Source organism: Streptomyces sp. NPDC053432 (assembly GCF_055585365.1).
The window spans coordinates 1-40614 of sequence record NZ_JBVJKF010000037.1 but is presented as its reverse complement, the minus strand read 5'-3'; the positions used below and the strand labels follow the sequence as shown (position 1 = coordinate 40614).

The 40614-nt window shown below is 67.7% G+C and carries 34 protein-coding genes and 5 pseudogenes; 21 read left to right on the top strand and 18 right to left on the bottom strand.

The window, feature by feature from the left end:
- Nucleotides 1-75: 75 nt before the first annotated feature.
- Both ACZ6Y1_RS36175 and ACZ6Y1_RS36170 read left to right on the top strand, forming a co-directional pair.
- A complete protein-coding gene (locus ACZ6Y1_RS36175) occupies nt 76-735 on the top strand; it encodes an alpha/beta hydrolase (RefSeq protein WP_469640163.1) in 660 nt (219 codons plus the stop codon).
- A 798-nt stretch (nt 736-1533) separates the two neighbouring features.
- Nucleotides 1534-2073, top strand: coding sequence for a hypothetical protein (locus tag ACZ6Y1_RS36170; RefSeq protein WP_469640161.1), 540 nt, complete (start codon nt 1534-1536; stop codon nt 2071-2073).
- Here ACZ6Y1_RS36170 and ACZ6Y1_RS36165 read toward each other — a convergent pair.
- Nucleotides 2043-3085: pseudogene (locus ACZ6Y1_RS36165) on the bottom strand (IS110 family RNA-guided transposase); the annotation flags it as partial. The gene ACZ6Y1_RS36170 and the pseudogene ACZ6Y1_RS36165 sit on opposite strands and share 31 nt — an antisense overlap.
- A gap of 329 nt (nt 3086-3414) precedes the next feature.
- Here ACZ6Y1_RS36165 and ACZ6Y1_RS36160 point away from each other — a divergent pair.
- From ACZ6Y1_RS36160 to ACZ6Y1_RS36150, 3 genes are all read left to right on the top strand, one after another.
- Nucleotides 3415-3849 carry a hypothetical protein gene (locus ACZ6Y1_RS36160; RefSeq protein ID WP_469640159.1) on the top strand — a complete coding sequence of 145 codons (435 nt, stop codon included), beginning with the start codon at nt 3415-3417 and terminating at the stop codon, nt 3847-3849.
- 794 nt (nt 3850-4643) lie between these two features.
- Nucleotides 4644-10376 carry an RHS repeat domain-containing protein gene (locus tag ACZ6Y1_RS36155; protein WP_469640157.1) on the top strand — a complete coding sequence of 1911 codons (5733 nt, stop codon included), beginning with the start codon at nt 4644-4646 and terminating at the stop codon, nt 10374-10376.
- Between the two features lie 42 nt (nt 10377-10418).
- Nucleotides 10419-10781 (top strand): hypothetical protein, encoded by a 363-nt coding sequence (locus tag ACZ6Y1_RS36150; RefSeq protein WP_469640154.1) that lies wholly within the window; start codon nt 10419-10421, stop codon nt 10779-10781.
- A gap of 439 nt (nt 10782-11220) precedes the next feature.
- Here the strand turns inward: ACZ6Y1_RS36150 and ACZ6Y1_RS36145 are convergent, their stop codons facing one another.
- Together ACZ6Y1_RS36145 and ACZ6Y1_RS36140 are read right to left on the bottom strand one after the other, a co-directional pair.
- The gene (locus ACZ6Y1_RS36145; RefSeq protein ID WP_469640152.1) at nt 11221-11430 is read right to left on the bottom strand and encodes a hypothetical protein; all 210 of its coding nucleotides are present in this window, start codon (nt 11428-11430) and stop codon (nt 11221-11223) included.
- A gap of 217 nt (nt 11431-11647) precedes the next feature.
- Nucleotides 11648-12229: a class I SAM-dependent methyltransferase gene (locus ACZ6Y1_RS36140; RefSeq protein ID WP_469640150.1), complete on the bottom strand. Its 582-nt coding sequence runs from the start codon at nt 12227-12229 to the stop codon at nt 11648-11650.
- 184 nt (nt 12230-12413) lie between these two features.
- Here ACZ6Y1_RS36140 and ACZ6Y1_RS36135 point away from each other — a divergent pair.
- Nucleotides 12414-12629: pseudogene (locus ACZ6Y1_RS36135) on the top strand (transposase); the annotation flags it as partial.
- 45 nt (nt 12630-12674) lie between these two features.
- On the opposite strand, the gene ACZ6Y1_RS36130 reads toward ACZ6Y1_RS36135, so the two are convergent.
- Nucleotides 12675-13292 carry a HEAT repeat domain-containing protein gene (locus ACZ6Y1_RS36130; protein ID WP_469640148.1) on the bottom strand — a complete coding sequence of 206 codons (618 nt, stop codon included), beginning with the start codon at nt 13290-13292 and terminating at the stop codon, nt 12675-12677.
- 69 nt (nt 13293-13361) lie between these two features.
- On the opposite strand from ACZ6Y1_RS36130, the gene ACZ6Y1_RS36125 reads away from it, so the two are divergent.
- Nucleotides 13362-13838 (top strand): HEAT repeat domain-containing protein, encoded by a 477-nt coding sequence (locus ACZ6Y1_RS36125; RefSeq protein ID WP_469640146.1) that lies wholly within the window; start codon nt 13362-13364, stop codon nt 13836-13838.
- A 135-nt stretch (nt 13839-13973) separates the two neighbouring features.
- Here the strand turns inward: ACZ6Y1_RS36125 and ACZ6Y1_RS36120 are convergent, their stop codons facing one another.
- The gene (locus ACZ6Y1_RS36120; RefSeq protein ID WP_469640144.1) at nt 13974-14432 is read right to left on the bottom strand and encodes a hypothetical protein; all 459 of its coding nucleotides are present in this window, start codon (nt 14430-14432) and stop codon (nt 13974-13976) included.
- On the bottom strand, nt 14432-14875 hold the full coding sequence (locus tag ACZ6Y1_RS36115; RefSeq protein ID WP_469640167.1) for a hypothetical protein: 444 nt from the start codon (nt 14873-14875) through the stop codon (nt 14432-14434). The genes ACZ6Y1_RS36120 and ACZ6Y1_RS36115 overlap by 1 nt, the downstream gene beginning before the upstream one ends.
- On the opposite strand from ACZ6Y1_RS36115, the gene ACZ6Y1_RS36110 reads away from it, so the two are divergent.
- The 4 genes and pseudogenes from ACZ6Y1_RS36110 (at nt 14756) to ACZ6Y1_RS36095 (ending at nt 18139) form a co-directional block, all read left to right on the top strand.
- The gene (locus ACZ6Y1_RS36110) at nt 14756-16384 is read left to right on the top strand and encodes an ISAzo13 family transposase (protein ID WP_469640142.1); all 1629 of its coding nucleotides are present in this window, start codon (nt 14756-14758) and stop codon (nt 16382-16384) included. The two genes, ACZ6Y1_RS36115 and ACZ6Y1_RS36110, sit on opposite strands and share 120 nt — an antisense overlap.
- Before the next feature lie 128 nt (nt 16385-16512).
- Nucleotides 16513-17103, top strand: a complete 591-nt coding sequence (locus ACZ6Y1_RS36105) for a hypothetical protein (RefSeq protein WP_469640165.1) — start codon at nt 16513-16515, stop codon at nt 17101-17103.
- Nucleotides 17104-17147: 44 nt separating this feature from the next.
- A pseudogene (locus tag ACZ6Y1_RS36100) lies at nt 17148-17661 on the top strand (transposase family protein); the annotation flags it as partial.
- Nucleotides 17662-17980: 319 nt separating this feature from the next.
- Nucleotides 17981-18139 (top strand): hypothetical protein, encoded by a 159-nt coding sequence (locus ACZ6Y1_RS36095; protein ID WP_469640139.1) that lies wholly within the window; start codon nt 17981-17983, stop codon nt 18137-18139.
- A 479-nt stretch (nt 18140-18618) separates the two neighbouring features.
- Here the strand turns inward: ACZ6Y1_RS36095 and ACZ6Y1_RS36090 are convergent, their stop codons facing one another.
- On the bottom strand, nt 18619-19719 hold the full coding sequence (locus ACZ6Y1_RS36090; protein WP_469640137.1) for a LuxR C-terminal-related transcriptional regulator: 1101 nt from the start codon (nt 19717-19719) through the stop codon (nt 18619-18621).
- A 318-nt stretch (nt 19720-20037) separates the two neighbouring features.
- On the opposite strand from ACZ6Y1_RS36090, the gene ACZ6Y1_RS36085 reads away from it, so the two are divergent.
- Genes ACZ6Y1_RS36085 through ACZ6Y1_RS36070 form a run of 4 tightly spaced genes read left to right on the top strand, consistent with a single transcriptional unit; the run spans nt 20038 to nt 24289 of the window.
- Nucleotides 20038-21420: a cytochrome P450 gene (locus ACZ6Y1_RS36085; RefSeq protein WP_469640135.1), complete on the top strand. Its 1383-nt coding sequence runs from the start codon at nt 20038-20040 to the stop codon at nt 21418-21420.
- The gene (locus tag ACZ6Y1_RS36080; RefSeq protein WP_469640133.1) at nt 21393-22700 is read left to right on the top strand and encodes an MFS transporter; all 1308 of its coding nucleotides are present in this window, start codon (nt 21393-21395) and stop codon (nt 22698-22700) included. Before ACZ6Y1_RS36085 ends, ACZ6Y1_RS36080 begins: the two co-directional genes overlap by 28 nt.
- Nucleotides 22701-22709: 9 nt before the next feature.
- The gene (locus ACZ6Y1_RS36075; protein WP_469640131.1) at nt 22710-23726 is read left to right on the top strand and encodes an aspartyl/asparaginyl beta-hydroxylase domain-containing protein; all 1017 of its coding nucleotides are present in this window, start codon (nt 22710-22712) and stop codon (nt 23724-23726) included.
- Nucleotides 23723-24289, top strand: coding sequence for a GNAT family N-acetyltransferase (locus tag ACZ6Y1_RS36070; RefSeq protein WP_469640129.1), 567 nt, complete (start codon nt 23723-23725; stop codon nt 24287-24289). Before ACZ6Y1_RS36075 ends, ACZ6Y1_RS36070 begins: the two co-directional genes overlap by 4 nt.
- Nucleotides 24290-24435: 146 nt before the next feature.
- Here ACZ6Y1_RS36070 and ACZ6Y1_RS36065 read toward each other — a convergent pair whose 3' ends face one another.
- A complete protein-coding gene (locus tag ACZ6Y1_RS36065; RefSeq protein WP_469640127.1) occupies nt 24436-24651 on the bottom strand; it encodes a Tn3 family transposase in 216 nt (71 codons plus the stop codon).
- Between the two features lie 7 nt (nt 24652-24658).
- Here ACZ6Y1_RS36065 and ACZ6Y1_RS36060 point away from each other — a divergent pair, with 7 nt between their 5' ends.
- A complete protein-coding gene (locus tag ACZ6Y1_RS36060) occupies nt 24659-25672 on the top strand; it encodes a hypothetical protein (protein ID WP_469640125.1) in 1014 nt (337 codons plus the stop codon).
- A gap of 99 nt (nt 25673-25771) precedes the next feature.
- Here ACZ6Y1_RS36060 and ACZ6Y1_RS36055 read toward each other — a convergent pair whose 3' ends face one another.
- Nucleotides 25772-26497: a hypothetical protein gene (locus ACZ6Y1_RS36055; RefSeq protein WP_469640123.1), complete on the bottom strand. Its 726-nt coding sequence runs from the start codon at nt 26495-26497 to the stop codon at nt 25772-25774.
- Between the two features lie 166 nt (nt 26498-26663).
- Between ACZ6Y1_RS36055 and ACZ6Y1_RS36050 the strand changes: the two are divergent.
- Both ACZ6Y1_RS36050 and ACZ6Y1_RS36045 read left to right on the top strand, forming a co-directional pair.
- Nucleotides 26664-26936 (top strand): annotated as a pseudogene (locus ACZ6Y1_RS36050) (HNH endonuclease); the annotation flags it as partial.
- 341 nt (nt 26937-27277) lie between these two features.
- A complete protein-coding gene (locus tag ACZ6Y1_RS36045; protein ID WP_469640121.1) occupies nt 27278-27883 on the top strand; it encodes a zinc finger domain-containing protein in 606 nt (201 codons plus the stop codon).
- 66 nt (nt 27884-27949) lie between these two features.
- Here ACZ6Y1_RS36045 and ACZ6Y1_RS36040 read toward each other — a convergent pair whose 3' ends face one another.
- The 7 genes and pseudogenes from ACZ6Y1_RS36040 to ACZ6Y1_RS36010 all read right to left on the bottom strand — a co-directional run bounded on the left by ACZ6Y1_RS36040 (nt 27950) and on the right by ACZ6Y1_RS36010 (nt 33517).
- Entirely contained in the window at nt 27950-28261 is a 312-nt protein-coding gene (locus ACZ6Y1_RS36040) for a hypothetical protein (protein ID WP_469640119.1), read from the bottom strand.
- Entirely contained in the window at nt 28258-29421 is a 1164-nt protein-coding gene (locus ACZ6Y1_RS36035; protein WP_469640117.1) for a polymorphic toxin type 44 domain-containing protein, read from the bottom strand. Before ACZ6Y1_RS36035 ends, ACZ6Y1_RS36040 begins: the two co-directional genes overlap by 4 nt.
- 9 nt (nt 29422-29430) lie before the next feature.
- Complete coding sequence (locus ACZ6Y1_RS36030) at nt 29431-29838, bottom strand: hypothetical protein (protein WP_469640115.1); 408 nt, start codon at nt 29836-29838, stop codon at nt 29431-29433.
- 402 nt (nt 29839-30240) lie between these two features.
- Nucleotides 30241-30831, bottom strand: a complete 591-nt coding sequence (locus ACZ6Y1_RS36025; protein ID WP_469640113.1) for a hypothetical protein — start codon at nt 30829-30831, stop codon at nt 30241-30243.
- Nucleotides 30832-30848: 17 nt separating this feature from the next.
- Nucleotides 30849-31043: a hypothetical protein gene (locus ACZ6Y1_RS36020; RefSeq protein WP_469640111.1), complete on the bottom strand. Its 195-nt coding sequence runs from the start codon at nt 31041-31043 to the stop codon at nt 30849-30851.
- Nucleotides 31044-31320: 277 nt separating this feature from the next.
- Complete coding sequence (locus ACZ6Y1_RS36015; protein ID WP_469640109.1) at nt 31321-31857, bottom strand: DciA family protein; 537 nt, start codon at nt 31855-31857, stop codon at nt 31321-31323.
- 183 nt (nt 31858-32040) lie between these two features.
- Nucleotides 32041-33517, bottom strand: a pseudogene (locus ACZ6Y1_RS36010) (NF041680 family putative transposase).
- A gap of 212 nt (nt 33518-33729) precedes the next feature.
- Between ACZ6Y1_RS36010 and ACZ6Y1_RS36005 the strand changes: the two are divergent.
- Nucleotides 33730-34515 carry a hypothetical protein gene (locus ACZ6Y1_RS36005; RefSeq protein WP_469640107.1) on the top strand — a complete coding sequence of 262 codons (786 nt, stop codon included), beginning with the start codon at nt 33730-33732 and terminating at the stop codon, nt 34513-34515.
- 276 nt (nt 34516-34791) lie between these two features.
- Here ACZ6Y1_RS36005 and ACZ6Y1_RS36000 read toward each other — a convergent pair.
- Nucleotides 34792-36077, bottom strand: a protein-coding gene (locus ACZ6Y1_RS36000) for an IS3 family transposase (RefSeq protein ID WP_469640104.1) whose coding sequence is annotated in 2 segments (ribosomal slippage) — nt 34792-35804 and nt 35804-36077 — 1287 coding nt in all. Because the reading frame shifts where the segments join, the coding sequence is not laid out codon by codon here.
- 262 nt (nt 36078-36339) lie between these two features.
- On the opposite strand from ACZ6Y1_RS36000, the gene ACZ6Y1_RS35995 reads away from it, so the two are divergent.
- Nucleotides 36340-38076: an IS1182 family transposase gene (locus tag ACZ6Y1_RS35995; protein ID WP_469640102.1), complete on the top strand. Its 1737-nt coding sequence runs from the start codon at nt 36340-36342 to the stop codon at nt 38074-38076.
- A gap of 438 nt (nt 38077-38514) precedes the next feature.
- The gene (locus ACZ6Y1_RS35990) at nt 38515-39846 is read left to right on the top strand and encodes a hypothetical protein (RefSeq protein ID WP_469640100.1); all 1332 of its coding nucleotides are present in this window, start codon (nt 38515-38517) and stop codon (nt 39844-39846) included.
- A 266-nt stretch (nt 39847-40112) separates the two neighbouring features.
- Here the strand turns inward: ACZ6Y1_RS35990 and ACZ6Y1_RS35985 are convergent, their stop codons facing one another.
- Complete coding sequence (locus ACZ6Y1_RS35985) at nt 40113-40298, bottom strand: hypothetical protein (RefSeq protein ID WP_469640098.1); 186 nt, start codon at nt 40296-40298, stop codon at nt 40113-40115.
- Nucleotides 40299-40614 lie beyond the last annotated feature (316 nt).

Sequence of the window (40614 nt, the reverse complement as noted above, 5' to 3'; positions counted from 1 at the left end):
GGTTCTCAAAGCGCAGATGAGAGTGCATCCCGCGAGACTACGCGTCCCGCCCCACCGGCGAGGCCGAGGCGAACGTTGCCTGGTGCGGCACTAGCTGACTGGCCACCTCGACCAGCTCCGCTACGCCACCGCCCTGGCCAATGCCGCCTGGACCGCAAGCCGGCGGTCATCGGCCACTCCTTCGGCGGACTCATCACCCAGATCACCGCCGGACGCGGCCTGTCCCAAGCATCGGTCGCCATCGACCCCGCTCCCTTCCGGGGCGTGCTGCCGCTGCCGCTGTCCTCCCTGCGCGCCGCGAGCGTTGTGCTCGGAAACCCGGCCAACTACCACCGCGCGGTGCCGCTCACCTACGACCAGTTCCGCTACGCCTTCGCCAACGCCGTCAGCGAGGAAGAGGCGCTGGAGCTGTACGGCACCTTCGCGGTGGCCGCCCCCGGCGAGCCGCTCTTCCAGGCCGCCGCAGCCAACCTCAACCCCTGGACCGACGCGAAAGTCGACACCCACGCGGCCGACCGTGGACCGCTGCTGATCATCTCGGGCGAGAAGGACAACACCGTCCCCTGGGTCATCGCCACCGCCGCCTACAAGAAGCAGGCGCAGAACGAACACGCCGTCACCGAGATCACCGAGATCCCCGGCCGGGGCCACTCCCTGACCATCGACAGCGGCTGGCGGGAGGTCGCCGACACCGCGCTCACCTTCATCCGCCGCTTCATCGACCCGACCCCCTGAGCCCCCCGACTGCAACCGACCACGCCGAGCCCGCTCCGTACCGGCCCTCGGGGCCCCACCCGCACCGGCCGCCCCGCCCGCATGACCTCCCACGAGGCGCACCGGCGGCCAGCCAACCATGACAAGGAGAACCGATGGACCTGCCCAGTCCCCCAGCAGCCGCCAGACGACCGGGAACGCGCCGAACGGCGCGCCTGCCGATCGTGGCACTCACCACCCTCACCCTGCTTCTGACCGCAGCGCTCGCGCCAGCGGCGGCGACCGAAGGACAGTGGCTCAACGTGGCTGGCCCGGCCCCCCTCTCCCGAAGCCATGGCCTCCGACTGGTTCCGCGGCGACAACTACCAGTTCGTCCGCGGCGAGGACAACCAGATCTGGTGGCGCTACGCCAACGGCAGCTGACGCGTCACGCCGGGCAACGGCCGCCCCCACCACCGCCCCGAGGTCACGGTGATCGAGGACGAAGCCAGCCCCCACCTGGTCGTCTTCCACACCGGGGACAACGGCGAGGTCTACTACAGCCTCCTGGGGGCGCTGCCGGAAACATCTGGTCGCCCTGGGCACAGCTGGGCCACGTCGGCAACAAGGAACGGCATCTCCGCCGCCGGATTACGCAACAGCGCCCGACTGTCCACCGTCGTCGGCGACCGGGTATGGATTGCGGAGATGACGATCCAACGGCCGGGTCGCCAACGGGCCGTACTGGCGTCTGCAGACCGCCCCCCGCGTCCTCAGCGCCTACACCGACGCCCCCTGATCACCAACGACGTGGTGTCAAACGCGCGCGAGGTAGAACTCATGGAAGCCGTCATCGGGCGGGACCGCAACGTGTGGGTCTCCCACACGAGTCTCGGCAACTTCACCAACGCCACCTTCACCCCGGTGCCCGGCAACGCCCAGTGTGAGTCCGTGGGACTGGGCCGCGGCGGCCGGGAGCAGCTGGTCACCGACCGCAACTACCCGGCCTGGCGGGCACAGCGGAACGTGGCACTCGGCTGCATCAGCCCCAACGACCACCAGCTGTGGCTCAACCGCTCCACCGACGGCGGGTACACCTGGCAGGGCTGGAACCACAGTGCCGGAGGCCCTGCGCCCTCCGATGCCGCCCCGGCGATCGAAGGCGCTCCGGGGCCCCTGTGCCTTTGGTCAAGGTGGTCGGGTGGCAGTGTGGCTGTCATGAGTGGTGACGTGCCTGTTCGAGAGTCGGCGGTCGAGGGCATGCGGCCGTGCGACTTCTGCGGTCATCCGGTCGTGATGGACTCGGTCGACGAGCGGGACTGCCCCGTGTGCGGCGAGGCCGCTGAGGATCAGCCGGCTGAGGCCGGTCGGGGTTCGTAGAAGGTTCCGTCGCGGAGCATGGCGAAGAGGACGTCGGCCCGGCGTCTGGCGAGGCAGAGCAGGGCCTGAGTGTGGTGCTTGCCCTGGGCGATCTTTTTGTCGTAGTAGGTCCGCGATGCGGGGTCGGCCAGGGCCGCGAACGCAGAGAGGAAGAAGGCCCGTTTGAGCTGCTTGTTCGCCCTTCTCGAGGGCTGTTCGCCGCGGATCGATGAGCCCGAACTCCGGGTGGCAGGGGCGAGACCGGCATAGGCGGGAGGTGGCCAGCGGTCGGGAAGGTGCTGCCATCGTCGACCTCGATCAGGATGTGGGCTCCGGTCCTGACGCCGACTCCCGGCATCGACGTCGGGACCTTCGAAAGAGGGTGGGAGTCCAGGAGTTCCCCGATCCGCCCGGCCAGGAGTTTGCGCTGGTCAAGAACGGCGGCCAGGGATCCGGCCAGGCTTGGGACGATCAGCGCGGCCGCCTCGGTCCCCGGGACGGTCACGGTCTGCTCGTCCAACGCGGCGAAGACGTCCTCGACCAGACGCTCGGCCGTCCGCGGCGCCTTCGGCCGCAGCAGCGTGACCAGCCGCCGCCGGCCCGCCTTGCGTATCTGTTCCGGTGACCCGAACCGCTTCAGCAGAGTGAGGACGGCCGGGTGCTGCAACCGCGGCCCCAGCACCCGTTCCAGAGACGGATGGATCTGCGTCAGCAGGCCGTGCAGGCGGTTCGCCACCCTGGTCGCCTCGCCGGCCAGGTCGTCGTCGAACCCCACGATCATCTCCAGCTCGGCGATCGTCTCCTCCTCGCCGTCGATCGCCCGCAGCGCTTGCGGCATCGCGCGGGCCGCGTCCGCGATGATGAACGCGTCCCTCGCGTCCGTCTTCGCCTCGCCCGGGTAGAGGTCGGCGATCCGCCGCATCGTCAGTCCGGGCAGGTAGGCGACCGGGCAGCCCATGTCGCGGGCGACCGCGAGCGGCAGAGCGCCGATCGAGGCCGGCTGGTCGACCACGACCAGCACCGTTCCGTGCTTGGGTCCGAACCCACATCAACGCCGCCATCCAGCTCCTCGACGACCTGGCCAGCCGCGGGATGCTGCTGAGCGCGTGTACCCAGGGTGAGCTGGACGACTTCATGGCCCACCGTGCCACGTACCCCTCACGTTCTGCGCACTTCGTGCGCTGGGCCGTCGCTCACCGCCACGCTCATAACCTCCCCGCTCCCGCGACCCGGTGGGCGGGCCCGAGCGGCCCGCACGACGAGGACAAGAGGTGGGAGGTCGCCCGTCGGCTCCTGAATGACGAGGCCCCGGACACCGCCGACCGGGTCGCCGGCTTGCTCCTTCTGCTCTACGCCCTGCGCGTGAACACCATCCGCCATCTCACCCTCGACCACGTGCAGCGCGACGGCGACAAGGTGACCATCCGCCTCGGGGACCGTCCGATCGTGCTGCCCACCCCGCTTGACAGGCTCATGAAGGAACTGATCGCCACGCGACGCGGCCAGACGCTGCTGGATACGCCCGGTGCGTGGCTCTTCCCCGGATGCCTTCCCGGTCAGCCGATTAGCAGCGACCAGCTCGTCGTGCGGCTCCGGGCGTTGGGCGTACGACCGCGCCGAGATCGCGCCACGGCCCTGTTCACGCTGGCTGCTCAGGTCCCGGCGGCGATCCTGGCGCGCATGCTGGGCATCCACCGGCAGGTAGCCGTGCAGTGGCAGCAGGCCAGCGGCGGCGACTGGGCGGCGTACGCGGCCGATGTCGCCGCTCGCCCGGTACGGACACGCCCGGCGAACTGATCCCGCCGGTCCTCAGCCGTCGGCACCGAGCGGGATGGTCGCGACGTGGTCCCACGTGGTCGTCTTGGCCTGGGCGTCGGCGGTGACGTCGACGAGGTGGACGGCGTCCACCCGCATCGGGGCGTGAGCGGGCGTACGTCATTACGCAGCCCTTCGGCCTGGTGGCCTGGTGGCCTGGTTGGTCATGGTCCGTTCCAGCCAGGGGCGTCCCTGACGGAGACGGTGTTGATCCAATGCAGCCACAATGTTGCGGCGGTACGCAGTGCAGCGGCCGGGCCTTCAAGAGTGGCGGGGTCAGGGGGTGCGCGAGGAGGCGCGGATGTTCCCTCAGGTCGCGTCACGTGATCGGGGCCGTGTCCTTCGTAGGAACTCCGCAGGAATGGAATGGGGAGGAATGCATGTTTGACAGAGTCTCCGCCTGGCGGGCAGCGACCTGGGTCGTGGCGACAGCCACGGCAGGGGTGCTGATCGCCGGGCTGGTGACCGGACAGGCCGCCGCGCAGCCAGCGTCGCTCCTGTCCATATCAACCACCGTACGCTCGGCAGCCGACAGCGCCGCACCAGTGCCGTCGGCCGTCGGTGACCGAAAGCCCGCCCAACTGCCGGCGATGCTGGCGACGCCACAGCGTTCAAAGCCGGTGTGGCCGAAGGCCGGCACGGCGACCGTGAGTGTGTCGGACTCGGCCCGCCGGGCCGGGACGCTGCCGGTCACCTTGGCTCGCCCAGCACCGCGAGGGGGCGCGAGCACGGATGCCGCACCGGAGCGGGCCGGGGCCCAGCGGGTTGAGGTCGAAATGTTGTCCCGCGCGAAGGCGGAGCAGGCCGGTCTTCGGGGCGTCCTGTTCGCGCTGCGCGAAGCCGGTGAGGAGGACGGGGCGAGCCAGGCGGCGGCAGCGCCACGCTCTGCCGATGTCCCCGGCCGGGTGGCGGTGGCGGTCGACTACAGCGGCTTCCGCTCCGCGTACGGCGGCGGTTTTGCCTCGCGTCTCGGGCTGTTGCGGTACCCGGCGTGCATCCTCGACCGTCCCAAGGACGCCGAGTGTGCCACGGGAACACCGGTCGCGTCGCGCAACGACCTGAAGGCGGGCCAGGTGACCTCCTCCGATGTGGACGTCGCGCCGGCCGGGGCCCCGACCGCGGAACGCGCCGCCTTCGTCTACGCGCTGGAGGCGAGCGCGTCCGGCTCCTCCGGCTCGTACAAGGCGACCGATCTGCTGAACTCGGCAGACTGGTCGGTGAGCGGTAACTCCGGAGCCTTCACATACGCCTATCCGCTGTCTGCGCCTCCGGCGCCGGGCGGGGATCCGCTGAAGCTGTCACTGCACTACAACTCGCAGTCCGTGGACGGCCGTACCTCGGCTCAGAATGCTCAGCCGTCCTGGGTGGGCCAGGGATGGGACATCGCGCCGGGCTTTATCGAGCGCCGCTACCACTCCTGCACGAGCGACGGGCAGAGCTCCGCTGACCTGTGTTGGAAGGACTACGACCAGGTTGCGATCAGCCTGGGAGGACGCTCCACCCAGCTCATACCTCTGGACGCGGGCCGGACCAAGTGGCGGCTGCGGGACGACCCGGGATGGTCGGTGACCCGGGAGACGGGCACCAACAACGGTGACAACGAAGGCGAGTTCTGGTGGGTGAAATCGCCGGACGGAACCCAGTACCGGTTCGGCGGCGAGACCGACTTCGGCGGCGGAGACCTGAACTCCGCCTGGACCGTGCCGGTCTACGGCGACGACTCTGGCGAGCCCTGCTATACCAGCACCTTCAGCGGCAGCTGGTGCAACCAGGCATGGCGCTGGAACCTGGACATGGTGGTCGACCGCAACAGCAACATGACCGTGCTCCACTGGGGCGAAGCCGTCGACGGCTACGGGAAGAACGGATCCACCGCCCGCACGGACTACGTGCGCGGAGGCTGGCTCAACGCCGTGGAGTACGGACGGAAGTGGGGCGACAGCCCCACCACCACCCCCGCAACCGGCAAGCTCACCTTCACGACCGACTTCCGGTGCACGGAGAGCACGACCTGCCCGTCGATCGAGAACAACCCCGGCTCCTACCCGGACGTGCCGACCGACCTCATCTGCTGGCGCGAGCCCTGTACAGAGCACACGCCGACCTTCTTCAGCACGATCCGGCTCAAGCGCATCACCCTGACGGCCGGGGGCAGTGCCATCGCCAAGTGGGAGCTCGGCAAACAGTTCCCCGCTCCCGGCGACGGCAGCGACCCCGCACTGTGGCTGAGCGAAATCCAGCGCTACGGCAGCAGCGACGGCGGCGCGACCTGGCAGGCCATGCCAGCCATCTACACTTACGGCACCGCGCTGGACAACCGGATGGACTACGACACGTCCGCCGGTGTGCTGCCCATGAAGATGTACCGGATCACCAAGCTCCAGACCGAGCTGGGTGGCCTCATCGAGGTGGCCTACTCCCGGCCGAACCCGTGCACCTCCGTGCCGTCGAACGCCGCGACCAACACCAAGGACTGCTTCCCGCAGTACCACGTGCCCGAGTCCGGCCCGGCAGGATGGGGCTGGTTCCACAAGTACCTGGTGGACAAGGTCACCGTCAGCGACCCGCACACCGGCTCACCGGACCAGGTCACCGACTACATCTACTACGGAACCCCGGCCTGGCACCACGACGAGTTCTCCCTCGCGCCCGTGAGCGCCCAGTCCTGGTCCCAGTGGCGAGGCTACCCGCAGGTCACGGTGGTCAAGGGCAGCGGCTCCACCCGCGCCACCACCTCCTCCACCTACTTCCGCGGCATGCACGGCGACAGCGACGGCTCCGGCGGAACGAAGACCGTGCAGGTCACCGACTCCGAGAACAACGCCCTCCACGACCATGGCTACCTGACCGGCCGCGTCCGGGAGACCATCACCTGGGGGCTGGACGCCAACAACGCCCCCACCGTCCCGCTGACCAAGGACTTCTCCACATACACCGGCCCGCACACCATCGACTATGCCGGCGGTGACGCCCGGGACGCGATCATGCTCGGCGAGACCACCCACGAGACCTGGGCGAAGACCGCCACCGCCGGCCGGTGGACCAAGACCGTACGGGTCTTCGACGACACGTACAACCAGCTGACCAGCGAGTACGAGTACGGCGACACAGCGGTCACCGGCGACGAGCGGTGCACCACCACCGGCTACATCCACGGCGGCGCGGCCTACATGTACTACCCGTACCAGACGGAGCTGCACGCGGGTGACTGCGCCGCCACCGTCGTCTCGCGCACCCAGACTTGGTACGACGGGCACTCCTCGCTGACCACCGACCCGGTAACCGACGGCAACCCGACCCAGGTGCGCACTTTCACCAGCGACACCGCGTACGTGGACACCAAGGCCACGTACGACCCATACGGACGTGCCCTCACCCAGACCGACGGGCTCGGCCACACCACGACCACGGCCTACAGCCCGGCGAAGGGCAACCCCACCGCGGTCACCGTGACCAACCCCAAGGGGCACACGGTCACCACCACCATGGACCCGGCCTTCGCCGTCCCCACCAAGGTGACGGACGCCAACGGCAGGGTCACCACGAGCGGTTACGACGCCTTCGGTAGGATCACCGCCGTGCGGCTCCCCGGCACCGCCGCGAGCGACGCCGCCGACTGGGTCTTCACCTACCAGGTGAACCAGGGCGCGCCCAGCCGTGTCTCGACGAGCCGGATCACGGACCGGGCCACTGGCACGTACATACCCGAGTACACCTTCCTGGACGGACTCGGCCGGGCATCCGAGATGCAGGCCCCCGCCCCGTCCGGCTCCGGGCGGATCGTCACGCAGACCCGCTACGACAACCAGGGACGCACCGCCGCGGTCACTGCGCCGATGTCCATGACTGGCACGGCTGGATCGGCCCTCGCCGTCCCGGTGGTGTCGGAGACCCCCTCTGAGACCCGCACCGGCTACGACGCGCTCGGCCGGGCTACCGAAACCGCGCTGTGGTCCGGAGGCGTCAAGAGGCACGCCACCACCACGACCTGGTACGCCGACCTGTCCACGGTCAACCCACCGGCCGGCCAACCCACGACCTACCACCTGGACGCGCTCGGCCGCACCGCCAAAGTCGTGGAAACGCTCGACTCCGGCACGGCCACAACCACCTACGGCTACGACCTGCAGGACCACCTCACCCGCATCATCGACGCGAAAGGCAACGTCACCGACTACACCTATGACTGGCTCGGCCGCCGCCTGACCGGCAAAGACCCGGACACGGGCCTGACCGCCTCCGAGTACGACGGCAACGGCAACATCACCAAGTCCACCGACGCCCGCGGCCAGACCGTGCTCTCGGCGTACGACGAGCTGAACCGGCGCATCCAGCTCCGCAAGGACTCCACCAGCGGACCCCCGCTCACCGAATGGCTCTACGACCCCCTCGGCAACACGGGCGCGCTCGACCGGACGACCCGTCACACCAGCGGCGGCGATAACACGGTCGCCCACGCCTACGACACCGCCCGGGGCAGGCTCGCCTCCACCACCTGGACGCTCCCGGCAGGCGAGGGCGCGCTGGCCGGCTCGTACACCCAGACCTACGGGTACGACGACGCCGACCGCCTAAAGACCACCACCTACCCGGCCGCCGGGGGACTCCCGGCCGAGACGGTCACCCAGACCTACACCGCTCTCGGCCTGCCGACCCGGCTCTCCTCACCGCTGAGCACATATGTCGATGCCACCGGCTTTGCCGCCGACGGCAAGCTCACCAGCCGCACCCTCGGCTCGAGCAGCGCCACACACCGCGTCGACCGCAGCTACGCCTACGACCCGGCGACGCTCCAGGTCACCAACGTCAAGGCCACCCTCGGAGCCGCCGCCACGGTGATCCAGGACGATACCTACAGTCACGACGCTGTCGGCAACGTCCTGCGGATCACCGACAACAGCCCCTCGGGTGCCGGCCAGTCCCAGTGCTACGAACACGACGGACGCAACCGTCTCCGCTCCGCCTGGACCACCCTGACCAGCACCTGCTCCGCCGCCACTCAGGCCGCGTGGAACGACGAGCCAGGACCGGCCCGATACCGGCAGGACTTCACGTACGACACCATCGGCAACATCACGTCCCGGGCCGACAACGGCGGTACCGCCACGGCGTACGGATACCCGGCCTCCGGCCCCACGTCAGTCCGCCCGCACGCCGTCACCTCCGTCGGCGGCGACACCTACGGCCACGACGCGGCAGGCAACATGACCAGCCGCACTGTCGCCGGTGTTGCCTCCACCTACACGTGGGACGAGACCAGACAGCTCGTCAAGGCCATCGTCGATGGCAAGAGCACCGACTTCGTATACGACGCCGACGGCAACCGGCTCATCCGCCGAACCCCCGACGGCGGCCGCACCGCCTACATCGCCGGCACCGAGATCACCGCGGACGCCGCCGGTGCAGTCACCGCGCGCCGCTACTACACCAGCGGCGGCGCGACGGTCGCGATCCGCACATCGGACGGCGGCGACGGCACCGTGCACTGGCTACTCGGCGACACACAGGGCTCCGCGCACCTCGCGGTCAATGCCGACACCGGCACCGTCTCGCGTCAGCGCTACCTGCCGTTCGGTGCACACCGCGGCACCCCCGACGCCCTGGGCTCGACCACCGACCGAGGCTTCCTCGGCAAGACCGAGGACGACAGCACCGGCCTGGTCCACCTCGGCGCCCGCTCCTACGACCCGACCATCGGACGATTCCTCAGCCCCGACCCGCTGGTGGACATGCGCACCCCGCAACTGATGAACGCGTACACCTACGGAGGCAACAACCCCGCGACGTTCAGTGACCCGACCGGACTGTGCATCGCCTACGACGGAGGCTGCATGCCCGCTCCACGCGGAGGTCCTTCGCCCCACGCCGTCGACAGGGTCACCAAGCAGCTCGAACAACAGAAGAAGCACCGCCCCACGTACCGCGACACGCGGGCGAAACCCGGACTCCGTGCCGCGCAAGCCGCGGTCCCTCCCAAGGGGCACCGTCATGCGCCGATCCGATGCCTGACCGCATCATGTGACCCTAGGGACACCGACGACCCGCGGCGGCGGAACTACGACTACGCATACTCGTTCCTGCTCGGCCCGACGAACCTTCTCGGTCACGCCGAAGACGCCATGACACTGTTCAAGGACAACCCGAAGCGGGTGTTCCCGTTCGACATCACCGAATGCAGCCACTTCGCCGAGGGCGCCCAATGCTTCCTGCACCCGAATCCCGGCATCACCGAGTACACCGGGCACGGATCCGGTCACGTCCAGGTGTCGACCGAGAAGACCAGCTTCACCTTCACGGTGACCAGCGACGACTACTTCGACGACCCCGGCTCCACCATCACGTTCGCCATCATTGAACGGGACAACAACCTGTACCTGACCCAGACCGCCCACGGAATCGACCCCGATGGGCAAGTCTGGGCGGGCGTAGTTCTCGGCTTCGCAGAAAACAACTGGGCTGAGCAGGCGGCGAATCTCCGAACCCTGCTCCTCGAAGCAAGAGCCAGCTGATCCTGCTCTCGACCCAGCCGCGAGCCGGCCCACGCTCGGCATGTGGGTCTGGCGGGAAGGCGGGGCCTCGACCTCGTGTCGCTGGCTCCCGCACCCGCCACCCAGGCTGATCAAGTCCTGCTGCCGTGCGACCCGGAACTCCTGATCCAGCTCCGGAAGATCTCGCTCGGCAGCAGCGGGGCCTCCTTCTACGTCACGGGCCTGGCCGAGGGCGACACGGACCGTCGCCTCGTGCTCTGTCCACGAGGTACTGAAGGCGCCGTACGGATCAGCGGAGCCGTGTCTTCGGCGGAACCGCTGTACGGGAAGACCTGGCGGCCATGTTCGCGGCCGCTCAGCTATGGATGGCCGCTGGGCGCCAAGACGAGGCAACGCAGTGGAGCACCATGGCCCGCCAACTGCTGATGGCCAAGCGACCGGCCCGACGCCGGGCGCAGCATCCGAACGGTGTCGGGCGGCTTGCCCACGCTCGGCAAGCACGGATAACCCGAAGGACAAATTTGTGGCGAATCCTCAAGTATTCCGAGAGTTCCAATACCTGACGCTACCGTTAGCCAGCGCCCAGCGGGACCCGGATGGGGCCAGTCTGGAGTCGTCCCGGCGTGCGGTGCGCCAGCTGAGTGAGGAGGCGGGAAGCGGTGCTGCTGCCGCCAGGCTGAACACGACGGCGACTGCGATTGCGAGCACGGTGAGGACCACCCGCTCCGTGGGCTGATTGTTGCTCCGGCGGGGCCTACGGGGCCGACCGGTGGTGCGCCGGGCGGGGCGACGGCCGCTCACCAGTCTTCTCCCGACACGGCAGGCATCGACGTGTCGGCTTCGCGCTGGGGGTGTCGTCCGCAGGTCACTGGCCAGCCTGGGAGACACCGCTGACCAGCTGTCCGAGGAAGCCGGCAATCCCCTGGCCGACGTCAGTGGGGGCAAAGATGATGCCCAGCGCCAGGACGACGACCACAGTCATCTTCTCGTCGAAGCGGCTACGGATCTCGGTGCGGCGGCGCAGCCACAGAAGGACGATGAACGCCAGCAATAGCGCCACGTTCATCGTGAGCACGCACCCCGTCCCCCCGGTCCGACCCGTCACGGGGCAGCGTCATCCTCCCTCGGTCTTGTGTAGCTGGAGGTCAGGGGCGCTGTGGCGGGATCACCCGGGATGGGCGGCAGTACGCCCCAATGGCCAGATTCGACAGGGCTGTACGTTCGAGAGACCCAAGCGGATGCCGGCGCGGTGCTCCCCCTCGGCCGGGCGGCTGCCCTGGGCAGGGCGTGGGTCATGGGCGCAGGGAGTAGTAGCGCAGGACGTCGAGGTCTGTGGTGTGGACGGCGGACCAACCCGCAGTGAGGATCTCGGCCTGGGCGGGGGTGATGCCGAGGTGCTGTAAAGGGTCGGTGGCGGCGCGGCGTCCGGCGATCTCGGCGACTACCCAGAAGGTCCCGCCTGGGGCGAGGAGGTGGCGCACGCGGTCGAGGAAGGCGGCTTTGTCGTCGATCCATCGGTAGACCAGGCGGCAGGTGATGACTGCGTATGCCGGCTCCGGAAGGGCACTGAGGTCGTCGGTGGTGATGTCCATGCACCGCCAGAGCGGTTTCCGGCTGTACCCGGGGTCCTGGGTGGCGGCGAGGGTGATGGCGCTGGGCGAGCAGTCGATGCCGGTCGTGCGGTAACCCAGTTGAGCAAGGCGCTGGGCGAGAGAGCCGTCGCCGCAGCCGATGTCGAGGGCCGGTCGCTCGCGGCCAGGACCGATCTGGTCTTCCAGCAGTCGGTTCTCGGCATTGTCGAGCTGCCGGTAGCGGCGGCCCTGGGACCAGAGCCGCTCCCAGTAGGTCGCGGCTCCGGTGGACGTAGTGGTCATGAGGCTCCTTCATGGGCGAGCGGCACAGTCGTGCGGGAGCTGTCGGACGCAGAGTAGATGTCAGTGAGGCGCGGCGTTTCGTCAGTGGCGCGCCGCAGGTCAGCCGCTCCAGCGGGCCACGATGGCGTGATCGACGCGGAAGAGGGCGTCGCACTCAGCGCAGTACGCACTGGCGAGGACGTAGGTGCGCCGATGGCTCCGCAGCCGCGGAATCCGCCACCGCATCGCCCGCAAGGGCGTCGCGTCCTCACAACGGCTCGGGCGCCATAGATGGGTCGTAGAAAGGACCGTGTCCTGGCTCGTCGGCTGCCGCATGCTTCACCGCCGGTACGAAGGGAAGGCAGAACACTTCCTGGCCTTCGTCGGCATAGTCGCAGCCCTCATCGGCTACCACGACTGAGTTGACTCGCCCAGCCCAACCATGTGCCAAGGTCTTTCGGCCAGGCTAGAGCGGCCGATGGTCCTGGTACTTGCCTTGCAGCGACGAGGCCGCTGCATCAGCCACGTCTGCTCGCGGGCCCTCCGCACACCTCTGCAAAAATGCCCGCACCCGCTCACCTGGCCATCCGGCTGCGGCCGCTGCAGCCCAGAAGCGCAGTCCATCGTGAGGCTGCAGTGGTGCAAGAAGGTCGAGAATGTAGTCGACCGTCTCCGGGTCCGGCACCGAGCGCAGCATGGCGACAGCGCGGAGGGCTCCGTCGGCAAGCATGGGCGTTCCACTGTCCAGGCACCATTGAACAGGGGCTGAGGTTCCCTCTTCGGCGCCGCGCAGGCGCACGATCGAGTCTCCAAGGGCGACATACACCATCGTGGCATCCAGGGACCGCTGAGCCAGATCGCTCAGGAACGGGACCGCTGGCCGGTGATCACACGCTCCCAGAGCCATGACCATCTGATACTGAGTTTCCCACGTCCGCGGGTCGCGAACCTCGCGCTGGAGGGCGCCCAGCAGTGGCGGGCCGGCCGTCGTGGCAGCAAGTCTGCGCAGTCGTTTCGCAGCCGCACGGCGTTTGGCCGAGGACCTGTCGTCAAGCTGAACAACCGCCTCGTCCAACGTCAACACCGCGTATGCCTCCTGATGAGATCTGCTCGGACAGCCCTTAGACCTGACACCGTCTCCTAAGCTCTGGCCGTGGACGGCTACCAGGGACTGACTGCATTGATCGAATTGGCCTGGGAGGAGCTGAACGGCTCCGATGCGGGCCGCCGGGACCTCTGCCTCGATGTCGTCAGCGACGTGTTGGAGACGGGCCGCCTGATGCCGGCTGACGCCGAGCGGGCCGTCGAGCGCCTCGTCACGGTCGCGCTTTCTGATGAAGGCTACCCGGTGCGGGAGTCCGCGCTGCACGCAGCCTGCACCGCCTCCACGCACTACGAACTTCCCTACCGGGTGGTGGAGCCGCTCGCCGTCGGTGCGGATGGCTTCGAACCCATGCTCCTGGACTACGTCCTGGCAATCCTCGGTTCGACCCACGACCCGGCGGCACTGCCGATCGTCGAGCGGTTCCTTCACCACCCCCACCCCGAAGTCCGCAGGGAAGCGGCAGAAGCGGTGAACGAACTGCGCTGGAGCCAGGAGTGTCGACGTACACATGAAAGTGCTCAATGAGGTAGGGCGCCACCTCGCACAACCACGTCTTTACCAGCTGTTCGCCCCGCCGACGACCCATCGGCGGGGCGAAGCAGGGACTCTGAGTAACCAGCACCTTCACATCCGACTCGGAAGCCGTTGGCTGGTTAACCCCTATGAACCTGGGGCGTGTCTCCTCGTAAGAAGCGCACTGTCACCGTCGCCGATCCAGGCGGACAGGACCCGCTCCCTGTCCTGCTCCACTATCTTCAAGGTGGCGCCTCCACCGCCGGTGAAGCGGATGTCGAGTTCAGGACCGGAGCCGTAGTCACCGGAAGTCCAACTTCCTCGACCTTCGACAAGTTCCTTGCCTAGCACCTTGACGCCTTCGCCTTGAGTGAAGGACGTATGCAACTTCTCAGCAGTGAAGGTGCCATCCTCCTCAAGCGTCAAAACCGCCCCGTGGTCGTCGTGCCAGGATCCCACCAGCTGCTCCCTCCGAACGTCGCGAGCTTCTTGGAGCGGAGGGCTGTCGACGAAGCCGCATCCCGTCACTGCACAGGTCACGGCTATGAGGCACACCAGAACCTCAAGGACGGTGCGCCACCAGCGGCCGATAGCAGCCAGGCCCATCAGTACCTCAACTCCTCACGCCAGGTGACCACATGATTCTTCGGCCCCATGAGTCCAAAAAACCCCTTGCGGTCAAGCGCGTGGGCAATGGGTCCCGGCTCAGAGTCATATCCCGTGATCAGGTGGGCAGCGGAGGTGAAATCCTGAGTCTCCGTCACCGTGAACTGCACTTGAATTCCCTTGTCTGATGCCGCGAGGACTCGTCCCGTTATTTTGAACGAACCCAGTTCAACCTTGACCGCATTAGGATCGCGCAAACCAGTACCTAAGGACTTGCCGGGAATCAAGGTGTTGCTTCCCGGTCTGAGGCTCGTTGGTGTGGTATGCGCATCCCGGATGAGATCCGTACCCAACTCGCTGTCAAGTTTGCGGTGTTGTTCCCGCACCTGGATGAGCGGCAGCGGCGTCTGCTGATGGCTGCAGAGGCTCGTGTGCTGGGGCATGGCGGCGTCCGGGTCGTCGCTCGGGCGGCTGAGGTGAGTGAGACGACGGTCCGCAAGGGCGTGTTCGAGCTCGAGGCGGGTGAGGAGCCCCTGGGGCGGGTCCGGCGGCCGGGCGGTGGCCGCAAACGGGTCGCGGACCTCGACCCTGGGCTGCGGCCCGCGCTGCTGGCCTTGGTGGAGCCGGACGAGCGCGGGGATCCGATGTCGCCGCTGCGGTGGACGGTGAAGTCCACCCGTAGCCTCGCGCGGGAGCTGACCCGGGCCGGTCACAAGGTCGGCGCGGACACCGTCGCGGGCCTGCTGCGGGAGGAGGGTTTCAGTCTGCAGGCCAACGCCAAGACCCTGGAGGGCGTCGGGCATCCTGACCGCGACGCCCAGTTCCGCTATCTCAACGAGCGGGCACGCGAGCATCGGGACGCCGGCCAGCCGGTGATCAGCGTGGACACCAAGAAGAAGGAACTCGTCGGAGACTTCAAGAACGCCGGCCGGCAGTGGCGTCCGGCCGGCGATCCGGTGCCGGTCCACATCCACGACTTCGCCGACCCCCTGCTGGGCAAGGCCGTCCCCTATGGGGTCTACGACCTGGCCGCGAACACCGGCTGGGTCAATGTCGGCACCGACCACGACACCGCCGCGTTCGCGGTGGAATCGATCCGCCGCTGGTGGCACGGTCAGGGCCAGGCTGCCTACCCGCGGGCGACCCGGCTGCTGATCACCGCGGACGCGGGCGGCTCGAACGGCTACCGGACCCGGGCCTGGAAACTCGAGCTCGCCCGCCTCGCCGCAGAAACCGGGCTCACGATCAGCGTGTGCCACCTGCCGCCCGGAACATCGAAGTGGAACAAGATCGAGCATCGCCTCTTCTCCCACATCACCATGAACTGGCGCGGCCGCCCGCTTGCCAGCCACGAGGTCATCGTCCAGACCATCGCCGCGACCAGGACCCGCACCGGGCTGCGTGTGACCGCCCAACTGGACACCAACACCTATCCCACCGGCGTCAAGATCGGGGACGCGGAGATGGCCGCCCTGCCACTGACCCGGCACACCTTTCATGGCGACTGGAACTATGCCCTGCATGCCCGCCCCGCCCCGCCCGTCCCGGCGGCCCGGGCTCAGCCGGCACCGACCAGGCAGTGGGACCAGGCGCTGCTGTCCGATCCTGAGCTGACCGGCATGACCCACCGGCAACTGGACCGCCTCACAGCAATGCTGGCACCGGTCGGCGGCCTCCAGCGTGGTCGACCGCCCCGGCTGTCGTTCCCCGAGCAAGTTCTGGCCACCGTGCTCCACCTGCGGGCCGCCCTGGCCGCTGAGCCTCTGGCGGTACTGTTCGGCAGCAGCCGCACCGCCATGCACCGCACCCTCCTGAAGAACCGGCGACTACTCAAAGCCCACGGCATCTCCATCCCGCCAACGACGACCCCGCCAGCAGCTCTCGACGCCCTCCAAGCACGGGTCCTCACCCTGACCGACGAGCCCAGCAACAAGATCAAGACGACGTGTTAATGATCTGCAAGCCCTAAGACCTGTCCCGTAACTGGGCGGCGCCCCCTTGCCGATCCCGGAGCGGACCGTGTCAGTGGCTGGTGACAGGCTCGAGGGGTGCTGATCAAGGATACGACGCCGACGCGTTGATGGCGGGCGAGTCACTGCTGGCCCGCCCGGGCTTCTGGTCGAACTACCTTCTGGCGATGTGCAGCGACGGGGGGTGTGCCGAGCGGCCCGTTCCGGAGTGGTTCGGCGACGACGGCGCCGATGCCGATGCCCTGTCCGAGGTCCTCTTCGATCCCGAACGCTGGCCAGTGTTTCGGGTGCCGACCGAAACCGGCCCCGGAGCGGTGGCGGTCTACCGCAACCTGGAAGGCGACTACGGCACCGACTATCTCCTCACCCATCCCGGCAGGAGCTACGTCCAGCAGATCGCGAGTTGGGACGGAGATTTCAGGGGTGCTGGGCTGACGTGGCGCGAACTGGTCCGCATCGCCGGCAGCCCCTCCTCCGGTGCCGAAGGTGTCCAGGACACGGCAGCCCGCCTCCTGCTGGTACTTCCGCTTCTTACCGACCCGGATGTGCCAGAAGAGGCGCCGGCCAGACTCACCTCCGCCCTGGCGGTGGTCGGCGCGCCGCAAGACACTGCCTCCAACACGGCGGAGCACTTGCTGGCCCACCTCACGAGAAGATCCCTGCACCATCCCACGTGGGAGTCTCCGCTCAGCGGAAGCTGAGAGGCGAGCCGAGCTGCTGGGTCGCCGCATGAAATGATCTTGATATGGCCTGTGTGATTACGGCATCGGAGTCTGTCTGGATAGCCCCGTTTACAGGGCTGAGCCCGCGCCAGTTCGGCAAGCTGGTGACCGTTTTGTGGCGCGAGGGCGCGGATGCGGTCCGCAGGGGCCGGCCGTGGAGGCTGCCTCTGAGGACCGGGCCCTGCTGGTGGCCGCGTACTGGCGCACGAACTTGACGATGCGGCAGCTCGCTCCGCTATTCGGGGTCTCGAAGTCGGCGGCGGACCGCATCATCGACCACCTCGGGCCGATGCTCGCGCTCCAGCCCCGCAAGCGGTTCGCCAAGGGCACGTGCTCATCGTGGACGGCACGCTGGTTCCCACCCGCGACCAATGCGTGGCGGAGCAGTCAAAGAACTATCGGTACTCCACCGCCCACCAGGTCGTCATCGACGCGGATACCCGTCTCGTCGTCGTGGCAGGCGCGAACCGGGGGCGCCCGAGGCGCAGCTCGACCGGTTGTTCGACCCCGTACCGAACAAGCGGGGCACCTGAGGCACCCGCGGGCGTTCGGCTATGCCGTCACCGTGACGGAATCCCGTGACGCCCGCTCACGCCATGCCCGCGTCCGACACCGCGGCGAACAGAACACCGCCGACCGGCGAAGCTCCACGCCTGCCGTCCACTCACGACCGCACACCGGACACACCGCGCTGGTTCCGCGTTGCATGGCTGCCACTCCCTGCCGGGCATGCTCCAGGGCCCGCCACCGGCGTGACCTGCAACGACCCGAACAGAAGACTGCTGCCGCCGATTTCGTGGGCGGCAGCAGCACCCCACACTCCCGGCAGTACCTGCGGTCCACCTCACCAACGGCCATGACCTCAGCATCGCGACCCGCGAACCCTTCGGCCAGGGATCTCAATCAGGCACTGAAGCAGTGCGCCGCCCTCGCCGGCGACGGCTCCGCCCCGGCCGGGCGCAAGGCGTACCGCACCTACGCCGACCGGATCGCCATGGCGACGAGGAAAGAGTGACTGCGGCGGACCATGCTCACGAAGCTGGTGGCAGCGTCACGGACACCCGCCGTGCGGTGTGGTCCAACGGTCGTCCGCCGGAATTAGGCTGCGGCGGGCAGTTCGGTGCACGTGCGCTGGATGAGTTCGGCAACCTCGGGGCGGATGCCCTGCTTCAAGGCCTTGGTGATCAGGTCGGCGGACGGGTAGCCGGAGTTGTACTTCCTCCTTCCTCGAGCAGGGCTGATTCAAAGTCGTGGTGGGTACGACCGACTTTCAGTGCGAGCCCACGGTCGAGTCGGCGTCGGGGCAGGTCAGCCAGTGTCCCGAGGGCTTGGACGTGTATGACTCACGTCAGGTTGCAGTTGTGCGGCCACGAAGTACAAGCTCCTGACCAGCAGCGATGAAGTCGGCATCGACTTTGAATCAGCCCTGCTCCCTCGAGGGGGAAGTACGGCTGAGCGAAGTACGCCGACAACCAGTTCAGTTGCGGTTCGTGATCACTGTTCTTGGTTGTCCGAGGACAGGGCCGCAGCAACAACGACGTCGATCGTTCCGCTCTTGGCGCGTTTTGGGTCGCCCAGCCGCGCCCGGATCAGGTATCCGAGCTGGAATCGGCTCTCAGCGCGGAAGCTCTCCATGACGTCTGCGATGTGCTTGCGGCAGGTTCGCAAGGACATGCCGAGTCGTCTGGCGATCATCTCGTCCTTCATGCCCTCCGTGAGTAGTCGCACGATCGCCTGCGCGGCCTCCGTCTTGATGACGGGTGTTCCGAAGTGCCCGGGGTTGAGGGGTGTGGCCTGCACCCACGAGTGTTCGAAGACTGCGCACAGGTAGCTGACGGTGGAGAGGTCCTGGACGACGACCACGCCCTCGTGCTCGTCGGCACGGGGGATGAACGCGACCTTCCGGTCGACAACGACCAGTCTGCCGAACAGCTCGGGCAAGGTGCGGACCTGGCCACCCGACGAGGCGAGATGGCTGATGTAGTCCTGGGTCGCTGCCTCGTGGCGGGCGGAGTGCTGGTAGAGGGTGCGCATCTGGATGCCACGCCGGGCGAGGGCCAGATCGCGCTCGTTGGCCTGCTCCGTGCGCCCTGGCGGCAGGTCCCTGCCGCGTTCGCAGGTCAGCACTTCCACTTGGCAGGCTGAAATCGCGTTCTCGAGCAGCTCGGTGGCGGATTCGAGTCCGTGCACCTCTTGGATCGGCGTATGCCTGCGCCGACTGCGCTGGGTCTCGGCGTAGAGCAAACCCAGGACGTCGAAGTCACCCTTCAGTTCGTGGATGCGGGCCAGCCGGCCGCGTAGCGCGGCCTCGGCGGTGGTGAACATGATCGCTGCCGCACTCTCCGGTGCGACAGGCACCAGCCGCTCATTTGCGGCGTCTCCGGGCAGGTGCCGGAGCAGGTGCCGGGTCCCTAGTGAGGCCGCGGCCTGCTGCACTTCCTCGACATCCAAGGCGAGGTCGTGGGCAGCTTCACTGATATCGAGATGTCCATTTTGTGCCGCCCAGCGGAAGACTTCGATTTCCGTTTTGCCCAACCGGGCAAAGTCCTCAAGTGTGCGATTTTCCACTGTTTCCCCCCAGGGAAGATCCTGCACGCAGCTTAGTGCAGCATGATCACTCTGGACGGGGAGGACTCGCCGGGGCAGTCTGAGAGTGCACAAGGAGTTACCGGAGGAGCTCTCTCCGGGACGCGGCAAATGCCGACAAGTCCGCCGTGCGGAACCCACCTTCATGAAAGAGGTACTAACGATGGCCATGCTCAAGACCGTCTCGTATGCGATCGCCCGCCGCACGAAGATGACGGCCGTGGCCGGCTTCTACAAGTACTGATCTCACCGAGGTCGATCCGTGTAATCCCTCGGGCCGGGGCGAGGCGCTATCTCGCCCCGGCTCAGGGCCCTGCAATGCACATCATGGAGGAGCCGATGAACCGACCGCCAGGTCCGCTTGGCGGGCGCCTCGCCGGCAACGGTCCCGTTTACGACCAGGACCGCCTCGGGTTCATGGTGCAGATGTCAGACAAGTTTGGCGCGATCTGGTCGTTTGACCGCAACATAGTCGTCGTAGCCGACCCGGCACTGGCCGGGGAGGTGCTCACACGCACGAACACTGATTTCGGCGCCGAGGTCGACTTCCTCCACCGTAAGCAAAAGGGCGATGCGGAGACCAAGCAGCAGTGGGCCTCATCACGAGCTGCCCGCATGAGGTACATGCGCCCCTCCTCCATGCAGGCAAAGATCCCCGGGATCGCCGCAGAGCTGGACGGCGGGATTTCCTCTTGGGGAAGTGGCGAGATCGATGTGGTCGATCGTATGCGCGCGCTCACGGCCAGGGTCGGAGCCGTACTCTGCCTCGGTGAGAACGCGCATCTGGTGGCAGGCCTAGGGCGAGACCTCTTCGATGCGCTGACCCCGGTCGTCAGCAGTTCCGTTTCCCTGCCGCTCGGGTTTCCGCTCCCGCGTCACCGCCGGGTCGTACGAGCCAACCGCGCGCTCGAGCAGGCCATCAGCGAGGCGATGGGCCTTCGACGGACCGTGGGTCAGCGCGCGACCGGTGACCTCGTGGATGTGCTGATGCAGCCCACTGCCCGGCACGGCGTACTGCCCGATGCGGTCATCCGCGAGACTCTGGCGGCCACCCTGCTCGCGTCGGAGAACACCTCGGCAGCCGGGTTCGGATGGATCGTCCACGAGCTGACGCGGCATCCGGAGATCCAGAGAATGGTCGCGGCCGAGGCAGCAGCGGTGCTTCCGGCATCCGGGCCCATCACGCATGATCACTACGAGCGGCTGAGCCTTACCGCCAGGGTGGTCCGAGAGGCCCTCCGCCTCTGGCCGCCCAATTGGATGTTCGCCCGCCACGCAATGCACGAGACGGTGCTGGGCGGCTACACGCTGGAGTCCGGTACCAAGGTGATGGTCCCCGCGTATGTGATGCAGCGGGACGCGCGATGGTTCCCCGACCCGCTGGCATTCGACCCGGACCGCTGGTTGCCCGATGGCTCCGGCAGCGTCGCCCCGCAGTTCGCATACATGCCGTTCGGCGCGGGCCCTCTGATCTGTATGGGAATGTCGTGGAGCCTGATCGAGATGACGCTCGCGACCGCTCTCCTTACGCGCGCTTTCCATCTCGCGCCTTCCTCGGCCGCCAAGGTTGTACCCGATCCCTCCCGCGGTCTTTCACCCAGCGGATTGCGGGTGCGGCTCGCAATCAGGTCGGACAGCGGTAACACGGCTGATCTCCCCACGGCCGGCCGAACAGTGGCGGGATGTCCCATGACCGGCAGGGCGGAATGATGGACGGAACCGTCACATACGGCAAGCTTCTGCGCAATCGTGAATTCAGCGGCCTTTTTGCAGCACATACCGTGTCGATTCTCGGCGACGTGCTGACGAAGGTAGCCCTGGCTGTCCTTGTTTTCGACCGCACCAATTCCGCTTTGATGGCCGCCATTACGTTCGCGCTGGGTTTCATGCCCCAGATCCTCACGGCGGCCCTGGCTTCTGCCGTCGTGGACCTGGTTCCGGCTCGGCGGCTCATGCTGATCGGCGACGCGAGCCGAATGGCCTGTGTCCTGGCCATGACCGTACCCGGAATGCCCATCGCTGTTCTTCTTATCCTGGTGACCGCCTCGGGGGCGCTGTCCCCTTTGTTCCGGGCCGCCAGACAGGTGATGCTCCCCGATATCATCGGCATGAACGGGTACCCGCTCGCCAGGTCGATGTTCTCGGGAACCATCCAAATCGGGCAGATAATCGGCTTCGGTCTGGGTGGAGCCCTACTGCTCATCCTGACGCCTAGGGCGACGCTGTTCGTCGACGCGGCGACGTTTGCGTTCTCCCTCACGATGGTGCCGATGTTTGTCCGGCCGAGGCCGGCAACCGCCAGCGGCACCCACCGCGAATCGGGCATCATCCGCGAGACATTCCGCGGCAACCGATCCATCCTCAACGATCCGGTCCTGCGACGGCTCCTGCTTCTCCAGTGGATACCAACCGCCCTCATCGTCCTGCCGGAGGGGCTCGCAGCGCCGTATGCCGCCGAGCTCGGTGGCGGACCCGAGAGCGTCGGGTTCCTCCTGGCCTTCCCCGCGGTCGGCACCGTCATCGGCGAAGCGGCCGTCGCCCGATTCCTGGGACCTCAGGAGCGAAGCCGGTGGGTACCCGCGCTCCTCCTCCTCGCGGGCGCCCCCCTGCTCCTCTTCGCCGTCTCCCCCTCGCTGCCTCTGGCACTGGCCCTGCTGCTCGTCAGCGGTGCCGGATCAGCCTTCGCGCTTCCGCTTGACCAGATGTACGTGGAACGTGTGCCCGCAGGGCTGAGAGGCCGTGCGATGACGCTCACGGGAACCGGCTCGATCGCCACCCAGGGAGTCGGCCTGGCAGTCGGAGGGCTCATGGCCGACTGGATGCCCATGCCCTGGGTGTTCACGAGCGCCGGAATCGCCGCGTTGGCGGTGGCTGCCCTCATCGGCCGACACCGACCCTGGCACATCACCCCGTCCAAGGCAGGTCCAGAGGCAGCTGAGGCCGCCGACACTCCGGCCTCCCACCAGTCAGCTCCATCTACCGAAGGGTAGGGCTCCCCCGTGTCCTCTCCGTTGGAACGCCCGTCCGGCGCCACATGGCATCACCTCCCTCCCGCCGCCCCCCTCGGCCTCAGTTTCGACGCCGCACGGCTCGCAGCCGAGGTGAAGGGCCTCGCCGACCTCACGTGGCGCCCGAACCGCCCGGTCCACCAGAACGGACTGGGCGAGGAGGACACCTTCGACTGGAAGATCATTCCTCTTCGAGGCCCTACAGGAAACGTCCGGCGCACCGACCCCGGCGGCGCCGGACTCGAGGACCACCTCGACACCCCTGTGCTCGACCGGTGCCCTTATCACGCCGAGGTCCTGGCCGCCGTTCCCGCCCCACTGCACAGCGCGCGTCTCATGGCGCTCGGGCCCGGCGCGGAGACCCACGAGCACAGCGACGGGCACACCAACTTCCCTTGGGGGTTCCTGCGCCTGCACATCCCCATCGTGACCGAGCCCGGCGCCGAGCTCACCGTGGACGGCCAGACGTACCATTGGGAGGCGGGCCGCCTCTGGTACGCAGACTTCGACCGGCTCCACGTAGCCAGGAACCGGGGCGCAAAACGACGGATCCACCTCGTGGTGGATACCGTCCCGACTCCGGAACTCATGGCGCTCTTCCCGGCCGGTTTCCTCGACGAGCTGCCCTGGAGCGATGTCCTCATGGCCAGGGAGCCCATCCCCCTGCAGCCCTTCGAACAGCTGGCACTGTGTTGTCAGGTCGACATCCCCGCGAACTTCCCCGACTGGTCAGACGACTCCGGAGCCGACCCCGACGACAGCCTGCCGGGCTCCGTCGAGGTACGGGAGGGACGGCTCACGCTCTGCATCGCGGGTGAACCCCGCTTCGGACTCGTGCATATCGGGAACGCCGAGTTCCGGCTCCAGGGCTGGACCGAGGAGCGGACCATCGTCCTCGACCTCGACCGCGCACAACCCGTCGCACGGTTCCGCGTGCGCTGCGGGCGGTCCCTCGACGAATACCTGCGGCCGGCAAAGCCGGTGGCACACGCCTGCTCCACCTCATGACGGCGCCGACTCCCACGCTGCTGGAACTCGGCGTGGAAATGAGACCGACCACTCTCGAAGACGCCGGCTCCCTGTCTCAGGCGCTGCTGCGAAACCGCAGCTACCTGCAGCCATGGGAGCCGGACCGGTCGGAGGAGTACTACACCGAAGTCGGGCAGCGGTCCTGCATCAAGGAGCAGCTTGCACAGCGCCGGGCAGGCACGTTCATGCCCTGGGTGCTCGTCGAGGTGAAGACCGGCAGGATCGTCGGCGGGATCTCTCTCTCCAAGATCACTCTGGGGCCCCTGCGCAGTGCAAGCCTCGGCTACTGGACCGACAGCGAGTGGGCCGGCCGCGGTCTTGCTACAGCGGCTGTCGAAGCCGCCTGTCTCTGCGCTCGCTGGGACTTCGCCCTGCACCGCTTGGAGGCGGGCACGCAGCTACACAACCTGGCATCGCAGCGGGTTCTGAAGAAGGCCGGCTTCCACCAATACGGAACCGCACCGGAGTACCTGCACATCAACGGTGCATGGCGAGACCACCGGTTCTTCCAGCGGATCCTCCACTCCGGTCCTCCCCTCTGACCGGCGTCACTGGCCTGGAACCAGCGGGCCGCCGCGATGCCGTCGGGGGTGTTCACCCGATTGGGCGGGATACGGCCGACTTTTCCTCCTGCGCATCGAAGCCGACGTGCAAGTGCGGGTGGAAGGCGTCCGGGCGCGCGGTCAGCTCAGTGGTGGCGTACGAACCCGAACCTCACGATTTGGTCGGTCAGGTACGGGCTGATCGCGGCCAGGTTATCACCGGTGATCTGCCAACCCTCCGTCTGGAGCTCGCGTACGACCTCCATGAGGTCGAGGGTCGTATGGAAGATCACGCAGTTGGCCAGCAAAGACGTCAGCTTCACCGCCTTCTCCTGCTCGACCGGGTCGTTCTCGGCGATCATCCTGCCCTTGCAGAACGCCAGCCAGTCCGCCGCCCGGACTACGGAGTACCTGCGCGGCCTCCTCACCACCTACCAGGTACTGCCCGAGCGGGACGAGCTGTCCGCCCGGATTGAGCGCCACCTCCAACGCGTTGCCGCCCGCCACCCTGAGCACGCCCTCCTGCTCCACTCCTACGTGCGCTGGTCGCTGCTACCGCGCGCCCGCCGCCACGAGCGGCTGCGCGGCGGCGGGTTCCTCGGCCGGGCCCGCGGCGCCTACGCCCGCATCAACCGAGCCGCCGAGTTCCTGAGCGCGATGACCGCGCGCGGGCTGCTCCTGCAGGAAGTGACCCAGCACGAGGTCGACACCTGGCTCGCGGTGAACCCTGGAACCCGCTTCGCCATCCGCGACTTCGTCGTCTGGGCCACCCGACGCGGGCACGCCCGAACCCTCGACGTCCCACACTGGCCGGAGAAGGACCCGGTCACGATGGACGAAGACTCCCACTGGGAACTCCTCCACCAGTGCCTCACCGATACCGACCTGCCGCTCGAAGTCCGCGGAGCCGGATCGATCCTCCTCCTGTTCGGCCAGCACCTGACCCGGATCACCGCTCTGACCACCCACGCCGTGACTACCGCCGGCGAGGACACCTTCCTGACCCTCGACCGCACCCCCATCCCCCTGCCCACTCCCCTGGGCGGCCTGCTGGCCGACTTCGCGAACCGCCCACCGCCCACCAACTGGGCGGCGAACACCTCTCGGGGCTGGCTGTTTCCCGGAGGCAGTCCCGGACAGCACCTCTCCGCCACCGTGCTCGGCCGCCGCCTGGCAGCCCACCGGATCCCCAACCGGCCCGCCCGGGCCACCGCCCTCGTCGCCCTAGCCCAGGATCTTCCCCCGGCGGTCCTCGGTCCGATGCTCGGCCTCCACCCCGTCACCGCCGCCCACTGGCGCCGGCGAGCCACCACCGACTGGACCGCCTACCTCCAGGCGCGCCAGCGCGGACTCGCGGACAGACGCCCACCGTCCGGGCCGTGATCGTTGCTGGCCTGGTCATATAGGTCTCGCAGGCGGCGTGAGAGGAGAAGCCGCTTCAGCCAGTTCCGGTGAGCGCGCAGAAGCAATGCCGCAAGGACGCTAGCGCCGGCCTGGGCAGTTGGCAGCCTCATACTCGTCCGCGATGGTAAAGACGCTGGCACACCTCGGACACTCGGCCTTGCCGAAGAGATGCGCGATTCCCTCAGCGAGTGCGACTTCCCCATCGCGGACAGCAATCCCGTACATCCACCGGCCGATGCCCGTGAGCTCCCCGCCCGGCCTCGGCCGCAAATCACGCCGGTCCACGTCGCCCAGGTTCCAGTCCCGGATCGCCGAGTAGCGCCCGTAGTCGCCTATGGCAACGGTCACCTCCACACCGCAGTGAGGGCACTGCAGGTCGTAGAAGTCGTCCGCGAAGTCCCCCAGGACGTTGGCCCAGTGGTACTGCTCCTCGACCGCGAGCAGTGCGCGGAAGGTGACCAGGTAGTCGGATGGCCGCGACTGCAGGTGCCGGTCCAGGAGAACGCCGAACTTGGCGATCACGTCGGCGCTCTCATCCAGCAGTTCGTCGCTGCCATGGTGGCTTGCCGCACGCTCCATGATCTCGCCTGCCAGGTGGCGTGCCTCGCTGCTCCCCGGATCGAGGCGTACCAGCCAGGGCAGGGCAGCGATGCTGGCGGGCGACACCAGGTCACGCTCAAGGATCAGCCGGTGTCCCAGCTCCGTCCACGCTTCGGAGTCGTACTCACGCTCTACCCGAGCGAGAAGCTCAGGGACGCGATCTACGTCAAACTGACAGTCGTACATCTGTGCCCAGTTCACCACCCAGGCATTGAATCGTCCCGCGAGCTTCGAGTCGACTTAGGACCCCCACGCCTTGTGCGCTCCCGGCCGTCCCGGACACCGACTTCGCCGCCCAGGGGAGTCGTACCGCCGTCGGGGGAATACCGCACGCTTCGAATGACGCTCTCCGCCAGCTGAGCAGACGCCCTGGACCGCAGCACGTCGGGAGGCGTACGCGAACGACCAAGGGGCTCCGGACACGCTGATTGCGGTCTCCGCCGCCTCCAACAGGAGCAAGAGCGACAGGGACCCGGCCGAGTGGCTGCCATCGGACGGCTCCTACCACTGCACCTACGCCGCGACATGGGTCGGCACGAAACTGCGTTGGGACCTGGCCATCGACGAGGCCGAGCGCCAGGCCCTGCTCGGGCTCGCCGAGGACTGCCCCACCACCACCGTCGTCTACGAGACCGCCCCCTGATATGTGACTGCGCTGGCTGCAGGTCGACACGATCCGGACCTGTGACTGCGCGTGCTGCACGGCTCAGCGCCGACCCACCACCCAGGATCAGGAGAACCACCATGGGCAGAACAAAACCTGGCAAGCCCCGACGTGAACGGAGCCAGACGTACACGAGCTGCCGACCGCTGGCTCGCCCAACACTGCTCCGTCCACGACGCGCCGGGCGGACTTGACCACGTCGAAGCCGAGCTTCGCCCGTTCGACATCGTGCGTGACGCCGCGTTCCTGCGGCCATACCGCGTGGAGGCCGTCTTCGACGGCCAGCCTGGCACTGACACCGACTGAACATATTTCGTTCGTTGATCCCAACCGCTTGGAGTGAAGTGCAACCCGGCCAGCCGATGACGGTCGTCTGCCCCACATGCAGCAGCCATATGGGGCAGTCATGCACCTACGTGACGGGTTCTCGCCTGGGCGAGGCCCGCACTGCCCACCGCACCCGCGAGCGCGACGCACAACAGCAGTTCAACCGCCTTCACGGCCCCATGCCGAACCGGCACGACATCCCCGCGAATGACCGTTGGCACTACCAGCCGCTGCGTGTCGGTGACCTAGCCGGACTCATCCTCGGCATGCGCCGTTCCGTGCTCTCGGCACTCTTCCGCCACCACCCCGAAGAACTCGGTGCACTCTACGAAGTGGCCATCGGCCAGGAAGACCCCGAATTGCTCGACCAAACAGACAACACCGCGATCCTCATGGCGCTGGCCTGGGTGCCCGACCGCTCACAGGTCGGACTTGAAAACCTCGCGGCGCGGCTTGCCGCCCGTGGTTACCTGCACCGCTTCCCAGACGGATCCGTCGCGACCAACCGCGAGTCCGCTCGTTTGTTCTCCCCTGGCGAGCTGCCGCGGGAAGACTTGAGAGGCTGGAAAGCAGCGATTGCCTCCACAGCCGGCCCCTGAATCCCTGTGGCGACAGGCTCTAGCGCCCGGCCTCGGCGTTTCCGAGTATTCCGGGCGCCTCTGGAGTCAACAGCGGTAGCCGTGGGGCACCTGAAGAAGCGCCACGAAGATCCAGATCATGACCGCGGTGCCGACTGCGCCGCCGACGAGGGCGACGGCGAGATTCCAACGTCCTACGTACCCGATGAGCAGACCCCACCACGCTGCCGCAGCGATCGCGAGCATGGCTCCGTAGAAGATCAGCGCGAGTCCATTGGCCGCACCGTTCACACCCACGTCGCACGCCCGCCACGCAGCCGCCAGAAGCACCGATCCGAGAACGCCCGTGGCTAGCCCGGCTACGGGGGCGACCGCGCAGCCCCACTGGCCGCGCGTCACTTCCGGTTCCTGACCTGCGGAACGTTCTCGCCGCGCTGCTGTGCTTGCTCCATTTGATCCATCGCGTCGTTGATTCCTTGCCGGAGCTGTTCCTCCGTCAGGTTGTCGCCGTACTTCTCATAGAGGTCGATACCGACCCGCATCGTGATCTGGTCGCCCTGGTCGTCATCTCCCGTGAGGATTGTTTCGCCGAGGGAAGCACCCTTGATCAGAGTGTCTGCGTCGAAGCCGGCGGCCCGGCCTACATATCCGTAGTGAACGTTGGAGTAGATGTCGTAGAAGACTTCGCGGTTCGTTCCGGGCTGCTTGAAGTAGTAGTCGTCGAGATGCTGTAGGTCGTACCGCTCCTGGAGCTGTGGCTTGTGGTCCCAGTCCTGGCCCGGCCCCACCTTCACGCCCCACATTGCCAGTGCTGCTGTGACGTCGGATCCGTAATTGCGCCCAAATTCGTACCACTCAGGCTTGTCAAGTAGAGATTTGATCTGCCCGACAACGTCCGCCTTCGCGTTCTTCTTCATCTCCTCGAAGATCCACTTTTCGGCATCGGTGAACTTCTGCTCGCTGCGTGCCGCCCCTGTGGGCGGGATGACAGGACTGGCAGAGGCATTGAAGCCTCCGATGGTGCCGTCACCAATATTTCCGTCGACGACCACGGACTCGAGTGCCTGCTTGACGGCGATGTCGAACTCATCCACGGCCCGAACCGCCGCAGCGATGTGCGAGCTCCAGGACTCTTCCACACCCTTGAGGTCCGGGTCGTGCCGTAGAGCCCGCGCCTCAGCCGGATCCTGGACCCGTGTGAAGTCGAACGCCGCGTGGCCCGTTGCCGAGACGGCCATACCCGCAGCCACCGCGTCGTCCCGGGCCGCTTCGACTTTCTTCTTCAGATCCACGAAACCGGTGTGCGCGTCCCGCATGAGTTTGGCCACAGCCTTCGCCTCGGTCTGGGCGGACTGGTACTCGCGCCGGGTCGTCGAAAAGTTCGTGTGCGCGGCTTCCACGCTGAATCCCAGCCAGTTCTGACCCAGAGTGATCTTCTGGACTGTCTCCCCATAACGCTCTTCGACCTTTGACAGACTGGCGGCCATGGCTTCCCATTTCTCGGCAGCCGTCGTCAGGACCCCGAGGTCTGTCGTCATGACTTCCTGGTACGTCAGCACACTGTCCCCCTACAGCCCGTCCAGCTTGGATTTCGACCCCAGCGCCCGCAGTCCGTCGCCCGTGTGCTGGTCGTTCTGCACGAAGAGCCCCGAGGCACCCCGCAGGGACGACTTCTCAGCGCCAAGCCGTCCCATCAGAACTCTCACCTGCTGATCCCAGATCTCCGTCACCTTCTTCAGGCCGGAGGCCGTCTCCCAGCCGTCAAAAGCCGTGGCCGCCGTGGTGGTGCTCTCCTTCGCCCCATCTGTCGCCTTCTTGGTGTTCGGCTCCAGTTCGGTCTCGATGGTGTTCGCCGCCGACCTCTTCTCCGCGGGCGTCGAGCCGAACGTGCCTCCCCCTCCCGGAGCTAACGGACCGGCGGGTGAACCGTCCAGGCCGTTCAGCCTCATTCCCGTGCCGTTCTCGCCCTCTGGCACTTTCAATCCCTCCCCTGGTCGACTGACTTTGATCATAGACAGGACGGTTTGCCCCTTCGGATGCCCGTCCCCAAAGCTGGCCTGCGGACGCCCTCGCGCCGCGAACCAGATGTTCTGAGACGGGGCATGATCCGTCACCAGCCCTCTGGAGAACTGCAGAGAAGACAGCACCTTGCGCACAGGCCGCCGACAAGCACGTTTCAGGGCCGACGATTGCCGGCCTGGCCTGGCCTTGTTTGTCTGGTTCTGGTGGCGAGGGTGACGGGTCGGATGTGCCGGGGCCGTAGCGGGCGCGAGCGCGGTTGGCGGACCCCGCCGTACTTGGTGGGAGCTGACAGGGGCGGCGTACCCGGTGTCGGCCGTGGCGGGGCGCACCGGGCAGGACAAGGCTCCTGGGCGCGCTCAGCGCGGTGGGGTGGTCAGCCAGGACTTGATGACTTCGGCCGGCACCGGCACCGGTGTGTGCGGGGTGAGGGCCTCTGCGATGGCGGCCGCGAGTTCGTCGACGGTACGGACCTGGTACCTGGGCGGAGTGATCCAGATGCGGGGCGCGGCATCGGGGTCGTCCTGGTTCGCGAAGAGCTGGGCGTACAGGCAGCCCAGTCCTTCGGCGTAGCCCCAGGTGCTGTAGTGGTCCCAGCCCGGCATCCAGAACGCCTGCGGACCGGCCCGGAGCGCGTCCGGGGTCACCGGCTGGAGGTGCGGCCGGGGTGGCTGGGTGTAGCTCGGTCCGTAGACGATCTCCCACAGGCCGTCCGAGTTCTCGAGGACGTCCATCCGCACGTGCTGCTTGAGGGTGCGCAGCTGGCGGCGGAACTCGTCCGCGTCGAGGCCGGCCCGCTGGGCGAGCACGGGGATGTCGGCGTCCCACAGGTTCAGGCCGAGGATGTCGCCCTCCCCCTTGGTCTGCTCGGCAACGGCCAGAAAGACCCACCGGGCCGTCTCGTCGGCGATGTTCCTGCTGTGTACGTACGCGATGGCGTGCTGGGTCACGTGGGCCTTCCTTCCTGTCAGCGTTCGACGATGCGGCCGGCGGTGTCCCGGCGGCGCCCATGGAGGGTGTCGAGGAGGTCCGCGAGCACCGACATGCTCTTGGGCTCGGCCCGAGCGATCTGGTCGGCCAGCGCCTGAAGCGTCGGGGCCAGCTGGTTGAGCAGTGCCAATGCATCAGGCAACGTCCGCGCGAAGACCTGTTCAGAGGTCACACTTCCTTCCAGGTCCAACAGGAAACAGGGCTCGTGGGCGAGGGGACCGTGAGGGTCAGTGGGACGTTGTACACCTCTCCGGCTCCGGTCCACGCCTCGTAGCCAGCAGCCTTAACCGCGCCGTTGAACGACCCTCCCTCTACATGCGTCAGCGGATCCGCGATGGTGCTCCAGTTCCCTGCGCTGTAGACCCAGCTCTGACGAGGCTCCTCGGTGCCGGGCGGCGTGCTGTCAGTCACGGCCCGCTGCTTGGCCGGTGCGCCTCCCCAGAAGCTGGTCAGGCTGTCCACTTCAGGCGCCGTGGCTGCATCTGGTGGCCGGACTGCTCCGCACGGGCCCGGCGCAGGGCGGCTGCCTCGGTCGCCGCAGCCTGGCGGCGGCGCTGGGCACGGGCTTGCTCCATTGGGGCCGGCGCATCGTCCGGGACGGCGTCGGGCTCGGGGAACGCGCGACGGGACAGCTCCCGCATCGCGGCGGTTTGCCGCTCCACTGCCTCGGCGATGGCCAGATCCACCCGGGACGACGGTGCGGCCTCCTGGTGTGCGGCGAGCGCGCGGCGGTAGCCCTCGCTCGCAGTCTCCCGCGTCTTCACCGGGCCCCTGGGGGCGTCGGCCGGGGCCGCTCGGGCGACGTCGGCCGGGTCAAGCGCGGGCGCGGCGCCGGGCGGCAGGATCCGCAGGGAGCTCACGACGGTGCGGCCCGCCACCTTGTTGGCGGCCGCGATGAGGCGGGTCTGCTCCAATCGGGCCTTCGTCGCCCAGGCCGTTGACTCCGGGCACACGGTGAGCCGGCCGGAGTCCGGGTCGTACGACATGGCGGCGACGTGCCCGGCAAGCTCAGGGGCGATGGCCGCCCACCGGTCCCGCAGCGTCGCCCCAGTTGAGCTCCCAGGCCCGCTCGGTGACCAGCGCGCCGAGGCCCATGGGCTCGCGCCCGCCCCACCCCCAGCGCACGCTCCCGATACTGGCGCAGCTCGGGTCCGCCTTGAGCTTGACGTTTATCCAGTTCGTCGGGGTTTGGTGCCGACCTTGTGGTGTGCGGGTCTGGTGTAGGACTCGCCGGTGGCGAGGACTCGTCCGACGTCGTAGCGGGTGGCGGGTCTCCGGTTCTTCGAGCCGGGTGGGCGGCCGGGGCCCGGTCGGGTGGGTTTCGGTGCACCGGCTGGCGTGCCCGTCTTCGCGCGCAGGTTCCTGAACCCCCGGCGGACTCGTGCGGGGGTGAGTCTGTTCGGTTCCGCCGGTCGTTCCCACGGCCGGCGGAAGGCCCCGCGCGAGTGGCCGGGCGAGCCGGAGTTGGGCGTGTGCGGCCAGGACGATCCAGGTCCAGCGGTCGCCCGCAGCGGAGTCCCGGAGCTTGGGCCGGGTCCAGCCGAGAGTCTGCTTGAGCAGGCGGAAGGTGTGCTCCACGTCGAACCTTCTCAGGAAGGCCTGCCAGCTTCGGTCGACGTCCTCGGGGCGGGCGCCGGTGCGGGACCACCACAGCCAGACGGGCTTGTTCACCCCGCCGCTGGGCAGTTTCGCGACCGTCAACCTGATCACGGTGCCCTCGATGATGGGCAAGGGGCCTTCGTGATCACCCCATGCCGCCCGGCGGGTCAGCCGGGGGTGCAGCCGGTCCCATGCCTGCGCGGTCGCCGTCCCGTACCGCTCGGTATCAGTCACGGTCACCACCGCCACCTCGCCCCAGGTCTCGGGGCGGCCGAAGACGAACTCACCACCGTGCTTGGGCGGGCGCCCGCGGCGGACAGATCCACGGCACCGGGACCGGCTTGCGCATCACGCGGTCGGACCGGAGCCGGCCCAGCACCTCTGTCGGCAGGTCAGCCAGGAGGTGGGCGATGCGAGGCGCGTCGTATCCGGCGTCCAGCACGACCAGGACGTCTCGGTCATCGTCCCGCCACTGGCCGGCCCCGACGAGGCGTTCGATGACCTCGCGGACCTGGCCGGCGGTGACGGCGGCCAGGTCCGCACCGGGCTGCAGCCGGATCGCGTCCAGCAACGCGGTCCACGAGGTCCGGCCCGTCTCCAGCGCGGCGACGATCGAGTACGGCCAGCCGGGCACCATCTGGTGCTTGCCCAAGCCGCGGCCGAAGGTGTGACAGAACGAGCGGTCCGAGGACGTGTCGGCGTCCGGCCGCAGCCACGGGGAGACGTCCACCGCCAACACCAGGCGTCCATCGGCGGCCCGGGGCAGCGGCACACCGGCCAGGGTCCGCCGCAGCCGGGCCACGTCGATCCGGCCCCGGTTCAGCCCGGAGTGCAAGGCGTGTGCCCGCGCCGGTGCTCGGGCGCGAGGGCCAGGTCCACGAGACTGCGGACCGGCCCGTCGGTGCACAGCAAGGCGTCACACAGCTCGAACAACGCGTCGCTTCTGGAGACCGGGCACGCGTACAGCTCCGACCGGAACTCCGTCATCGTTGCGAACGCGTCTCGTTGAACCCCGTGCTCGACCAGTCCCACGATCCCGGCCTCCATGCCCCGCCGACCTCTCCTCGCAGGATCAAGCCGCGGCCCCACGGACACGCCGTGAACAGGGGAAACCCCGAATAAGTTCGAGCACCGTTCGACGACGGACCAACACGACAAGCTGAAGACTCACCCACCTCACCCGGTAGTTGACCATCGTTGCGGGGGGGGGTGCCGAATCGTGATCCACCAGGCTTTCGATCGCACGTACGATGCCGAGCGTGATCGTTGCTTACGTGGACACAACCTCCCAGAGCTTTGCCGTCGGGCAGGTGACCGGCGTTCTCTCCATTTTCGGCATCGCCATCGTGCTGCTATGGCGCCTTACCCGGTCCTGGCGCGCGCCGTCGACCCCGGCGGGGGGCGACCCTGCCGCCACCCTTCGCGAGGAACGGAGACGCCGACTGATCATCATCGGTCTTACAGTGCTGATCGCGATGGGCGCGGGGATACAGGCCGTGGCCTCGTACAACCCGGAACCCCGAGCCTCCGAAGCCGTGGCGACCGGGCCCGTTTCCGATGGCCAGGGTGGGCAGGCGGACACGTCGCGCACCGTGGTTCTGCCGGACGGCTTCGCGGAGTTCCGGCTGATGACCGGCGAGGCCGCGAAGCAAACCGAGGCAGCGGTGCTGGCGGGCCGCAAACTGCCCCAGGGAATGAAGACCGGCTACTACGACAAGGACGGAGACGAGAACCTCGACTTGCTCGTCATGGTCCGCAGCGCGGAGTGGGACCCCAAGGTCCGCGAGGATAAGGCCACCAAGTCGATCTCCCAGGAGTTCCTCGACTACTTCACCGGTGCTAAAGCCCACGACGTGACCCGCTTCGACGCGGGCCAGTACGGCGGGGGTCTCGCCTGCGGCCTCTCCCAGGGCATCGACGGCGATCAGGCGGTGTGCGCCTGGAGCGACGCCACCACCTTCGGCGCGGTCCGGATCGTGCGGTCGACTACTCTCGCCGACGCCGCGCAGACCACCCTCACACTCCGCAACACCGCCACACACTGACCACACGGCCGTCTCTGACAGGGGTAAACCTGCACGGCCTGTCACGCGGGCGGCCGTGAACAGGGTCCGAGGGTGCGAGGCACCCAACGGCGCGCTGGCAGCAGCCGTACGTTCGGTGGGTGCCACCAGGGCGCACCACGGCAGTCCAGGTCCTGAAGGTCCTGGACTGCGTCCGTCTCACCGCGCGGGCCAGTACGTTGGCAACCGTGGCTCGCATCCGGATCCAGCGCCCATGAACCGTTCTGACTTTTCTGCCGGTGGTTTGCTGGCCGGTGATCAGTCGGCTCGTGGTTCTGTGGCAGCGTAGTGGGCTGCCTCGAACTCGGTGGGGCTGATCATGCCCAGACTTCCGTGCAACCGACGGTTGTTGTACCACTCGACCCACGAGGCGGTGGCGTACTCGACGTCCGAGACCGTTCTCCAGGGACCGTCGTGGAAGACCTTGGTCCGTATGCACTCGGCCTTGTAGAGCCCGTTGATCGTCTCCATCAGCGCGTTGTCATACGCGTCTCCGACGCTGCCGATCGAGGGGCGGATCCCTTCGATGCTCAGGTGTTCGGTGAAGCGCACACTCGTATATTGCGACCCGGCATCCGAGTGATGAATGAGCTGGTCGCGTCCCACGGGGTTGCCCTCGTGGGTGCGGCGCCACAACGCCATCCGCAGAGGTACGTCGACCAGCTCCACGTCTCTCTTGACCGAGGCGTGCCAGCTCACGATCTTCTGGGAGAAGCAGTCGACGATGAACGCGACGTAGGTGAACGACTGATACGTGCGGACGTAGGTGAAGTCGGTGATCCATTTTCGGTTCGGTGCCAGGGCCGTGAAATCGCGGTCCAGCAGGTCCGGGGCCCGCGCGTCGGCTGGGTTGGGGATGGTGGTTCTGGGTTTGCGACCGCGGACCACACCGTTGAGTCCGAGTGAGCGCATGGCGCGGTCGACGGCGCCGAAGCCGGCCTCGGACAGAAGGGTGCGCCGGATGAGAGCCAGCATTTTGCGCCGGCCATAGAGTCCCTCGGGAGCCAGCACACGCTCACCGGCCGTGTTGGTGGTGAAGGCCAGGCGGCGGACCGCGTCCTCGACCAGGGCGTCGGTCACGGTTCGGGCCGCGGCCACATTGGACGGGCCGGCTGGGGCACACCAGGCCCGCAAGGTTCGTGCCGCGATCTTCAGTCCTGCCTGTTCCAGGGCGGTGACGATCGACTCGACGGCATAGCCGGTGGCCCGCATCTGATCGGTGAACGCCACGATCAGCGGTTTCGGGGGTCGAGCTCCCCCGCGAAGAAAATCGTCGCGGACTTCAGCACTTCGTTGACCTCGCGCAGGTGCTTGTTCTCCGCTCGCAGCCTGCGAAGTTCTTCCCGCTCGTCCGTGCTCACGCCCGCTGCCTTGCCGGCGTCGACCTCGTACTGCATCACCCACCGTCGCACCGACTCCCGGGACACACCAAGGGAATCAGCGACCTGGATGTGCAGAGCACGTTCGGAGGAGTACTCCGCACGGTGCTCTGTCACCAGGCGCACAGCCTGGCTACGAAGGGCTGCGTCAATCTTCTTGGGCACGAGACCCATCCTCCCTGATAGCTCACAACGGAGCGGCAGAGAAGTCAGAACGGTTCACCCCCGAACTCGGACAGGAGTGGGCCACCGTGTGAGATTGGGCTCTGGCACAACTTCCGGATGCTGTTGGTGATCTTCGCTCGGAGGGGTGAACTCATTCCGACACGCCGTTCGTGCTGGCGGCCGGTGTGCTGCCGTTGTTGAGCGGGGGTGGTTCTGCCGGTCGGAGGGGGCCGGGATGGCAATGGGGTGTGGTTCTGGTCGGGTGGTTCCGCCGCTGACCGTGAAGATGGCCCGGGCGAGCAATCCGCGGGGCACCGCAGCGATGTGGATGCGTGACCGCCTGGACGAGTTGTTCGTCGACGAGGACTTCGTCGACTGGTATCCGGCGAACGGGCGTCCGGGCCTGTCACCAGCCCGGCTCGCGCTGGTATCGGTGCTGCAGTACACGGAGAATCTGACTGATCGGCAGGCGGCGGAGGCTGTCCGGTGCCGGCTGGACTGGAAGTACTGCCTGGGCCTGGAGCTGGACGATGCGGGGTTCGACTTCTCGGTGCTGAGCGAGTTCCGTGACCGGCTGGCCGAAGACGACCGTGCAGACCGGCTGCTGGCAGTGATGGTCGAGCGTCTTGCGGCTGCGGGCCTGGTCAAACGCCGAGGCAGGGTCCGAACCGACTCGACCCACGTGCTGGCGGCAGTACGACGCCTCAACCGGGGCGAACTGGTTGCCGAAACACTTCGGGTGGCTCTGGAAGAGCTCGTGGTCCAAGGCGAGGAATGGCTGGCCGGGCTCGTCACCGCGGACTGGGGTGATCGCTACGGCCGCCCGGTCCGGTATGACCGGCTTCCCCGGGGAGGTGACGCCCTGATCGCCTACGTCCTGCGGGTCGGCGAGGACGGCATGCACATCCTGCGAGCCGTCCATGACGCTGACGCCCCACCCGACCTGCGGTCACTGCCCGCAGTCGAGGTCCTGCGGCAGGTCTGGGTCCAGCAGTACTGGATCGACGAGAGCAGCCAACTGCGCTGGCGGGGACCAAAATCCAGCCGGGACCGGGCAAGCCGCAGGACGACCGAACGGCGCAACACGGGCAAGGCCTCAGCGGATGGCCGGCCCGATCCCGCTTCGGCGAGAGTGCCGTGGTCCGGGATGGAGATCGTCACCCCGCACGATCCCGAGGCCCGCTACAGCCAGAAGGTCACCGCCGCCGGACAGCAGGACTGGATCGGCTACCGCGACCACCAGACCGAGACCTGCGACGAGACCGGCCCGAACGTGATCGTCCAGGTGACCACCCGGCCGGCGCCCGAGCAGGACATCGACGCCCTCGACCGAATCCACCAGGGACTGACCAGGCAGGGCTTCCAGCCCACCGAACACGTCGTCGACAGCGGCTATATCTCGCCGGACAGCATCCATCACGCTGCCCAGCAGTGGAACATCACGCTCTTCGGGCCGGTCCGTGACGACCCGCACGCGAACAAACGGCCCGGCTTCGCCAAGAAGGACTTCCACATCGACTGGCAGGCCCGGACGCTGACCTGCCCGAACGGCGTGACGAGCCCGCCATGGAAACCCACACTGGGCGACGGCCACCCCCGGCTCTCCGTGCTCTTCCCGCGCAAGGCCTGCCGCGAATGCGCTGACCGACTCAAATGCACCGGCAACGTCGACGGCAAGGGCCGCCATATCTTCCTGATGCCCCAGCCTCTTCAAGAGATCCAGACACAGAACCGGGCCGAGCAGACCACAGCCGAGTGGCGCCGCCGCTACGCGATCCGCGCTGGCTGCGAAGCCACGGTCTCCGAAACGGTCCATGCTCGTGGCCTGCGGAACTGCCGCTACCGCGGCATGGCAAGAACCCACGTCCAACACGTCCTCACCGCAGCCGGAACGAACATCACCCGGCTCAGCGAGTACCTCTCACCCGGCATCACACCGCCCCACCGACCACGCCCCAGAAGCCGATTTCACACGTTCTGCCGAAGCCTGCCCACCTGAAGATCACCAACAGCATCACTTCCGTGGTTTGGCGCGGTCGGCCGGGAGAGCGCCATCGGCGGGCGAGGGAACCGGCAGGCCAGCGGTTTGGGCAACCTCGACCAACGGGCCCACCCGACGCGGCACCACAGAAGTTGCGCCAGGACCTGAAATTGGGCAGCACATGTTCATCGCTCCCGGCCGGAGCCCGGGTCATCGTTTCGAAGGCGAGTGGCGCGAGCTGTGTGCAAAGGGTGACTGGCCCGGTCACCGCTCGAATGGGGCATCCGCAGTGATGATCAGGAAACTTGGCTCTTTCGGGGTGCCGCCCGGCAAGCCCCTCCGCGTGGGCTGGGGTACGACAACAGACTCCCGAGTATGTCGAAATTCCCTGAAGGGCCCTTCACCATCGTCAACCAGGACACCGGTCGCTGCCTGCGGGTGCGGCTCGGGGAGTCGGTGGACCTCAGCGACTACAAGGAGGGCACCAAGTACCTGCTGAGCCGGACCTTCCCTCCCAGGGTGGAGCTGGGAGCGAACGACGGTAGCGAGGCGACTGCCTGGTACTACCGGTACCACCAGGATGGGCTGGAGCGCCAGCCGTTCAACCAGATCGCCAGTACCGCGGTCGACAAGCACCAGAACATCGGCGAGTACAGCGTGTGGATGTACAGCAACGCCCGCGCCGTGGAGCGGGAGAAGGACTCCCTGCACCGGAGGTACGCCAGCAGGCTCAACGACGCGACCGGCGACACCGCCGAGCGGCTCGACGCGCTCATCCCCGACGCGTGGACGACCCAGGCCGCGCAGGACTACGAAAAAGAGCTGAAGTTCTGGCGGGAAGAGGGCAAGCAGTTCGATGGGCCGCTCGAGCAGCTCAACGGCCGGCAGGCGAAGCTGCTGGAGAACATGCGGACCCTGGGCGGAAAGGTGATGGAAGGGCTCAGGGAACAGGCGGAGGACCTGACGAAGGCGAACAAGGCCGCTGGGGACAGCGGCATGCGGATCTCGGTTGACGGGGGACCGTTCAGGGCGATGACCGAGGACGAGCTGATGCGCACCGTGAAGCGAACGCTGCTGAGAGGGGTGAAGGCCGTGCAGCGCCTGGAGGAGAAGATGGAAGACGCCGAGCCACGGCAGCAGGACGCCATGCTGCAAAAGCAGCTCAGGTCGCTTCGGTTCACCGGCGGGGACGAGGTGTTGAGGTGGCTGAAGAACATTGATGCGGTGGGAGACTTCGGCGAACCTCTGAGCGAAATGGAAAGCGCCGAAAAAGCCCTGGTGAAGGCGCTCAAGGCGGAGGCGCCGGTGCGGGCGTGGCAGCGTCGGGCCCCGCTCAAGGGCGTGGCGAGGTGGAACGACCGGTGCGCGTCCCTGGCGTTCTACGACACCGACAGGCTCCGCGGTATCGATCGGAAGCACGTCGAGGAGATGCGCGTCTACCTCGCCTCGGCCGCTGAGGAGGGCATCACCAAGCCGGTCGGCCGTGTCGGCGCGCGCACGCGGATGTTCGGCTGCGGCGCCATCCGCTACCGGGGCAGCACCTACCGGTGGGACTACGACGGCACCTACATCACGGCCTCGGACAGCAAGACCGTGCCGTCGGAGCAGACCTACTGGACCGACGACGACGGCCGACTGGTCGGCAAGACCAAGGGCGGCACCGGCCAGAGGTGGACCATCGCCCCCTACAAGCCCGCCAAGACCCCCAACACCGGCGGCATCCACCTCCCCAGCGTTTTCCTCACCGGCCTGTTCGGACCGATCGCCAGCACCTTCAACCGAGTGTGACCCCGCTGGCGAAGAGGGACCGCCCCCTCATGCAGCGCCCGCCCCACCACGATGGGCACTTGCGCTGCCACCCCGGCCCTCGGCCCCAGACCGCGCGGTTCCAGGGTCCGGCGGCGGCGTGGGACCGGCGCCTGGGCTGCCCGGTGGTATTGCCCCCACAGCGCACTGAAAGCTGGGCACCGGGCCCGGCCCGCGCCCGCCATATCGGTACAGGCTGCCCGCACCCCAACCGGGCCCTGCCGCGCCCCCGGACTGCCGCCTACCGGCTACGGCACGTCGCCCCGCCACACGAACCGGCCGGCCTTGTCATGTCGTCCTTCGGCCGGCTCGTACTCCGGACCGCCAGCCGGCCCGGACCGGCCGTGATCCGACATCAGCATCGCGTGGTCCACGATCTCCTGCGGCTCCCACCCGCACACGTCCAGCAGCGTCCCGTCCAACGGGCCACCCACCAGCACGACGTAGGCGTGCCCCGGCCTCAGCCCCGGCTCAGGGTCATGCCCTTCGGTCCCATACACCCGGCCCCACCACACCGCATCCACCCGCCCGTGGAGCGGTCGCCGCGAGGCCCCGGAAAATCCGGGTTCATTGGACGCCCGCCGCGCCTGTCGTCATTCGTTCGTTTGCTGGCACTCGCACCCGCCGCTCCGCCAACGTTTTCCTTGCCCTGTCTCTGTCGGCGGCGCTTGAATCGTGACCCACCCTGGCCGGTTGAAGATTGACCCCCGGTCCGTCAGTTGATGTTGTTCATTCCCCGGTGTTGGCGGG

Bases quoted from the DNA above. Each gene is read 5' to 3' on its own strand.
- ACZ6Y1_RS36105 (WP_469640165.1), top strand. From the start codon at position 16,513: ATGGCGGGCGAGTCACTGCTGGCCCGCCCGGGCTTCTGGTCGAACTAC.
- ACZ6Y1_RS36015 (WP_469640109.1), bottom strand. From the start codon at position 31,857: ATGTCGTACGACCCGGACTCCGGCCGGCTCACCGTGTGCCCGGAGTCA.
- ACZ6Y1_RS36080 (WP_469640133.1), top strand. From the start codon at position 21,393: ATGTCCCATGACCGGCAGGGCGGAATGATGGACGGAACCGTCACATAC.
- ACZ6Y1_RS36070 (WP_469640129.1), top strand. From the start codon at position 23,723: ATGACGGCGCCGACTCCCACGCTGCTGGAACTCGGCGTGGAAATGAGA.
- ACZ6Y1_RS36120 (WP_469640144.1), bottom strand. From the start codon at position 14,432: ATGGGCCTGGCTGCTATCGGCCGCTGGTGGCGCACCGTCCTTGAGGTT.
- ACZ6Y1_RS36065 (WP_469640127.1), bottom strand. From the start codon at position 24,651: ATGATCGCCGAGAACGACCCGGTCGAGCAGGAGAAGGCGGTGAAGCTG.
- ACZ6Y1_RS36110 (WP_469640142.1), top strand. From the start codon at position 14,756: ATGCGCATCCCGGATGAGATCCGTACCCAACTCGCTGTCAAGTTTGCG.
- ACZ6Y1_RS36140 (WP_469640150.1), bottom strand. From the start codon at position 12,229: ATGACCACTACGTCCACCGGAGCCGCGACCTACTGGGAGCGGCTCTGG.
- ACZ6Y1_RS36155 (WP_469640157.1), top strand. From the start codon at position 4,644: ATGTTGTCCCGCGCGAAGGCGGAGCAGGCCGGTCTTCGGGGCGTCCTG.
- ACZ6Y1_RS36095 (WP_469640139.1), top strand. From the start codon at position 17,981: ATGACCTCAGCATCGCGACCCGCGAACCCTTCGGCCAGGGATCTCAAT.
- ACZ6Y1_RS36085 (WP_469640135.1), top strand. From the start codon at position 20,038: ATGGAGGAGCCGATGAACCGACCGCCAGGTCCGCTTGGCGGGCGCCTC.
- ACZ6Y1_RS36170 (WP_469640161.1), top strand. From the start codon at position 1,534: ATGGAAGCCGTCATCGGGCGGGACCGCAACGTGTGGGTCTCCCACACG.
- ACZ6Y1_RS36115 (WP_469640167.1), bottom strand. From the start codon at position 14,875: ATGCCCCAGCACACGAGCCTCTGCAGCCATCAGCAGACGCCGCTGCCG.